Raw genomic sequence first — 57,090 nt, 5'->3', positions numbered from 1 at the left:
CTGCACCAGCGGGTAGTTGGTGGCGCTGCTGTTGGTGCTGCCACCCGAGGCCTCGCTCCAGCCATTGTTGCTGCCATTGAAGCCTGTCCCTCCGATCTGCAAGGTTTGGCCCGGTTGCAAAGCGCTGGCCAATCTGCTGATCACGGGCCGGCTGGTGTCTGCGAATCCCAGGCTGTGGGTGTAAAGCTCGGCACTGGCAAGATATCCATTGCCAACCCCCCCTACGACCAACACCTGGCCTGAGGCCAACAGGGTCGCTGTGTGATAGTACCGAGCTGCGCTCAGGCTGCCCGCAGCAATCCAGGTTTGGGTTGCCGGGTCGTACAGTTCGGCGCTGGTAAGGTATCCATTGCTGTTAATTCCCCCCACGACCAACACTTGGCCTGAGGGCAGCAGGGTCGCTGTATGTCTCCGACGCGCCGCGCTCAGGCTGCCCGCAGCACTCCAGGTCTGGGTCGCCGGGTCGTACAGCTCGGCGCTGGCAACAATTCCACCAATGCCAAGCCCCCCCACGACCAGCACCTGGCCTGAGGGCAGCAGGGTCGCTGTGTGATAGTTCCGAGCTGCGCTTAGGCTGCCCGCAGCACTCCATGTGTGGGTCGCCGGGTCGTACAGCTCGGCGCTGGCAAGATATCCACCGTTGTCATACCCCCCCACGACCAGTACCAGGCCTGATGGCAGCAGAGTCGCTGTGTGTTTAAACCGAGCCGTGCTCAGGCTGCCCGCCGCACTCCAGGTCTGGGTCGCCGGGTCGTACAGCTCGGCGCTGGCAAGATTTCCACTGTTGCCAAACCCTCCCACGACCAGCACCTGGCCTGAGGGCAGCAGGGTCGCTGTGTGCCAATATCGAGCCGTGCTCAGGCTGCCCGCAGCACGCCAGGTCTGGGTCGCCGGGTCGTACAGCTCGACGCTGGCTGTGGCTGCAGAGTTGCTATCAACGCCTCCCACGACCAGCACCTGGCCTGAGGGCAGCAGGGTAGCTGTGTGCAAATATCGAGCCGTGCTCAGGCTGCCCGCAGCACTCCAGGTCTGGGTCGCCGGGTCGTACAGCTCGACGCTGGCCGTGGCTGCAGAGTTGCTATCAATGCCCCCCATGACCAGCACCTGGCCTGAGGGCAGCTGGGTCGCTGTGTGATAAGTGCGCGCCATGTTCAGGCTGCCCGCAGCACGCCAGGTCGGGATCGCCGGGTCGTACAGTTCGGCGCTGGCAAGATTTCCACCGTTGCCAATCCCCCCCACGGCCAGCATCTGGCCTGAGGGCAGCAGGGTCGCTGTTTGGCCCCTCCGCGCCGTACCTAAGCTGCCCGCCGCACTCCAGGTCTGGGTCGCCGGGGCGTACAGCTCGGCGCTAGCCAGATTTCCACTGTTGCTAAACCCTCCCACAACCAGCACCAGGCCTGAGGGCAGCAGGGTCGCTGTGTGCCCAGCACGCGCAGTGCTCAGGTTGCCCGCCGCACTCCAGGAGTTGGTCGCTGGGTCGTACAGCTCGGCGCTGGCAGGGAACCCACCATCGCCAATTCCCCCTACGGCCAGCACCAGGCCAGAGGGCAGCAGGGTCGCTGTTTGGCCCCTCCGCGCCGTACTTAGGCTGCCCGCAGCAGCACTCCAGGTCTGGGTCGCTGGGTCGTACAGCTCGGCGCTGGCAAGATTTCCACTGTTGCCCCACCCTCCCACGACCAGCACCTGGCCTGAGGGCAGTAGGGTCGCTGTGTGCAAATATCGAGCCGTGCTCAGGCTGCCCGCAGCACTCGAGGTCTGGGTCGATGGGTCGTAAAGCTCGGCACTGCCAAGCAATCCACCGTTGCCAAATCCCCCCACGACCAGCACCTGGCCTGAGGGCAGCAGGGTCGCTGTGTGAACAGCACGCGCCGTGCTCAGGTTGCCCGCAGCACTCCAGGTCTGGGTGGCCGGATCGTACAGCTCTGCGCTGGCAAGAATTCCACCGTTGTCACTCCCCCCCAAGACCAGCACCTGGCCTGAGGGAAGTAGAGTCGCAGTGTGATCTGCCCGCGCAGTGCTCATGCTGCCCGCAGTACTCCAGGTCTGGGTCACCGGGTCGTACAGCTCAGCGCTGGTTAGGGTTGAGATGTTGTCCCGTCCCCCCACGACCAGCACCTGGCCTGAGGGTAGCAGGGTCGTCGTGTGGCTAGTCCGAGCCGTGCTCATGCTGCCCGCAGCACTCCAGGTATTGGTCAGCGCGTTAGCTGGGCTCACGATGCCGAGGAAGATCCCCAGCGTCAGCACCGCGACCAATAAACATCGGGCATGTTGTTCCGAACGAAAAATAATTCTCGAAACCAGACCACTTTGAGTTTTCATGCTGATTCTTCCCTATTATATCTTGTTGGTTTTTATTGAATTGCCAGATGCAATCTTGAAATCACGTAGTCAATGCAAATGCTTTTGTGCTTGGGGCGTTGGAGCGCTGAAAACTAACTTTTGAGCGAGATGCAAAGCCGGTCGAGAAAATTTTGCAGAATGTCGAAAGACATCTGCTGGTAATCGCTTTACCTTTTCCAGAGGCCGCGGCCCATCGCCGCGCATCTTCAGCGCCGCGCTGAACGCCTTCCAGTTTGTCGGGCGGTATTTGCTCTGCTGCCTCTTCTTTGTTTCTTTCGCGCTGTCAATCTACAGGCGCCCACGAGACGATTAAAACAACCAGTCCGTCGTGCGCCAACACTTACCTGCGCACGGACCATGCACTGAAAATCAGTGCCGATATCTGGGTGAACATTTGGAGCAGGGTGCTGATGGTTGGACTATCTGAAAAGGCGGCTTGAAGCGAACTTCCATGCTAATTGAGCATATTTTTTGATCCAGGGCGTCGGCGTTGAGCTTGATTTGTGCCAATGGTCGGTCTTATTTTGTTGGCTGTATGTCCCTAGTATTGGGGACATGCAGCCGGTATTTCTGGCCGTTATTGTCGATACTGATGATTCATGCCAGATTCGGGCCTGAACGTTGTGCAAGATCACGCACATGAACCAGAGAACCAGATCACGCCTGGCCTTGACCCCGCAGCCCCGGACGACCCACCAAGAAGTCTTTCTCGATGAGATGAGTCAGGAGGTGCCCTGGGGGGGGCGCTGGGCCAGCTGCATGCGCGCGGCGCACACCGGGCTTTGGGCGTGCGCCCGTCGTTTACAGCATGAGACCATGCTGCGCACTCTTGGCCTGCCGCCGTGGTGGAAGCCGTGCGCCCCGGCCAGGCATGAGGCGATTTGTGGGTTTGGAGGGCGCAGCCAGGCTGCCCGACGAGACAACCAGTCCCTGCGTTGGCAAAACCCCAAGTTCCCGCCATTTGCTGAAAAGACACGCAGTTGCCATGCAGGCCTCGGCAGCCATTCATGCCGGCCTGGCCCAGAAGGGCCTGCGGCTCAAGGCGGGCATAGAGGTCGATGCCAGCATCATTTCGGTGCCCAACTGGACCAAGAGCAAGATGGGCCAGCGTGACCCGGAGATGCCCCCGACCCAAAGGGCAACCCGTGGCACCATGGCACACCGATGCACACGGGCGTGGACGCTTGTGCCAAGGTGGACAGACTGAGGGAGGGGCCGCACAGCCATTCGCAGTCTTTTTTGATCACGTTCTATTCAAGGAGCCCAGTGCCCATGAATCAGGGGAGCCATCGGGGGCCAACCCGCCGGCAGCAGGTGTACGAGCAATTGCGCCTGGCCATCGAGAATGGCGCTCTGGCGGCGGGCAGTCGACTGCCCGCTACGCGGGACCATGCGCGCACCTTGGGGGTGTCGCGCAACACCTTGTTGTGGGCCATGGAGCGCTTGCAGGCCGAGGGCTACGTGACGGCCCGGGTGGGCGATGGCAGCTATGTCAGCGCCAAGCTGGCTGTCCCCAGCGGGGCCGGGGCCTTGAGCGCCTTGCCGCTGGGCCTGTCCCGGCGCGGGCAATTGATTGCCGAGACGGCTCGGCGCTGGAGCCCGCCCCGGCAGGCGGCCACCCCGTTTCGCATCGGTGCGCCCGATGTGGCCGGCTTTCCCTTCAGCACCTGGGACCGGTTGAGCCGACAGCGCACACCGCTGCAGCGGCAGGCGGGCGCTCAGTACCTGGACCCCGCTGGCGATCCGGCACTGCGCGAGGCGATTGCCCAGTGGCTCTGGGCCTCGCGCGGCATTCGGTGCGATGCCGGTCGGGTGCTGGTGTGTTCGGGCTCGCAGCAGGCGCTGGACTTGGTGGGGCGGCTGTTGCTCGATGTCGGGGACGAGGTGCTGGTCGAAGACCCGGGCTACCCCGGCATCCGGGCCAGCCTGCTGGGCCATGGCGTGCAGGCCCGGCCGGTACCGCTGGACGAGGAGGGCCTGTGCATCGCCGAGGCCGAGCGGCAATGGCCTCGGGCACGCCTGGCCGTGGTCACGCCGACGCATCAGTTTCCAACCGGCGTGCGCATGAGTCTGGCGCGTCGCCAGGCCTTGCTGGATTGGTCGCATCGCCACCAGACCTGGGTGATCGAGGACGATTACGACGGCGAGTTCCAGTACGGGCCCCACCGTTTGCCTGCCTTGTGCAGTCTGCCGCGGTCCGAGCGGGTGCTGTATGTGGGTACTTTCTCCAAGACCCTGCACCCCGGTCTGCGGTTGGGCTTCATCGTGCTGCCGCCGGCCTGGGTGGCTTCCTTTTCGATGGCCCGTGCTCTGAGCGATCGGCATGCCCCAGGCGACACCCAGGCGGTGCTGGCCAGCTTCATTGCGCAAGGCCACCTGCTGCGGCATCTGCGCCGCATGCGTGAGCTGTATCAGGGGCGGCAGAAGGTGATGATTGATGCGCTGGCCGAGGCCAGCAATGGGGCTTTGCAACTGCAGGCCAGTGACCGAGGCATGCACCTTTGTCTGGAGCAGCCCACAGGCACCGATGACGAAGCGCTGAGCCGGCGGGCAGCCGCCCAGGGGGTGGTGCTGACGCCGCTGTCCCGCTATGCGGTGGCCTCACCACGGCGGGGCTGGCTGTTCGGCTATGCCGGCTACGCACCGGCCAGCCTGCAGGCGGCGGCCCGCATCGTCGGCCCGATGTTCAAGGGCTGAGGCCGGGCCGGTCGCCGAGGCGACGGCTCGGCCGGGCTTGCCCCAATGCGCCGGGTGCCTGGGATGCTGAGAATCAGGTTTTGTCTTGTTGCCGGAGTCTGGCCTGATGCCTTCGTCCCCCATTTCTCTTGACCGTCCCTCCCGCCGCCGGGTGCTGACCGCTGCCGCCGGTTCGGTGGCCTCATTGGCTGCCCCGGCCTGGGCCCAGAATGCCGGCTGGCCGAGCAAGCCCATTCGCCTGATCGTCCCCTACACCCCCGGCGGCTTCACCGACCAGATGGCCCGCCTGATCCAGAACGGTCTGCAGACCCGCCTGGGCCAGACCGTGATCATTGACAACAAGCCGGGGGCCGGCAGCGTGATCGGGGTCGATGCGGTGGCCAAGTCGGCACCGGACGGCAGCACCTTCGGCGTGGTGATCGCCGCCTATGCGGCCAACAACACGCTGTACCCCAAGCTGCCTTATGACGCCCGCAAGGACCTCACCGGTGTGGCGCTGATGGGCATCTCGCCCCTGGTGGCTGCCGTACCGCTCGACGCCCCGTTCAAGACGGCCCAGGAGCTGATCCGCTATGCCAAGGCCAACCCGGGCAAGGTCAGCTATGGCTCGTCGGGCAATGGCTCGGCCGTGCACCTGACCACCGAGCTGTTCAAGATGCAGACCGGCGCCTACATGGTGCACATCCCTTACCGAGGCGCGGCACCGGCCCTGACTGACTTGATCGGTGGGCAGATCCAGCTGTTTTTTGATGCCGCCACCGGATTGATCAACATGGGCAAGCAAGGCAAGGTGCGCCTGATCGGTGTGGCCAGCGACCGCCGACTGCCGGTGCTGCCCGACGTGCCCACCTTTGTGGAGCAGGGTTTCAAGAACTTCACCGGCAGCACCTGGGCCGGCATGATCGCCCCGGCCGGCACGCCGCGTGACATCCTGCGGCGCATGTCCGACGAGGTGACCCGCATCGTGCGCAGCGAAGAAATGCGGCCTCGCCTGGAGGCCATGGGCACCTTCCCCGGGGGCGGCACGCCGGAGGAGTTCGACGCCTTTGTGGCCGCCGAAACCAGCAAATGGGGCAAGGTGATCCGCGAGGCCGGCGTCACACCCGACTGAGCATCCGCCCAGCAGAGCCTGCTTTTGGCTCCGGCAAGCTGCATTTTGCGCCCGTCTGACGCTGGTTTGTCGCAAGCCGGTGGTGGGCCCCGGAAGGCCGGTTGACACTGCCGACACTTGTTCAAACAGGAGTCGGAACCATGTCGATTTTGCAACGTGCTATTCGTGTGCTGCCCCTGGGCGGTGTGAGCTTGTTTTTGGGTGCCAGCCTGGCCCAGGCGGCCGACCTGACCGTGGTGGTCAGCGGCGTCACCAAGGCTGAGGGGCAGGTGATGGTGGCCTTGTTCAACGACGCGGCGGGTTTTCCGCGCGGCAAGGTGCTCAATGGTCAGATGACGCCGGCCAAGCCGGGTCAGGTCGAGCTGGTGTTCAAAGACCTGGCGCCGGGTACCTATGCCGTGTCGGCCTACCAGGACCTGAACAGCAACCAGCGCCTGGACGCCAACATGGTGGGCATGCCCACCGAGCCCTATGGTTTTTCGCGCGATGCCAAGGGCCAATTCGGCCCGCCCAAGTTCGACGACGCGGCCATCAAGTTGGGCACCGAGCCGCAACGCATCCAGCTCAAGCTGTCGGGCCAGTGAGGTGGGCGGCATGAGCACTGAACCCAAGACCCCCGAGCCCCTGTTGTCGCTGCGCGCCATCGAGCGCGAGTTCGCGCTCGGCGAGACCCGCATCCGCGCCCTGCGCGGCATCGACCTGGATGTGGCGCCCGGCGAATTCATGGCCATCTGGGGCCCCTCGGGCAGCGGCAAATCAACGCTGCTGAACCTGTTGGGCCTGATTGATGCGGCCGACAAGGGCGTGCTGCGTTTCGAGGGGCAGGACGTGAGCCAGCTCTCGGACGATGCGCTGTCGGATTGTCGCAACCACAAGATCGGCTTTGTGTTCCAGAGCTTCAACCTGGTGCCGGTGCTGACCGCGCTCGAAAACGTGGCCCTGCCGCTGCAGGTGCAGGGCGTGAAGGCCGCCGAAGTGCGGCGCCGTGCCGCCGAGTGGCTGGGCCATGTGGGCCTGGGTGAGTTCCTCCACTTTCGCCCGGATCGCCTGAGCGGCGGACAGCGCCAGCGTGTGGCGATTGCCCGTGCCCTGGTCGGCGCGCCGCGCCTGCTGATTGCCGATGAGCCCACGGCCAACCTCGACTCACAGACCAGCCGCGAGGTGATCGATCTGATCGAGCGGCTGAACCGGGAAACCGGTGTGACCTGCATCTTCACCACCCACGACCCCCGTCTGCTGGCCCGAGTGCCGCGCCAGTTGCGCCTGCAGGACGGCCTGATCTCACAAGACAGTTACCAGGAGGCCGCATGACCGGCATCGGCAACATCCAGCTCGCCTGGCGCAATCTGTGGCGCAACCGCCGCCGCAGCGCCGCCACCATCCTCAGCCTGGCCTTTGGCTTTGCGGCCGTGGCCTTGTTTGCGGGGTACACCAGCGCGGTGTATGTGGCGCTCAGCAACGCGGCCATCCATGCCGAGTTGATCGGCCACCTGACCATCAATCGCCAGGGCTGGCAGACCGAGGGCAAGCTGCACCCCGACAAATACCTGCTGACGGCCGATGAGATCCGCCAGGTGCAGGCCATTGTCGAGAAGCGCCTGCCAGGCGCCCGCCTGATCCCCAAGCTCAGCGCCACCGGGCTGCTGTCCAACGGCAAGAGCAGCACGATCTTTGTGGGGGCCGGCATTGCACCGGCTGATCTCGATCTGTTGCGCGGACCCTTCCGCTTTGCACCGGGCGCCCTGAAGGACGAGCAGCCCCAGGGCGTGACCGCTGCCCAGGGCCTGGCCGATGTGCTGGGCCTAAAGATCGGCGACAGCGCCTCGGTGCTGGCCAGCACGCTGCACGGGCAGGCCAACGCCTCTGACGTGGACATTGCTGATGCCGTCAACACCGGCAACGTGGCCACCAACGACAAGCTGATGTTGATGCCGTTGGCCCTGGTGCAGGACCTGATGGACGCCAAGGGGCGGGCCGAGACCCTGACCGTGCTGCTGCCCGGCGAAGGGCAGGCCGACAGCGCCGATGCCGATGGCCGCGTGCGTGACATGTACACCCGACCCGCGCCGAGTGAAACCCAGTCAGTGGCCGTGCGCGACCAGTTGAATGCCGACTTCAAGGCCGCCGGCCTCGACATGGAGGTGCGCACCTGGCAGGAAATGTCGGCCTTCTTCCGCCAGGTCAAGGGCATGTACGACATGATTTTTGCGCTGATGCTGTCGGTGGTGCTGGCCATTGTGGTGCTGTCGATTGCCAATGCCATGAGCATGGCGGTGGTGGAGCGCACCCGCGAGATCGGCACCCTGCGCGCCATCGGTGTGCGCCGCAGTGGCATCGCCCGTTTGTTTGTCAACGAGGCGCTGATGCTGGTGCTGGTCGGCACTCTCACCGGCCTGCTGCTGACGGCTGCGGTGCGCTGGGGGGTGAACGTGGCCGATATCCGCTATGTGCCCCCCAGCAACACCCAGAGCGTGCCGATCTATATCGGCTTTGACTTGCCGCGCACGGCGTTTGCTGCCGGGGTGTTGGCGGTGCTGGCGGTGTTTGCCGCCTACTGGCCGGCCCGCCGCGCAGCCCACCACTCGATCACCGCTTCTTTGGGGCATGTATGAACCACGCTGAATTTTCGTGTTGGACCCGCCGCAGCGCCCTGGTCCTGTCTTTGGGCGGCTTCTTGGGGGCCGCTCCGGCCGGGGCGGCCGAACCCGATGCCACCCAGTTGCTGCGCCAGGCCGATCAGGCCCGCGGGGGCGGCTTTCCGGGCTTGATCTGGGAGGTGCATGCCCACAACAGTGGCAGCCAGGCCGACGACCAGCCTGACCAGCGGCTGCGCATCAAGGCCATCGACAACGCCAGTGTGGCCGAAGTGCTGGAGCCCCTGAGCAGCAAGGGTTCACGCATGTTGCAGGTCGAGCGCAACATGTGGCTGACCAAGCCCGGCCTGAAGAAGCCGGTGGCCATCTCGCCACGCCAGCGCCTGACGGGGCAGGCCGCCATCGGTGACATCGCGGCCACCAACTACGCCAAGGACTACCAGGCCCGCTATCTGCGCCAGGAGGACGTGGGCAACGAGCCCTGCCACGTGCTGGAGTTGACGGCGGCCAGCCGCCAGACCACTTACGACCGCATCACCTACTGGATCTCGGTGCGCCGGGGCGTGGGTGTGCAGGCCGATTTCCTGTCGCTGGCGGGCAAGAAGCTCAAAAGTGCGCAGTTCGAATATGGCAACAGCTTGAGCATTCAGGGCAAGACCGTGTTGTTCGTGAGCCGGATGGCAATTGCAGATGCGCTCAGCGATGCCCGCACCACGCTGGTCTACAGCCGCATTTCGCCGCAGGCCATCCCCAGCTCGGAGTTCGACGTGGGGAACCTGCAATGAGGCCCGCCCGGATCCGATGGCGGGCGGTGGCCTGGGCCGTGGCGACTGCGCTGGCGCTGCCCACTCTGGCGCAGGAGAGCGCAGCGCCCGAGGCGGATACCGCGCAGTCCGATGCCCCTCAGTCCGGTACCCCGCAGGCCGAGTCCTCCTGGCGCCTCAGTGGCTCGGGCGAGGCCTGGGTGTACGGGACCCACAACGGTGTGTTGAGCACCAGCCTGCTCAACCCGGGCAACCGGGTGGCCGCCTTGCCACGCGAGCTGGGCTTGCTGGATGTCCGCCTGAACGGGCGCGCCGAAGAGGGGCCGCTGGCCCTGGTCGGCTCGCTGCGCTTGACCTCGCAGCGCAGTCAGACCGAACAGGCCGCACGGCCAGACCGGCGCGACAGTGACGACACCCAGCAGGTGGGCCAGGCGTTCGCGCGCTATCGGCAGGGGGAGGGGGTGTGGACGGTGGGGCGCGAACTGTTGAGCTGGGGCCCGGCCAATTTCCGCTCGCCGAGCAACCCGTTCTACTTTGATGCCGGCCGCACCAACCCGCTGGCCGCCACGCCGGGGGTGGACGTGCTGCGCTACACCGGGCAACTGGCGCCAGGCTGGCGCCTGGGGGGCGGCTATGTGCTGTCGACCTCGCAAATCACCCCGGCCACCGATCTGGGGCACAGCAGCTGGCTGAAGCTGGATCAGCAAGGTGACGCGCACCTGGCCAGTCTGGTGATCAGCCAGCAGCGGGGCGGTTCCACCTTTGTCGGCGGCTTTGCGCAATGGACGCCCGACGATGCCTGGCTGCTCTATGGCGAGGTGGGCAGCAACCGCCAGCCCGGCCTGCTGCAGGTAGGCAGCCCCGGCAATGGCCCGCTTTACCGGTGGCAACAACCGGCCCCGCGCAGCACGGATGCCCTGCTGGGGGCCAGCTACACCTTGGAGAGTGGTCATGTCCTGATCGGTGAATGGCTGCACAGCACGGGGGGCTACAGCGAGGCGGGGCAGGCCGCTTATTGGGCCCAGGCGGGTCGGGCCAATGCCTTGGCCACACAAAACCCGGCCCTGGCCTATGGCAGCCTGGGCCAGGCCCTGGGACAGGCGCCTCGATTGCTGGGGCGCGATTACCTGTGGCTGGGCCTGCAGAGCAATCCGCAGGAAAGCGGCCTTTATTGGCGTGCCGAATACAGCACGCAGCTGGCCGACCGAAGCGGGCAGGTGCTGCTTTACGGCGAGAAAAACTTCTGGCGCCAGCTGTCGGGCTTTGTGGTGCTGACCCGCACGGTTGGCAGTGTGCAGACCGAGTTTGGCAGCCTGGTGCGAAGCCGCCTCACCGCAGGGGTGAAGCTGTTTTTGTTTTGAGCGGGGAGGGCGGCGACCCCGGCAGGTGGGGGCCGCTCAAGAGGCCAGGGCGATCAAGACGATCAAGGCGCTCTGGGCTTCAGCGTGGGCTGACGTTGTCGGTCGAGGCAGAAACCGAGGGCACGTTCACGCGGCGGGCGCCATCGAAGCGGCGCTGCCAGTAGCTGTCGCGCATGTCTTCGACACGGATCTGGCTGCCTGTGCGGGGAGAGTGAATGAATTTACCGTCGCCAACATAAATGCCCACGTGGCTGAAGGCGTGGCGCATGGTGTTGAAAAACACCAAGTCGCCGGGTTGCAGTTCTTGCTTGTCGATGGTCTGGGTGGCGGCGGCCTGCTGGTCGGCGCGGCGTGGCAGCACCAGACCCACGGTCTGCTCGTACATCGCTCGGACGAAGCCGCTGCAATCAAAGCCGGTTTCGGCGTTGTTGCCGCCGCGGCGGTAGGGCACGCCCAGAAAGCCCATGGCGTTGACCACCAGCTCGGAAGCACGGCTGCTGAGGCTTTGACGCACATAGCTCAGTTGGGTGAGCAGGCCTCGGTCGGCGAGCAGGCGTTCCACGTCGTCGACCGGCTGGGTCGATGGCGCCGCCTGAGCCCGAAGGGCTAAACCGAAGATCGTGAGGCCGAGAAGGAGTAGGCAGAGCCAACGAGACATGGGCGCAGAGGTTAACGACCTGTCAGGTTCAAGTCAAGCGGGGATTCACGAGAAAGCACCGGCACCTGGGTTGACGTTGATCTGTCGCAGGGCGGAGGGCCACCCGGGGCGGGCATCCGGGGGCGGGACTGGGTTCTAATAAGGGCCGTGGCCTGCTGTAGGCCGGCATGATGAGAGAAGAACCATGTTGATTGACGCCCAGGAATCCCAGCTCGTGCTGGTCGACTACCAAACCCGCCTGATGCCCGCCATCCATGAAGGCCCGCTGGTGCTCGAAAACGCGCAGCGCCTGGCCCGTGCGGCCCGCCTTTTGCAGGTGCCTGTGTTTGGCACCGAGCAGAATCCTTCCAAGCTGGGCGAGAACGCACCCGAGCTCAGGGCCTTGTGCCAGCAGACGCTGGCCAAGATGCATTTCAGCGCCTGCGAAGAGGGCCTGTCCGAGTGGCTGCGCCCGCCGGCCAAGCCGGTTCAGGGCAATGCGCGAAGCCTGCCAAAGCATTTGCAAAAACCGGCCCAGGGTGAGCCCGAGCGCAGCGCCATCGTGCTGGCCGGCTGCGAGGCCCATGTGTGCCTGCTGCAGACCGCGCTCGATCTGCTCGAAGACGAATTCGATGTCTGGGTGGTGACCGACGCCTGCGGCTCGCGCACCGAACGCAACCGCGATGCGGCCTTTGACCGCCTGGCTGGTGCCGGTGCGGAACTGGTGACCACCGAGATGGTGCTGTTTGAATGGCTGCGCACCGCCGAGCACCCTCAGTTCAAGGCGGTTCAGGCCCTGATCAAATAAGCCGCTGGCGGCGGACCGGGCCTCAGGCGCTGTCGCGAAAGCGGCGCGTGATGTCTTCGATGGTGGCTCGCTCCTGGGCCAGGGCCGCGACGCAATGCGGGTCAAGCTGCCCGGCCTCGGCCATGTGCTGCAACTCGCTCAGGGCCTGGTCGGTCGGCCAGCCTTCCTTGTAGGGGCGGGGGCTGGTCAGCGCATCGAAGATATCGGCCACGGTGACAATGCGGGCCTCGATCGGGATCTCGGGGGCTTTCAGCCCCCGCGGGTAGCCGGAGCCATCGAGCAATTCGTGGTGATAGGCCACGATGTTGTGCATCATCGCCGAATTGGGCAGGTCATTGAGCTTGAAGTCGCCCATCATCTTGCCGACCAGCGCACAGCCGAGTTCGACATGGGTTTCCATGATTCGGTGCTCGTCGGCGTCCAGTGAGCCCTCCTTGAGCAGGATGCGGTCGGGGATGCCGATCTTTCCGATGTCGTGCAGCGGCGCGAATTGGTAGATGTTCTCCACAAACTCGTCATTCAGCCCATAGCGCGGCGCCACGCCGCGCGCAATCAGTCGTGCGTAGCGCGACATGCGCTCCAGGTGGGCCCCGGTTTCGAAGTCGCGCAGGTTGGCAAAGTCCCGTGCGATCTGAGTCGACGCCAGCAGCATGCGCACCGTGGCCATCTCACTGCTGATCATCATGTTGATCAGGCTGCAGGCCAGCACCAGATCGCGCTGTACGGTGGGGTTGAAGACCTCGGGCTGCAGAGAGTCGAAGAACACGAAGCCCAGCAGCGTTCCCTGGCCATACATGGGCACGGTGAACGACGACTGGTAGCCCTGCTGGTTCAGCCATTGGGCATGCTCACTGCCCTGGCCGATGACCTTGGGGATGTGGTCCAGCACGCGCAATTCGCCGCTGCGTGCCAAGGCAAGAAGCGATTGGCTTTCGTGCAGGGGAAACTCATAGCCGCGCAGCGCCTCACCGGTGCGGGTGCTGTGCAAAAAGGTTTTCAGGCGGTCTTCGCTCTCGTCATAGAGCGCACAGGCGACGCGGTCAAGCGAGGGCACGGCGGCTCGCAGATGCTCGTGCATCTCGCGCAGGCGTTCGCTCAGGCTGCGGGCGCCTGCAAACAGGTCGACAAAGTGGGGAATGGGTATTTCGGTCATGGAGCGTGGAGCGCGCCCGCGTGATTGGAGCACCGATGTCAGGGGCGACAAGCGTTCAGTATCGGGCTTTCTTGATGCAAATCAAGCTGTGTTGCCGGGCCGGGCCGGGATGGCCTCGTGCTGGGGCCTGTGAGGTCGAGATGACGCGTGTCAGGTCTGAGCAAGCCCCTGATGAATAATTATGAATTCAATTGAATAGACCCAAGCCCCCAGCCCGGCTTGCAGCGGGGGGTCCCAGAGTCGGTGAGAGGAGATCAACCGGATGACTTACGCACAATTCCACCAGCGCTCCCTGACGGAGCGCGACGCCTTCTGGACCGAACAGGCGGCCTTGATCGACTGGCAACAGGCGCCCCAGCAGGTTTGCGATGACAGCAACCCGCCTTTTGCGCGCTGGTTCGTCGGTGGCACCACCAACCTGTGCCACAACGCGGTGGACCGCCATGTGGCCACCCGCGGTGACCAGGCTGCGTTGATCGCGGTGTCCACCGAGACCAACACCGAGCGGGTCTACACCTTTGCCGAGCTGCAGCGCGAGGTCGAGCGCATGGCTGCATCGCTCAAATCACTGGGTGTGGGCAAGGGCGACCGGGTCTTGATCTACATGCCCATGATTGCCGAGGCGGCCTTTGCCATGTTGGCCTGCGCGCGCATCGGGGCGCTGCACACCGTGGTGTTCGGGGGCTTTGCCTCCGGCGCCCTGGCCTCGCGCATCGATGATGCCGAGCCGGTGGTGATCGTGAGTGCGGACGGTGGTTCGCGTGGTGGCAAGCCCGTGCCCTACAAGCCCTTGCTCGATGCCGCCATCAGTCTGGCCGCGCACAAGCCCGCCGCGGTGCTGTTGGTGGACCGTGGGCTGGTGCCCATGAACTGCGCGGCCGGCCGCGATTACCGCTGGGCCGATCTGCGCCAACAGCACCTGGACACCCGTGTGCCTTGCGAGTGGGTGGACTCGACCCACCCCAGCTACACCCTGTACACCAGCGGTACCACGGGCAAGCCCAAGGGCGTGCAGCGCGACACAGGGGGCTACGCCGTGGCCCTGGCCGCCAGCATGAAGCACATCTTCCAGGGCAATCCGGGCGAGACCTATTTCTCGACCAGCGACATCGGCTGGGTGGTGGGTCACAGCTACATCGTCTATGGCCCGCTGATCGCCGGCATGGCCACCATCGTCTATGAAGGCCTGCCGACCCGCCCAGATGCCGGCATCTGGTGGCATTTGGTCGAAAAATACAAGGTCACCCGCATGTTCAGCGCCCCCACGGCTGTGCGCGTGCTCAAGAAGCAGGACCCGGCCTACCTGAGCAAGTACGACCTGTCCAGCCTCAAGGCCCTGTACCTGGCGGGCGAACCGCTGGATGAGCCCACCGCACAGTGGATCAGCAGTGCGCTCAATGTGCCCATCATCGACAACTACTGGCAGACCGAGTCGGGCTGGCCCATCCTCACGCTGGCCAACGGCGTGCAGGCCCAGACCAGCAAGTTCGGCAGCCCGGGGTTGGCCATGTATGGCTACGACGTCAAGCTGTTCGACGAGTCCACCGGTGAAGAACTCAAGGGCCCCAACCAGAAAGGGGTGGTGGCCATCGAAGGGCCGTTGCCTCCGGGTTGCATGCAGACCGTGTGGCGTGATGACCAGCGCTTCGTGAACACCTACTGGAAGAGCATTCCGGGCAAGCTGGTGTACAGCACTTTCGACTGGGGCATTCGCGACGAAGATGGTTATTTCTTCATCCTGGGCCGCACCGACGACGTGATCAATGTGGCCGGGCACCGCCTGGGCACCCGCGAGATCGAGGAAAGCATCTCCAGCCATTCCAACGTGGCTGAGGTGGCGGTGGTCGGGGTGGCCGACAAGCTCAAGGGCCAGGTGGCCATGGCCTTCGTGGTGCCCAAGGACGCGGCCTCGGTCGACAGCGAAGCGGCCCGCCTGGCGCTGGAAGGCGAGATCATGAAGGTGGTGGACGGCCAATTGGGCGCCGTGGCCCGCCCGGCACGCGTGCTGATCGTCAACGTGCTGCCCAAGACACGCAGCGGGAAACTGCTGCGCCGGGCCCTGCAGGCCGTGTGCGAAGGCCGCGACCCGGGTGACCTGACCACCATGGACGATCCCGCGGCCCTGCAGCAGGTGCGCGACATGGTTCAACCTGGCTGAGCACGGCCCCACGCCGCGCCTGCAGGCCAGCACCGTCTGAACGTGACGGGGCCAGTTCATCGGGTCCTGATTTGACAGCCCAGAAATCCGAAATGGGATGTACGTGTACATCCTATTTTGTTTTCAAGGCCGCCGTGATTCAGACCAAGCTATTCAAGAACGGCAATTCCCAGGCGGTTCGCATCCCTGCCGAACTGGCCTACACCCAATGGGACCTCGATCTGGTCATCGAGCGTCGAGGCGACGAGTTGCTGATTCGACCGGCGCGTCGCCGAATGGGCGATGTGCTGGGCAAGTTAGCCCAGTTTTCACCCGATTTCATGGCCGACGGCCGTGAGCAGGTCGAGGCCGGTGAGCGTGAGGCCCTTTGATGCCGCTACATGCTCGACACCAACATCTGCATCTACCTGATGAAGCACCAGCCTGCGGAGGTTCGTGAACGCTTTGCGGCTTGCTATGTCGGGGATGTCGTGCTCTCGGCCATCACGCTGACCGAACTTGAGTACGGCGTCGCGTGCTCTGGCGAGGCTCAGGCACGCAATCAGGCGGCTCTGAGCAGCCTGCTCGAAGACATCACGGTGGCTGCTTTTGAAACCGGTGCAGCGCGCGCCTACGGACCTTCGCGGGCACGACACCGTGAGCGAAATCGGCATGCCCTGGACAAACTGATCGCCGCGCATGCCCTGGCGCTGCAGGTGGTGCTGGTCACCAACAACGAGTCTGATTTTCTGGCTTTCCCGGGCCTGAGGGTCGAGAACTGGGTGAATGCCCATTGATCAGGGTGGATGGCCTTACTATTCGCTATTCATTAACGGAATAGCGATCATGGACCACTTCCTCATCCGCGCCCCCCGAAGGCTTGTTCTGCTGGCTTTGATGGGCCTGGCACCGGGTTTTGCCCTGGCCCAGGCCCCTACCCAGGAGCTGACCGTGTCAGCTGCTGCCAGCCTGACCAATGCGTTTCAGGACATTGCCAAAGCCTTTGAGAAGGCCCACCCGGGCAGCAAGGTGGTGCTCAACTTTGCGGCTTCCGGGCCCTTGTTGCAGCAGATCCGCCAGGGCGCGCCGGTGGACGTGTTCGCTTCGGCAGACCAGGAAACCATGGACCGAGCGGCGGCCGCGCAATTGCTGGCGCCGGGCCGGGTCGACTTTGCGGCCAACACCCTGGTGCTGGTGCAGCCCGTCACCTCCACCGCCACCCCCAAGGCCCTGGCCGATCTGGCCAGTCCGGCTTTCAAGCGCCTGTCCACCGGCAGCCCGGCCACCGTACCCGTAGGGCGTTACACCCTGGAAGCCGTGAAGACCGCCGGGCTGGAGGCCGATTTTCAACCTCGCTGGATCTACGCCGACAGTGTGCGCCAGGTGCTGGCCTATGTGGCGCGAGGCGAGGTGGACGCCGGCTTTGTGTACCGCACCGATGCCCTGATCGAGAAAGACCGGGTGCGCATTGCCTTCACGGTGCCCACCGGCACGCGGGTCAGCTACCCGATCGCACCGGTGGCTGCAGGCAAGAACCAGGCCCTGGCCCAGAGCTTCATCAGCTACGTGCGTTCGGCGCCTGCCCAGGAGATTCTGGCGACTTACGGTTTCGCCAAGCCCTGAGCCCAGGCCTCGGGCGCGCGCCATTGGGCGGCCCAGGCCTTCAGTTCGTGGGCCGGCATGGGCCGGGCGATGCCATAACCCTGGCCCAGCAGGCAGCCCATCTGCAGCAGGCGCAGGCCTTGCTCGGTGGTTTCCACCCCCTCGGCGATCAAGGTCAACCCGAAGGAGCGTGACAGCCCGATCACCCCGTCCACGATGGCCATGTCGCCGATGTCGGTCATCATGCCCATCACAAAGCTGCGGTCGATCTTCAGCGTGTCGGCCGGCAATTGGCGCAGGTAGGTGAGCGAGGAGTAGCCGGTACCAAAGTCGTCGATGGCGACCGACAGCCCCATGTTGCGCAATTGGACCAGTGTGGCCGACACCGCATCGATGTCGGTCAGGGCGGCGCTTTCGGTGATTTCGATCTCCAGCAGCGAGGTGGGGACATCGGCGTACTCGGCGAGCAACTGCTGTACGCGCAGCGGAAAATCGGCCATCTGCAGATGCCGCGCCGAAATGTTCAGGCTCAAGGGCACGCGCAGCCCCTGGGCCAGCCACTCCCGTTGCAGCGTCAGGGAATGGGTCAGCACCCATTCACCAAAAGGCGCCTCCAGCACGGAACCTTCGATCTGAGGCAGGAACTCGCCCGGCCCCAACAGGCCCTGTTCGGGGTGGCGCCAGCGGGCCAGGGCCTCAACCCCTACCAGCGTGCCTTCCTGCATGTCCACCTTGGGTTGCACGTACAGGCAGAACTCGTTGGCCTGCAGCGCTGTGGCCAGGCGGTCCAGCCGGGTGTGGTGCTCGCGAGAGGCCCGTTCGCGTTCGGCATCAAACAGGTGGATTCGGTTACGCCCTGCCTGCTTGGCCAAGTACATGGCTTGATCGGCGTGGCGCAGCAGGGTGTCGGCATCGGCGTCGTCATCGGGGTACAGCGTCAGCCCGATGCTGGCGGTCACGGTCAGGGCCTCACCCTCCAGGCGCACCGGCTCGGCCATGCGCTGCATCAGGCGGCCGAGGGTGGCTTCGCAATCCCTTCGGCATTCGGGCTGGGTCAGCAGGATCACAAACTCGTCGCCGCCCAGTCGGGCCACCAGATCCTGGGCACGGATGGCGCTTTGCAGCCGGCGCGCAATCTCGACCAGCAACTGGTCACCCACACCGTGGCCCAGCCGGTCGTTGACCGGCTTGAAGCCATCCAGGTCCAGGTAGGCCACCCCCAGCAGTTGGCCGCTCTGGCGGGCTTCATGCATGGCCGATTCCAGGGCCTGGGCCAGTTGCACCCGGTTGGGCAGGCCGGTCAGGGCGTCGAAGTGGGCCAACTTCTGCAGTTGAGCCTCTTGTTCGCGCTGGCGCGTCACGTCCAGCCCCACCCCCACCATGCGAAGGGGCCTGCCGTCGACCTGGCGGGCAATCACTCGGCCCAGGTTGCGCACCCAGCGCACGTTGCCGTCCCCATGCTGCAGGCGCAAGGTCACGTCAAAGGGCTGATTGGGGTGGTTTTGATGGCGATCCAGTGCCGCAAATGCCAGCGCGCGGTCGTCGGGATGAACCACGTCGCCCCAGCGTTCCGGCGCCGAGCTGGGGTCGGCCGGGGGCAGGCCCCGCAGTTCACGCCATTGACGGTCTCCCACCACCTCACCGGTCTGCATGTTCAGGTCCCACAGGGCCAGGGCGGCGGCTTCAATGGTCAGCGACAGCAGGGCCTCGCGCTCTTGCACCAGGCGTTCGGCCTGTTTGCGTTCGGTGATGTCCTTGATGCCGAACAGCCAACAGGCCTGGCCATCGAATTCGATGGTCTGCATGGATTGCAGGCCGGTGCGTGTCGGGTGGCCGCGCGGTGTGAAATCGACTTCGTAGGCATTCAGCACGCCCTGGGCGTTGGCCATGCTCAGCAGCGCGTCGCGATCGGCCTGGGTGTACAGACCCAGGCCCACCGAAGTGGTGTCTTGCAAGGCCTCGTTGCGACTGATGCCCGTGGCCTGCTCCCAGGCGGGATTGACCTCCAGGTAATGCCCGGTGGCCTTGCTGCAGATGCCCATGGGGTCGGGAATGGCCTGGAAGATGCGTGAAAACCGCTCTTCCGATTCGCGCAGGCGATCACGGCCGCGGCGTGCTTCATCGATGTCGCGGATCACGCCGCGCACCCGGCGCACCCGGCCGTCCTGAACCACAGGCTCGGCCATGGCTTGTACCCAGACCACACGCTGGTCACGGCGCACGATCTGGATCTCATGTTCAAAGGGCTTGTGCTCCAGCACGGCGAGCCGCATCGCCTCGCGGAAGACCTCACGGTAGGGCAGGGCCACGAACTGATCGACATACTGGTCTGGCACACCTTCACCCGCAGACAGGCCGTGCAGTTCGTAGCAGACGTCCGACCAGTAACGCTCGGTGGGGTCGGGCGAGTCTTCCCACACCCCCAGGCGGGCAATGCGCCCGGCCTGTTGCAGCAGGGCGTTCACCCGCACCAGCTCATCTTGCATGGACTGGTGCTCGCTCATGTCATGGAACAGGAAGATGAAGCAGGGCTCGCCGTCCATGTTGATCTGCCGCGCCGACATGCGTCCCGGGATGATGCTGCCCTCAACGCTGCGCGCCAGCAGGGGCAGGCTGTCGACCTGCCCCTTGTCGCGGAAGCATTTCAACAGTTTCTCGCGTTCCGCGGGGCTGGCCCAGATGCTGAGTTCGAGGGAGGTGTGCCCGACGATGTCGTCGCGCGGGCGGCCCAGCAAACGGCAGAAAGCGGGGTTCACCTCGCGGTAGGTGCCATCGCTGATGCGGGTGATGCCTGCCGCATCGGGCAAGGCCTCGTAGATGGTCTGAAACTTCGCTTGCGACAGTTGCAGCGCATCGCTGGCCTGGTGGCTGGCCGTGATGTCGTGGTGCATGCCCACCACCCGGCTGGCCCGGCCGAGTTCGTCACGCTCGACAATGCGCCCACGTGCCAGCACCCAGTGCCAGCGGCCGTCGCGGTCGTGCACCCTGAACTCGGTCTCAAAAGCATCGTCGGGGCTGCGCAGCAGGTCCTGTCGGACGTTTTCGAGCCGATGGGCGTCGTCAGGGTGCCAGTGTTGGTACCAGACCTTCCAGGGGTCGGTGCCACGGGGGCCGCTCAGATCGAACTGTTCGTAAAAGCTGCCCTGGAAGGTGGTCCGTTGCTTGGGCACGTCCCAGATCCAGCGTCCGCCGCCCGAGGAGTCCAGTACCTGAAGCAGCTCGTTTTCTCGCCGCTTGAGCTGAAGTTCGTACCGTGCCCGTCCCAGCATCAACTCCAGGCAGCAACCCAGCAGCAGGGTGCTCCCCCCGTAGCGCCACAGCTGGGCGTGCGATTGATCACTCAACCAGCCCAACTGGCTGGCCAGCAGCATCAGAGCCTGCACCCCTGCCGCCAGCATCAGCAAGGACAGCCACACCCTGACCCGCGGCGAGGCCTTGGACCGCTCACGCCGCAGCAATTGGCGGCAGACATCGGCCCAGGCCATGAGCATGAAGATCAGCAACATCTGTGTGTCCGCAGAGGGGGTGCGCAGGATCACGGCCGCCAGCAAAGCCGGTACCAGAGCGATCAGCCCGACCCGGCGCCCCATGATGTACAGCGCCAGGGTCAGGTAGGCTGGCCGCAGTTCGGCCATGGGCGACAGCCCCGCCAGCACGTTCCAGTACATGGCCACCACTGAGGCCAGGCCCAGCAGCGCGCCTGTGAACAGGCGTTGTCGAAGGCTGGGGGTCAACAGCCAGCCGGGGGGCAGCAGCAGGAACACGCCGACCACGGTCGCCGTGATACCGCTGTTCACCGCCAAGTCAAGCGGAAAGTCAATCAACCCATCACCTCGTTCATATCTTGAAGCCGGGCATCCGGGCGCAGGCCTCAAGGCCTGGGGTGAGGCCTTCAGCCTGAGGCAGGGCGCCGGACTGCGTTACTGAACACAAGTGTAGAGGGATGGTGGCCCGCCTCAGGGCGCGCCAGGGCAGGTCCAAGGGGGGGCAAACCCGGGGAGGCCCCCTGCCAGGGCTGCGTTTGCCTATTTTTTGATCTGTATCAGGCCGGTGGAGAGCGCGGTGCCGCAAACGATCACCAAGCCGCACAGCACCATCCATGGCGTGATCTGTTCGCCCAGAAACAGGCCACCATAGGCCACGGCGAACAGGGGCGTGACGAAGGTGACCGTCATGGCACGGGCCGGACCGGCATGCAGGATGAGCCTGAAATACAGGATGTAGGCAATGCCAGTGCAAAACACCGCGATCGCAGCGATGGCGGCCCAGGCCTGCAGGCTGGGAGCCTGGGCTGGCCACGACAGGGCGGTGGGCACGGCCAGCACCAGGGCTGAGCCCAGTTGGCTGCCGGTGGCATTGGCCAGGGCGGGCACCCCACCGAGGAAGCGCCGCGTCAGATTGGCGGCCCAGCCATAGCAGAACGTGGCCGCCAGGCAGGCCAGCACGGCGAAGCCGCTGCCACCGGGTTTGAAGCTGGCCTTGTCCACCGCCAGCAGCACCACGCCCGTGAAGCCGATGGCCAGGCCCAAGGCCTTCATGCGTCCAGGGCGTTCACCCAGCCACAACCAGGCCAACAGGGCGCCACACAGGGGGGTGGTGGCATTGAGGATGGCCGCCAGCCCGGTGTTGATGGACAGCACGGCCCAGGCGTACAGGGCGAACGGGATCGCTGAATTGACCACGCCGATCAGCAAAATCGACCGCCATTGGGCCTTCAGTGCCGGCCACTGCCCCCGCGAGACCATGATGGGCCACAGAAAGACCGTGGCCAGAATCACCCGCAGGCCGGCCGTGGCCAGCGGGCCGAACTCGGAGGCCCCCAGACGCATGAACAGAAAAGACGCGCCCCACAGCGCTGCCAGCAACACAAACTCCAGGACCCAGGCGGCGCTCATGCGGGCACCTCGGTCCACAGCAAAGCTTGGCTGGCAGGCCCATCGGGCAGGGCCTGGCCTTCCAGGCGCAGCAGCGCCTGCTTGCGCTCCAGGCCACCGGCATAGCCCGTCAGGCTGCCATCGGCGCCCACCACTCGGTGGCAGGGCACGATCACCGACACCGGGTTGCGCCCCACGGCGGCGCCGACCGCTCGTGCCGCGGCGGGCCGCCCCAACTGGGCGGCCAAGGCCCCATAGCCCTGCAACTGGCCGCAGGGGATGCGCAGCAGCGCTTGCCACACGGCCTGCTGGAACGGCGTGCCCTGGTTCAGGTCCAGTGGCACGGAGAACTGCCTCAGGCGCCCCTGCAGATAGGCCTGAAGTTCATCACAGGCCTGCAGCAGCAGGGCGTGCCCGGGGGCCAGCGGCCAGGCGTCCGGGCCATCGAGTCGGGCCGGGGCGTGGCGCTGGCCGGCAAACCAGGCACCGGCCAGGCCGAGTGGGCTGGCTGCGAGGTGCATGGGGCCCAGCGGGGTGTCAAACACCAGTTGAACCCGTTCAGAGGGGGAGGTCATCGGCAAATCCTGTGGGGTGAATGCGGGGAAGTGGGGAGGGGCGGGGCCCGGAGGGCAGCGTCAGGCCGTGTCGGCCGCCGTGGGGGGGCCGTGTCCCCAGATGCGCAGCACGGCATAGCCGCGCCAGGGTCGCCATGCGGCCGAGGCGGCTTCGGTGGCCAGCAGGCGCTGGCGCGGCGTGCTGCCTGGCTGGCGCGTGCCCAGGCGCTCTTGCAACACACCGTCGCCAGCCGGAAACGCATCGGGCCAGCGCAGGGCACGCAGCGCGATGTACTGGGCTGTCCAGTCGCCAATGCCGGGCAAGTCGGTGAGTGCGGCCAGGGTCTGGGCCAGTGGAGCGCTGCCATCCAGCGTCAGGCGCCCTGCGAGCAACGCCTGGGCCAGGGCCATCAGGGCGCGTTGGCGTTGGCGCACGATGCCCAGTTCGCCCAGGCGGGGGGCCAATCCCTGCCCATCGTCCAGAGCAGCCAGGGCCGCAGCATCAGGAAACACGCAGGTCAGGCCCACAGGGCGTGGGATGTCGGCGGGCAGTGCCTGCCCCAGCAGGTCGACCAGGCGTTGGCACAAGGTGCGCCCACCCGCCACGGTGACCTGCTGGCCCAGGATGGCACGCACCGCCAGTTCAAACCCGTCCAGTGTGCCCGGCACGCGCAAGCCGTTGAGTGGCCCGAAGTGGGGCGCCAAAACCTGGTCGATGGCGCCTGGGTCGGCGTCCAGGTCCAGCCACTGGCGCACCCGGCGAATCACGGTGGGCAGGGCAGGGCTCAGGCTTTCGCTGCAGGTCAACAACACCTGGTGCGGTTGCGTTGGCCAATGCACCTGTACCCAACCGATCAGCGGTTGGCCTCCGCCGTGCAAGGCTGGCAGGCGCAGCGTGCGCGCCACGCGCAGGCCATCGGCGGCCTGCTCAATGGCTTCCAGACCCTGCAAGGCCCGCTGGGCCAGAAACCCAACCAGGCCCGCCTGGTCGTAGGGGGGGCGGTAGGCCAGGCGGATGGCGGTCTGGGCGGTGTCCGCCACGGCGGGGCTTTTGCGCCATTGGCTGGGGTTGAGGCCGTAGTGTTCAACAAAGGCGGCATTGAAGCGGCGCAGGCTCGCAAAGCCACTGGCCTGTGCGATGTCGGTCACCGGCAGGGGGGTGTCAGTCAGCAACTGCTTGGCCGTCAGCAGCCGCCGGGTCTGCAGGTAACGCAGGGGTGCCACCCCCAGGCTGGCTTCAAAGACACGCCTCAGGTGCCGGTCGCTCACCCCCAGGTGAGCGGCCAGCCGGGCCATGACGGGGGCTGCGTCCGGTTCGCCGACCTGAGGCCAGTGGCTGGGGTCGTCCAGCCAGCGCGAGGCCTCGGCAGCCAGAATCCGGCGCGCATCGGTGCTGGACCACGCCAGTGTCTGCGGGGCCAGCTCGGGTCGGCAACGCAGGCAGGGGCGAAAGCCCGCCTGCTCGGCCTGGGCAGCCAGCTCGAAGAAGCGGCAGTTCTCGCGTTTGGGCGCACGCACCGTGCAGACCGGGCGGCAATAGATGCCGGTGCTGGTGACCCCCGTGAAAAAGTGGCCATCAAAGCGCGCATCGCGGGTGCTGAGCGCCAGGTAGCAGGCCTCGGGGTCGGCGCTCAGCCCCGCGGGCTGCGCCCGCCCACCCGCCCGGGGGGGGCTTTCGGGCAGCGCCGTGGAAGGGACAGGTGGTGAGGCCATGCCGGCATGATACGCAGCGCAGGGTGATGCGCTGGCCGTTTTCGGACCCCGTCCTTCCCCTAAACGGATGAGTAAGAATTTGTCAACTCAGGCTTTCCCCTCACTACAATCGGTCGGAGTTCCGGCGCGTGGTGTGCCGGTTTTGATCAGTGACACATCCTCCGTACGGGCTCTATCCATGCAAGTGAATGCAGCGATCTTCAAGGCTTATGACATCCGGGGCATTGTGCCCACGACCCTGAACACCGAGGTGGCCGAGGCCCTGGGGCTGGCATTTGGTGCCGCTGCCCAGGTGCTGGGCGAGAAGACCGTGGCGGTGGGGCGCGACGGCCGTTTGAGTGGGCCGTCCCTGGTTCAGGCGCTGATCCGTGGCCTGATGGCGGCCGGCATCGAAGTGATTGATGTGGGCGCGGTGACCACGCCCATGCTGTACTTTGCCGCCAGCACCCTGTGCCGCAGCGGCATCCAGGTCACGGGCAGTCACAACCCCAAGGATTACAACGGCTTCAAGATGGTGCTGGCTGGCAAAGCCATCTACGGCGATGAGATCCAGGCCCTGCGTCGCACCATGGAGGCCGACAGCGCCCCGCGCCTGGCTGGTGGCAGCGTGCGCCAGGCCGATGTGGGCCCTGCTTACCAGGACCGCATCGTGGGTGACGTGAAGCTGGCCCGCCCGCTGAAGATCGTGGTCGACTCGGGCAACGGCATTGCGGGTGCATCGGCCCCGGCCATCTTCCGCGCCTTGGGCTGCGAGGTCACCGAGTTGTTCAGCGAGGTGGATGGCGACTTCCCCAACCACCACCCTGATCCGAGCAAGCCCGAGAACCTGCGTGACCTGATGGCGGCACTGCAGGCCGGTGATGCCGAACTGGGCCTGGCCTTTGATGGCGACGGCGATCGTCTGGGCATCGTCACCAAGGACGGTCAGAACATCTTCCCCGACCGCCAGATGATGCTGTTTGCACGCGACGTGCTGTCGCGTGTGCCTGGGGGCGAGATTGTTTTTGACGTCAAGTGCACCCAACGCCTGGCCCCTGAGATCCGTGCTGCCGGTGGGGTACCGGTGATGTTCAAGACCGGTCACTCGTTGATCAAGGCCCGCATGCGTGAAACCAATGCCCCTCTGGGCGGCGAAATGAGCGGCCACATCTTCTTCAAGGAGCGCTGGTATGGCTTTGACGATGGCACCTATGCCGGTTGTCGCCTGCTGGAGATCCTGAGCCGCCACCCCGACGCCAATGTGGTGCTCAATGGCCTGCCGCAAAGCCATTCGACACCCGAGTTGAACGTGGCCTGTGCCGAGGGTGAGCCGCACCGTGTCACGGCCGAATTGCAGGCCGCCGCCCCCGCCTTCCTGGCGCAGCGAGCCACGGCGCGGGGGCAAAGCGTCACGCCGGCCACCCCGACGATTTCGGCCATCGACGGGCTGCGCGTTGACTGGGCCGATGGTTTCGGGCTGATCCGGGCCTCCAACACCACGCCGGTGCTGGTGCTGCGCTTTGAGGGGCAGGATGCCGAAGCCTTGCACCGCATCGAGGGCGACATGCTGGCCCTGCTGCGGCAGATCAAGCCCGACGCCCAGGTTGGCAGTGCGGCTCACTGACGCGGCGGCCACGGTGTCGACCGCAGGGCCTCCCCCATCCTGGGCGGGCCGCGCATGACGCTGGTGCGCACCTTTTACTCGGCGGCCCTGGTGGCTGCACAACCCTTGTTGCGGCGCAAACTGGCGCGCCGTGGGGTCACTGAGCCGGGGTACCTGGAGGCGATCGAAGAGCGCTTCGGTCACTACCGGCAAGCACCCGGGCAAGGCTTTGTCTGGGTTCACGCGGTGTCGCTTGGTGAGACCCGGGCTGCCGGGATCCTGATTGCTGCCTTGCGGGCCGAATGGGCACGCCGAGGCTGGTCATTTCGATTGCTGCTGACCCACGGCACCGCCACGGGGCGGGCTGAAGGCCAGCGCCTGCTGCGTGGCGGTGATGTGCAGGTCTGGCAGCCCTGGGACACGCCGGCGGCGGTGCAGCGTTTCGTGCGCCATTTCCAGCCGGCGCTGGGGCTGATCATGGAAACCGAGGTCTGGCCCAACCTGATCGCGGCCTGCCAGGGGGCGGGGATCCCGCTGGCCCTGGCCAATGCGCGGCTCAATGAGCGCTCACGCGCTGCGGCCCAGCGCTTGCGCTGGCTCAGCGAGCCGGCCTACCGAGGCTTCAGTGCCGTCTGGGCCCAGACCGAAGACGATGCCGGCCGCCTGCGCGCCGTGGGGGCGCCGGTGAAGGCGGTGTTGGGCAACGTCAAGTTCGACGCCCAGCCTGACGAGGTCCAGCAGGTGCTGGGGCGGGCGCTGGCGCGCCGCCTGGACAACGAACGGGGTCAACGCGTGGTGCTGCTGGCCAGCTCGCGCGAGGGCGAGGAGGCAGCCCTGATCGAAAGCTGGCGCAGCAACGCCGGCAGCGTGGGCAATGCCGCCATTCAATGGCTGGTGGTGCCGCGGCATCCGCAACGCTTTGATGAAGTGGCTGAACTGTTCAAACGCGCGGGCTTGACGGTGGCCCGGCGCAGCCAATGGGGCGATCTGGCGGCCCCGGTGCTGCCCCCTCAGGCCGATGTCTGGATCGGCGATTCACTCGGTGAAATGGCCTTGTATTACCGGCTGGCCCGCCTGGCCCTGCTGGGCGGCAGTTTCGAACCCCTTGGGGGGCAGAACCTGATCGAGGCCTGTGCCAGCGGCTGCCCGGTGCTGGTGGGCCCGCACACCTTCAATTTTGCCGATGCCGTCGAGTTGGCCCTGCAGGCCGGCGCGGCCTGGCGCGTCAGTGACATGGCCCACGCGGTGGGCCAGGCGCAGGCCCTGCTGGCCGACGAGCGCCGTTGCCTGGACGCCGCCCAGGCGGCGGTGGCCTTCACCCAGGCCCATCGGGGGGCGGCCCAGCGCACGGCGGAGGCGGCGGCTGGTTTGTGGGCGGCCGTGAACGCTTGATCGGGGCGGGAACGTACCCGCCGCCGTTTGACTTCAAGCCTCTTTCGTTGCGGGATCGTCGCCGTTGAGCAGATCCTCTTGGGCCCGGGTGATGAGCACGCTCAACGCCGGCAGGTCGCTTTGGAGGGGCTGCCAGACCACGCCAAGATCGACTCAGAAGTAACCGTGCGCCAGAGCATTGCGCATGTCGTCGGCAATCGAAAGGGGCAACTCTGGATGTGCCGCCGCGAACCTGGGGTGGTGCTTTTCGATGTTGTTGGCCGCTTCGCCGATGATTTCCAGGTGACGGATCACGGCGTCTTGCACCAGTTTTTGATGGAGAAACGCCCGGGGCATCCAGGTGTTTGGCGTAGGCGCTGATGCGATCCAAGGCTTCCTGGATGTGGGCGAGGTAGTCGAACAATCGCTGCTCATACTGGAAGCGCTTCCGCCAGAACCCGGGCTCGGAAGCTGTCTGGAAGCGCATGGGGTGTGAGCACATCCACCTTCACACCCAGCAGCAGGCGCAGCTCATGCATGATCGCGCCGATATCGAAGAGGGTCGTTTGAGGCGTCGGGTCAATCAGGAGATCGAGGTCGCTGGTGTCCGTATCGCGGCCATGCAGCACCGAGCCGAACACCCGAGCATTTCCAGCCCGGTGAGATGCAACGACTTCACGGATCGCGGCTCGGTTCAAGGCCAAGGCTTCAGAAGGTCTCATGGGCTTTGCTCCCGCAATGAAACCTGATGCCAGGGCCGAGCCCTGTCAAAAGGCTGCCTGGGTTTCGGCGCCATGGCGCATTCGACTCAAGGTACCAGCAACTGATTCACCGCCTGCAGGTCTTCCGGTTTGAGGCTGCCGTTGGCCTGGCGCAGCTTCAGGCCGCCGAGCAGCACGTTGTAGCGGGCCTGGGCCAGGTCGCGTTTGGTCTGGTAGAGCTGGCTTTGCGAGTTCAGCACATCGATGTTGATGCGCACGCCCACCTGGTAACCCAGGCGGTTGGCGTCCAGTGCCACCTGGCTGGAGGCCTCGGCTGCCTGCAGGGCCTGCACCTGGCTGGCCCCCGACACCACGCCGTAGAACGCGGTGCGGGTGGCCTGCGCCACGTTGCGGCGGGCGGCGTCGAGGTCACTGCGGGCCTTGTCTTCGAGCGACAGGGTTTCGCGGATGCGGTTCTGCAGCGCGCCACCGGCGTACAGCGGGATGTTCATGGTCACGCCAATCGAGCCCTGGTAGATGCGCGAGCTGACGGTGCTGGTAGGCGACAGGCTGGAGCCGTTCTCATTGCGGGCGTAGCCATAGCTGCCCGTGAGGTCGACTGTGGGTTTTTCGCCCGCCTGGGCTTTGCGCACCTCCAGTTCGGCCACGTCGACGGCGGTCTGGGCCAGCTGCACGCTGGGGTGTTCGTTGGTGGCGTCAATCCATTGACTGATCTGCTCGGCCGGCGGCGCGCTGACGGGCACGTTGGGCTGCAGGGGCTTGGGGCTGGTGTTGTTGCGGCCCACCAGTTGATCCAGGAACAGACGCTTCACCCGCAGGTCGTTCTGGGCAGCGATCTCCTGGCTGAGCACCAGATCACGCCGGGCCTGGGCTTCGCGGGTGTCGGTGATGGTGGCGGTGCCCACCTCGAAGTTGCGCTGTGCCGACGCGAGTTGCTCTTCGACAGCGACCTTCTGAGCCTGCACGAAGACCAGGCTGTCTTGTGCGGCCAGGACGTCGAAATAGGCCTGGCTGACGCGCACGATCAAGTCCTGTTCGGCCAGGGCCAGTTGGGCATCGGCCTGCTGCAGCAGTTTTTCGCCTTGCTGGTAGGCCGCTAGGTTGCCGGGGCGGTACAGCGGCTGGGTCAGGTTGACCCCGTTTTGCCGCACGCCATACGGGTGCTTGAAATAGGGCACCGAATCGATGTTGCCCGATACCGTGCTGCGGGTGATCGAGGTCTGCATGCCAATCGTGGGGCGCAGATTGGCCTTGGCCTGGTCAGCGCGGGCCAGCGTGGCCTCGAACTGCGAGCGGGCACCGCGGTAGCTGGCATCGTAGTCGCGAGCGGCCTGGTACAGCTCGTCCAGGCTCTGGGCGTGAAGCGAAGCACTCAGGCCCGTGGCCAGGCCGATCAGGGTCAGCAAGGCGGGCAGGCGCCGCAGGGCGTGTAAGGAAACTGGCATGGAAAGCATGAAAAGGGCACTCCGGGGAGGTTCATCAATAAACGGGTACTTCGGGGTCGCGCTCCAATGCCCAGGCGTGGATGCCGCCGGCAATGTTGACGACCGAATCAAAACCGTTTGCTGCCAGGAAGGCAGCGACGCGCTGGCTGCGGGCCCCGTGGTGGCACAGGCAGGCCACCGGGGTGGCGGGGTCCAGTTCGGCCAGTCGCGCCGGAATCTCTCCCATCGGAATGCTGACCAGTCGGAAGTCCGCCGCAGGCTTGATGCTGGCGGTCTGCAGCTCCCAGGGTTCGCGCACGTCCAGCACGACGGGCTGGATGCCGGGGTGGGCCTGGAGCCAGTCGTGCAGGCTGGCGGGTCGGACTTGGTCAATCATGCAAGGGTTCCGGTGAGGGTCAGAAACGGAAGCGCGAAGGCTCGGGGAAGTTTTGCAGGCGGGGCGCGATGGTGTCCCAGGGGGTCTTGGTCTCGAAACGCTTGTCGCCGCTGCGGGTGATGTAGTGGGCGCGCATCACAGGCTCGTCGCCCACGATGGCGAACAGGCGGCCACCCACCTTGAGTTGGTCCAGCAGGGCCGCAGGCACTTCGGCCACCGAGCCGCTGAGCACGATCACGTCGAAGGGGCCGTCGGCCTGCACGGTGCGGGCGCCATCGGCCAGGCGCACTTCCACGTTGTGGATGCCGGCGCGCTGCAGGTTGCCACGGGCGAACTCGGCCAGTTCAGGGTTGATTTCCAGGCTGACCACGCGCTGCGCCTGATGCGCCAACAGGGCGGCCATGTAGCCCGAGCCGGTGCCGATTTCGAGCACTTTTTCGTTCTTCTGCACCTTCAGCTCTTGCATCACGCGGGCTTCGTACTTGGGGGCCAGCATCACCTGGCCGCCGGGCAGGGGCACTTCCATGTCGACGAAGGCGATGGCACGCTGGCTTTCGGGCACGAAATCTTCGCGGTGCAGGGTGTTGAGCAGTTCCAGGATCTCAGGCGCATGCACATCCCAGGGGCGGATCTGCTGTTCGATCATGTTGAAGCGGGCTTGCTCGAGGTTCTGGGGCATGGACATGTTGGGGTTCTCCGGCGGTGGATCAGGACAAACCATCGATTTTAGGCGGGCTGGCCGGTGTTTGGCCGCGCTGCCGCGAACGACGCAGCCAAGCCGTCAGGTCATCAAGGTAGCAATACACCACGGGCACCACGACCAGCGTCAACAAGGAGGAGGTGATCACCCCCCCGATCACGGCCTGGCCCATGGGGGCTCGCTGCTCCGAACCCTCGGTGATGGCGAAGGCCAGCGGCACCATGCCGAAGATCATGGCCAGCGTGGTCATCAGGATGGGGCGCAGCCGCACCCGGGCGGCCAGCAGCAGGGCCTCTGCACGGGGCAGTCCGGCCACCGGCTGACCTTGCTCATCCAGGCCGCCCTCTCGGGCCCGAATGGCAAAGTCGACCAGCAAAATCGCGTTCTTGGTGACCAGGCCCATCAGCATCACGATGCCGATGATGGAGAACATCGACAGGGTCGAGCCAAACATCAGCAGGGCCAGCACCACCCCGATCAGGGTCAGGGGCAGCGAGGTCATGAGGGCCAGGGGCTGCAGAAAGCTCTTGAACTGGCTGGCCAGGATCATGTAGATGAAGATGATGGCCAGCGCCAGGGCCGACACGGCGTAGCCGAAGGACTCGGCCATGTTCTTGGCCGAGCCGCTGAAGGCATAGCGGTAACCTGGCGGCAATTGCACACCCTGCATGGCTTTCTGGATGTCGGCGGACACCTCGCCGGCCGAGCGGCCGTACACGTTGGCATTGATGGCCACCTCACGCGTCAAGTCGCGGCGGTTGATCTGGTTGCTGCCTGCGGTGTCGAGGACCTGGGCCACCTGGTTGAGGCGAACCACCCGGGTGCTGCCGTCGGCGGCGGTGGCCAGGGCAAAAGGCAGTCTTTCCAGATCTTGCGGGCTGTTGCGGGCGTCCGGGGCCAGGCGCACGTTGATGTCGTAGGTCTGGTCGTCGGGCGCCCGCCAGGTGCCTTCGGTCTCGCCAGCCACCAGCAGGCGCAGCGACTGACCCACCTGGCCCACGCTCAGGCCCAGGTCGGAGGCCGCATCGCGGCGCAACTGCACCGAAATCTGTGGGGCCGCGTCCTTCACGCTCGAATCCAGGTCGACCAGGCCCGGGATGCTCCGCACCTTGTCCATCACCAGCCGGCTCAGCCGTTCCAGTTCGTTCTGGTCAGGGCCCTGCAGCGAGAACTCAACCTGCTTGTTGCCACCCACTGAATCCAGCAGGCCCACATGGGTGACCGTGATGCCCGGCACCTGGCGCAGGCGCTCGCGCAGGACGGCCGACATCTGATCCACGCTGCGGCTGCGCTGTTTGCGATCGACCAGGCGCACGTACAGGCTGGCGTACATCTTGCCCTGGGCGGTGCCGGTGTTGAGGGTGGCCAGGGTGTAGCGCACCTCAGGCGCCTCGCGCACGATGGCCTCGACCTGGCGTGCCTTGGCCTCGGTCGCCTCCAGCGACGAGCCGACCGGGGTGTAGAAGTTGACGGTGGTCTCGGAGAAGTCGGCCTTGGGCACGAACTCGGTGCCCAACAGCGGCACCATCACCACGCTCAGCACAAAAATGCCCAGCGCGAGCAGCAGGGTGGCCAGGCGGTGCCCCAGTGCCCAACGCAGCAGGGTCTGGTAGCCCTCGGCCAGCCATTCGGTGGCATCGTCAAACGCGCCGGTGACGCGGCCGATGGTCTTGTCGTACAGGGTGACGGGGGCTTGCCGCTCGCCATGGGCGTGGATGCTGGGGTCGTGCCAGACGGACGACAGCATGGGGTCGAGCGTGAAGCTGACAAACATCGAGATCATCACGGCGGCCACGATGGTGATGCCGAACTCGTGGAAGAACTTGCCGATGATGCCCTCCATGAACCCGATGGGCAGGAACACCGCCACGATGGACAAGGTGGTGGCCAGCACCGCCAGGCCGATCTCCTGGGTGCCGTCGAGCGAGGCCTGGAAGGCTGTCTTGCCCATCTGCACGTGGCGCACGATGTTCTCTCGCACCACGATGGCGTCGTCAATCAGCAGGCCCACGCACAGCGACAGCGCCATCAGCGTGATCATGTTGATGGTGAAGCCGAACAGGTTCATGAACAGAAAGGTGCCGATCAGCGCAATTGGCAGGGTCAGGCCGGTGATCAGCGTGGAGCGCCAGGAGTTCAGGAACAGGAACACGATCAGCACCGTCAGCACGGCGCCTTCGATCAGCGTGCGGCGCACGTTGTCCACGGCCACCCGGATCGGGCGCGAGCCATCCAGGATGGGCTGCAGGGTGAGCCCCGGGGGCAACTGGCCCTTCATCTCGTCAATGGTCTTGTACAGGCCATCCACCACCTGGATGGTGTTTTCGTCCTGCGCCTTCTGCACCGACAGCAGCAGGGTGCGCTGGCCGTTGTACAGCGCCAGGCTGTCCAGCTCCTGGGCGCCGTCGGACACGCGGGCGACCTGCTCCAGGCGCACCGGGCTGCCGCCGCGCCGCGCCACGATCAGGCGACCGAAATCCTCGGGGCGCTGCATGCGGGCGTCGATCTGCACCACGCGCTCCTGGGCCAGCGAGCGCACCGAACCCACGGGCAGGTCCTGCGCCTCATTGCGCACGGCGGCCGCCACCTGATCGGCCGTGACGCCGAAGGACTCCATGGCGGCCGGGTTCAGGTAGATGTTGATTTCGCGCTTGGTGCCGCCCACCAGCGACACCGAACCCACACCGCGCACGTTCTCCAGTCGCTTTTTGAGCACCTGGTCGGCCCAGTTGGTGAGTTCGACCGGGCTCATGCCCTGGCGGCCATCGGGCCCGGCTTCGGGCAGCACGGCCAGCGACCACACGGCCTTGCTGGCTGGATCGAAGCGAAGCACGCGTGGTTCTTTGACCTCAGTCCTGAAATTGGGCCGGATCGATGCCACTTTCTCGCGCACATCTTCGGCGGCCTTGCGACCGTCGATCTGCAACTGGAACTCGATGATGACCACCGACTGGCCCAGGTAGGTGCGCGACGTGAGGTTGTTGATGCCGGCGATCGAGTTGACGCCTTCTTCGACCTTCTTGGTGACCTCGCTTTCAACGATCTCGGGCGAGGCGCCGGGGTATTCGGTGGTGACCACCACCACCGGGAAGTCGATGTTGGGGAACTGATCGACCTGCAGGCGCTGGTACGAAAACAGGCCCAGCACCACGATGGCGAGCATCACCATGGTGGCGAACACGGGGTTTTTCAGGCTGACGCGGGTGAACCACATGGTGCGTCAGTTCCGGACGGCCGGGGTGGCCTGGGTCGATGCGGCTGCAGCGGCGGGGGCTGTGGCGGGGGCAGATTCGGCAGACAACTGCACTGCCGTGCCTTCGCGCAAGGGCCCCAGTTCGCCGCGCAATACCGCGGTGCCTTCGGGCAGATCGGGCACCGCCACCCAGAGGTCTTGCGCTACATCGCCGCGGGCACCGGGTGTCACCGCCAGGTGCCTGACCTGGCCCTGCAGCACGGTCTGCACATAGGGCTTGGGTTTGTCGGTGCGCACAGCCGAAAGCGGCACGGCCAGCGCTTTCACGCTGACGGTGTCGAGCATGCCCTGGGCGAACAGGCCCTGGCGCAGCACCGGGCCGGTGCTGCCGGGGGTGTCCAGCGTCAGGTAGGCCAGCACGCTGCGGCTGCCGGCCTGGGCACTGGGATTGATGCGTGAAACCGTGGCCCCCACGGTGGCACTGTCCTGGCCGTTCTGCTCGATGCTCAGCCGCGCCCGCTGGCCCACGTGCAGGGCCAGCGAGTCGGCCGGGCTGAACGTGGCTTCGAGTTCCAGCCGGCTCAGGTCGACGATTTCCAGCACCTTGCTGTCCACCGGCAGTCGCTCGCCGGGTTGCGCCAGTCGCTGCGCCACCTGGCCGCTGATGGGGGCTTTGAGCACGGTGTCCTCAAAGGTCTTGCGGGTGACTTCGACTGCGGCCTGGGCGGCCTTGTAGGTGGAAATGGCGGAATTCAGCGTGGCCAGTGAGGTGTCCAGCGCGGTCTGCGAGATGAAGCCCTGGGCCACCAGCGCCTTGTTGTTGTCGTACTGGCGCTGAGCGATGTCGATCTGCGCCTTGGCCGAATCGGCCTGGTCCTGGGTCTGACGCAGCCGGAACTGAAACTCGGTCACTTCGATGCGCGCCAACACCTGGCCTGCCTTGACGCTGTCACCCTCGCGCACCGTGAGCTCTTGCAGCTCGCCGGGCACCCGGGTGCGGATGAAGGCCGAATTGACGGCCCGCAGCGTGCCCGACACCGGCAGGCCCTGGCTCAGGGTCTGGACCTTGGCCAGCACCAGGTCGGTCGGGGCCAGCTCGATCACCGGTTGCGCCCGCTGACTGGCCTCAGCCACCACCGCCTGTTGGGCCTTGCGGGCCGACAGGGCCCGCAGCACGCTGAAGCCCAGGGCCAGCACGACCAGGGCCAGCACGGCCCACTTGATCCACCGGCTTCGGCCGGACGAGGGTTGCATTTGCGTCATCACTTGTCTCGTTGTTATTCAGGGGGCGGGTGGGCCTGATGGGGCGGCTGGCGCGCTGACACCGGGGGCACGTGTCTGCAGCCCATCGACCAGCAGGTCGATCTGCTGGTCGATGAAGCGCTCGGGCGACATCTCGAAGTCATTGGGGGCGCAAGCCCCGACCGAATGGCGCCACATCATCAGGAAAATCATGGGCGACATCACGCAGTAGACCGCGTGGTCCATGTCCAGCGGGCGGAACTCGCCGCGCGCCACGCCGCGCTCCAGGATGCGGCGGATCAACTGGCGCCCTGGCAGGATCACCTCTTGCTGGTAGAACTCGGCGATCTCAGGAAAATTGCGCGCCTCGCTCATCATCAGCTTGGTGATGCCCGAGGCCTTGGTCATGCCCACGCGCTCCCACCAACTGCGCATGGCATAGGCCATCAGCTCGGCGCTGGTGCCGGTAAAGGCTTCCAGCTCGGCCTGCCATTCGGTGAAGCGGCCGGAGATGTTCTCCCGCACCACGGCCTTGAACAACTCTTCTTTACTGCCAAAGTACAGGAACAGGGTGCCCTTGGACACCCCGGCGCGGGCCGCCACCTCTTCGGCCCGAGTGGCGGCAAAACCTTTTTCAACGAACAGGTCGAGCGCGGCCTCCAGCAGTTCGCCGGGGCGGGCTTCCTTGCGGCGCTCGCGCTTGGCATGGCTTTCGCTGGCAGAACAGAGCTTGAATTTGGGCAGGGGCATGGGGTTAATGACTGATCGGTTAGTAATGTAACGTTCGCATTTGCCGCGCGTCAAGCCAGGAGGCCGCTCAGGGTCGGGCGGAGACGATGACCCCCGGCATGCGATTCTTTCGGGGGCAGGCTACATTGCGGGATTGTGTTGTTGTGCAAAAAGGCTTGAAAACATGACGATCGAGACCATCACCCTGGGCGGCGGCTGCTTCTGGTGCACCGAGGCCGTCTACGTGCGTGTGCGCGGTGTGCTGGACGTGGAGTCGGGTTACTGCAATGGCCAGGTGGTTCAGCCCAGCTATGAGCAGGTGTGCAGCGGTAGCACCGGCCATGCCGAGGTGGTGCGCCTGCGCTTCGATCCGGCCGTGATCTCGCTGGACGAGATCCTGCAGATCTTTTTCTCGATCCATGATCCGACCACGCTCAACCGGCAGGGCAACGATGTGGGCACCCAGTACCGCAGCGGCATCTATGCCGAGGATGCGGCGCAACTGGCCCAGGCGCAGGCCTTTGTGGCTGCCGTGAACGCCAGCGGCACCTGGTCCCAGCCCGTGGTCACGGAGCTGGCCCTGCTGGACAACTACTGGCCGGCTGAGGATTACCACCAGGACTACTTCGAGCAGCACCCGGGCCAGGGCTATTGCGCCTTTGTGGTGGGCCCCAAGGTGGCCAAGTTCCAAAAAACCTTTGCCCGTTTTCTGAAAGGTTGAACTGGTTTTTGTCACAATCCCGTGACTGAGCGACAGCACAATCGCTGTTTGCGCCGGTCACCGCCCAGTTCAGTTTTGTGAAGATGATTTCCCTGTCCGCCATGAAAGTCATGCCCGCGCCCGGCCTTGCCGACGTGTGCGGTGCGTTGCTGCGCGCGGGTGGGCGGCGCCTGGGGTGGGTGGGCTTGCTTCTGGTGCTGGTGCTGGCCCCTGTGTTGGGGCAGATGCACCGGATCCACCACCCGGCCTGGCGCGCTGCAGCTGCGCCGGCTGTGCTCGCTCTGACCCCTGACATGGCGGCTGCTGAGCCAGGGCAGGTTCGCGCAGAGCAATGGCTGGATCGCCTTTTTTCACACCACAGCGGCGACGCAGACTGCCTGGTGTTTGACCAGTTGGGGCATGACGCGCCGCCCCAGGCCATTGCCGTGGCCGACCTGGGCCCGGCACTGAGCCATTTCCTGCCCTGGTGGCTGGATGCGACCCTGGTGGCCACCACGGCCGCCCGCTGCCAGGCCAGGGCGCCCCCCCTATCTCGTTGATGTCTGCCTGATCGGGCGGCCAAGCTGGCCGCCCCCGCCGCGTTGCCCATGGGGCGCGCGGCATGTGTCCGACCCTGTTTCAACGAGATTCGCCATGACTTCCTTGCCTTCTGCTGCGCGTTTGGCGCGCCTGCCTTCCATTCGTCCCAGCCTCTTGCACCTGGCCTGCCTGTCCCTGATTGCTTCGGTGCCCCTGGCGCAGGCCCAGAGCAGCACTGAAGCCAACCCCCCTGCCAGCAGCAGCTCTGGCCCGAGCCTGCGCGAGGTGACCGTGACCGGCAACCCGCTGGGCGCCTCCGAGCTGGTGGTGCCGGTCACCTCCTTGCAGCGGGACGAGCTGACCGAGCGTGCCCGGGGCACCCTGGGCGAGACCCTGGACGGCACCCCGGGTGTGAGCAGCACCTATTTCGGACCCAATGCCAGCCGACCCATCATCCGGGGCCTCGATGGAGACCGCATCCGGGTGCTGAACAACGGCGGTGCCACCGTCGATGCCTCGGCTCTGAGCTTTGACCATGCCGTGCCGCTGGAGCCCATCACGGTGGACCGCATCGAGGTGCTGCGTGGGCCGGGGGCCCTTCAATATGGTGGCAGCGCCGTGGGCGGCGTGGTCAATGTGATCGACAACCGCATTCCGCGCGAAGCCCTGGACGGCGTCACTGGCAAGGTCGACCTGGGCCTGGCCAGCGGCAACCGTGAACGCAGCGCCGCCGCGATGGTGGAAGGCGGCAACGATCGCTACGCCCTGCATGTGGATGGTTTCAAGCGGCGCACCGGGGACGTCAACGTGCCGGTCAGCCTGCCCTGCGAAAAGACCGGGGCCAGCCCGCAGGCCAGCCGCATCTGCAACTCCGCCAGCGACGCGCAGGGCGGGGCGGTGGGGGGGAGCCTGTTCTGGGACAAGGGTTACCTGGGCGCCTCGGCGGCCACCTACCAGACCACCTACGGCACGGTGGCCGAGGACAACGTGACCATCGGCATGCGCAGCAACCGCTACGCGTTGGAAGGCGAGTGGCGCCCCCCGGTGGCTTTCATCCAATCGATCAAGGGGCAGTTCAGCCATTCCGACTACGCCCACACCGAGTACGAGTCGGGTGTGGCGGGCACGCGTTTCACCAATCAGGGCAATGACTTGCGGCTGGAGGCGCGGCATGAACGCTTTGTGGGCCTGGACGGCGTGATCGGCCTGCAGGCCGAGACGGGCCGCTTTGCGGCCTTGGGGGAGGAAGCCTTCGCGCCGATGAGCCGCAGCAGCAGCCAGGCCTTGTTCATCCATGAGGAACTGCCGACTTCCTGGGGCAAGCTGAGCGCCGGCGCCCGCACCGAGAGCGTGTCCGTGCGTTCGCTGGGCAGTGCAGAGACCAGCCGCTTTGAGTCCGGTGAGCGACGCTTCAACCCTCACAGTGCGGCGCTGGGGGCCCTGTACAAGCTGAGCCCGGCCTGGCAGATGACGGGCAATCTGGCCTACACCGAGCGGGCCCCCAAAGACTACGAGCTGTTTGCCAACGGCCCCCACATGGCCACGGTGGCCTGGGAAACCGGGGATTCCTCGCTGGGCAAGGAGCGCTCTACCAGCGCCGAACTGGGCCTGCAATGGAAGCAGGGCGCTCATCAGGCCTCCGTCAATGCCTATCAGACGCGCTTTCGCAATTACATCGGTCTGTTGGCCACCGGCGATCAGCTGACGGCCGACGGTCAACGCAACCCTGCCGACAGCAGCCTGACCACCTACCCCGAATACCGCTACAGCGGCATCCGGGCCCGCTTCACCGGGCTGGAGGGCAACGCGACCGTGCGCTTGATGGGGCCGGGCGGCCTGCAGCCCGGTGGCAGCGCCGGGGCACTGGATCTGTTGCTGCGGGGCGACCTGGTGCGGGCCATCAATGCCGACACGCAAGTGCCTTTGCCGCGCATTGCCCCGGCCCGGCTGGGCGCCTCGCTGGCCTGGACGCGCGGGCCCTGGTCGGTGCGCGGTGGCTTTGACCACTCGGCCGCCCAATCCCGGGTGCCCAGCGACAGCCGCGCCACCTCGGCCTACACCTTGTGGAACGCCATGGGCAGCTACAAGACCACGGCCCGCCTGGGCGGGCAGGCCACGCAGATGCTGTGGTACGCACGCCTGGACAACCTGACCAACCAGCTGGCCTACAGCGCCACCTCGATCCTGACCACCACGGCGTACCCCAAGGCGCCCTTGCCCGGGCGCAGTCTGAAGGTGGGCTTGCAGATCGCGTTCTAGGTCCTGGTTGTCAGACAACCCGCGCCAAAGCAGCGACAATCGGTGGCTTGATAGCGGCCCGCAGCGTGCGGGCCGTTGTGTTTTGGCCCACCAGACCGTTTTGCCGTGAATCATCCTGTCGTTGTTGCCCTGCTGCCCGTTGTCCTGTTCATTCTCACGGGCTACGTGGCGGGACGGCGGCGCTGGATTGGCGGTGGGGCGGTGCGTGACCTGTCGAACCTCGTCTTCATGCTCTTGCTGCCCGCCCTGCTGTTTCGCACCATGAGTGCGGTGCATCTGGGGCAGCTCGACTTCAAGCCCATCGCCATGTACTTTGGCGCGGCCGGTCTGGTGTATGCGCTGGTGATCGCGGTGAAGGGTTACAACCCCACAGGCGCGGTTTTGGCCCTGGCCGGTACCTTCAGCAACACCGGCATGATCGGCATTCCCTTGATCGGGCTGGCCTATGGGCAGCCTGGCATGGTGACCCTGTTCACGCTGATTTCACTGCATTCGCTGGTCTTGCTGACGGCCGGCAACATCGTGCTGGAGCTGGCGGCCCAACGCGAAGATGCCCGCCGCGGCGTGGCCCCGGCGCACAGTGTGTGGGTGACGGTAGGGGGCGCGCTGCGCAAGGGCATCATCCATCCGATTCCGCTGCCCATCCTGGCCGGCTTGCTGTTCGGATCGACCGGTCTCAGCATCCCGCCGCTGCTGGACCAGCCGCTGCAGTTGCTGGGCAATGCCATGGGGCCGATCGCCCTGGTGTTGGTGGGCGTGACCCTGGCCTATGGCTCGGTGGGCAGCCACCTCAAGGGGGCGCTGATGATGGCGGGGGTGAAAAACGTGTTGCACCCCGCGGTGGTGCTGGCCCTGGGTTGGCTGCTGGGGCTGGGGGGCGTGCCCCTGGCGGTGATGGTGGTGACCGCCGGGCTGCCAATCGGCGCCAACGTCTACCTGTTCTCGCAGCGGTATGGCGTGGCCGAGGAACTGACCACCGCCAGCGTGGCGGTGACCACCGTCATGGGGTTGGTCACGCTGCCGCTGGCCATGCTGCTGGTGCGCGGCGTGCTGTGATCCTCACGGGGCCAGACGTTCGCGAACCCAGCTGCCGTTGTCTTCCAGGCGATAGCGCAGGCGATCGTGCAGGCGGCTCTTGCGGCCCTGCCAGAACTCCCAGCGCTCGGGCACCAGCCTGAAACCGCCCCAATGCGGCGGGCGTGGCGGCTTCAGCATGAACTGTGCGCCATAGCGCGCCGCATTGGCCACCAGCACGCTGCGGCCGCTGATGACCTGGCTTTGTGGGCTGGCCCAGGCGCCGATGCGGGAATCCAGCGGCCGGCTGTTGAAGTAAGCGTCGCTTTCCTCATCGCTGACCTTTTCCACCCGACCCTCGATGCGCACCACGCGCTCCAGCTCGACCCAGTGGAATTGCAAGGCGGCAAACGGGTTGCCGGCCAACTCATGCCCTTTGCGGCTTTCGTAATTGGTGTACCAGACGATGCCTCGCTCGTCATAGCCCTTGATCAGCACGATGCGGGTGCTGGGGCGCAGGTCGTGACCCACGGTGGCCAGGGTCATGGCGTTGGGTTCGGGTACCTCGCCCGTGATGGCCTCGTTGAGCCATTTCTCGAATTGGCGCAAGGGTTGCGCCTCGGAGGCGTCTTCGCTGAGTTCTGCGCGCTCGTAGCTTTTGCGCAGGTCGGCAATCGCCGAAGGGCTGGTTTTGTTGCTCATGCACCGATTTTGCCTGCTGCCCGGCCCTTGCGTTTGACCCAGCACAGGGGCAGGGCATCGGCCGCACGGTGTTCACACCTCCTGCGGCGGCAGGCGTTGCAGCCGACTGATGGCCGGCCCCGAGATCAGCAGCAGTTGCCAGGCGAAGGCCAGCACCGCCAGCCCCAGGCAGGCCGATTCGCCCCAATGCGCGCCCACCAGCCCACCCAGGGCTGCGCCCAGAGGGCGGGCGCCAGCATTGCCGGTCAGAAAGATGGCCGACACCCGGCCCAGCAAGGCCCCGGGCGTGACGGTCTGGCGCAGGGTGGTCGAGCTGATGGTCCAGACGATGGCCCCGCAGCCAAACACAAAAAAGCCCAGCCCGGCCAGTGCGGCCGAGGGCCACAGCACGGTGGCCGCCAGGGTGCTGCAGGCCAGCAGCGACATGGCCGGCCCGAACTGCACGGCTCGGCCCAGGGGCAGACGGGCCAGCACCCGGCTGGCCAGCAGGGCACCGCACACCATGCCGGCACCAAAGCCAGCCAGGGTCAGCCCCACGCTGGCCGCGTTCAGGCCCAGGTGGCGCACCGCATAAGACACATAAGTGCCCTGCAGCACGAACCAGCCGATGTTCCAGATCACGGCGGTCTGGAAGATGGGGCGCAGCAAGGGTTGGTGCCACACCTGGCGGGCGCCCTCGCGCAGTTCGGCCCACGGGTGGCGCGGCGGCGCCGGGGTGCGGCGGGGCTCGTGCAGGCCGCGCATCCAGGCCACGGCCAGGCTCGAGCCGACGGCGGCCACCACAAAGGCGGTCGAGCCGCCAGCCCAGGCCACCAGGCTGCCGGCCAGGGCTGGGCCCCCCGCATACGCCAGGCTGCGCGCCAGTTCCAGCCGTCCGTTGGCCCGTGCCAGGGCGCTGCCCGGCACCAGCGACGGCACCAGGGCCGGGGCCGCCACGCTGAAGCCCACCGTGCCCAGGGCCCCGATGAAGCCCATGGCCAGCAGCCAGAGCAGGTTGGCCTGGCCCGTCAACAGGGCGCCCAGCAGCGCCAGCAGCGAGACGGCCCGCAACAACTCGGCACCCACCATCAGGCGCAGGCGCGAGCCGCGGTCGGCCAGCAAGCCCAGCGGGATCGAGAACAGCAGAAAGGGTAGGGTCTGGAAGGTGGCGAGAAGCCCGGTTTCACCCGGACCGGCCCCCAGCAGCGTGACCGCCACAATGGGCGTGGCCGCCAGGCTCAGTTGTTCGGCGGCCTGGGCGGCCAGGTTGGCCCAGGCCAGGCGGTTGAAGGCAGCGGGCAGCTTGGCGTCGGTCATGCAGGGGGCTTGTGCAAAAGGAGCGGATGGGTGGGCAGACGGCAAGTCTCGCAGCTTCTGTGGGGCCTTGCTGGCCGTTTGCGGACCTGAGGCCGTCAACACGTTCCGAGGCTGCGGGCTCGCTTATAGTTCGGCCGCCGATCCCTGCCCATCCCTGCCCACGCGGGCCCCGAACCTGCCACCCCATGTACAAGCCTGACCGTCCCGCCGTTCTGCCCATTCGCCAGGGGGTCAGCCCCAGTTGTGTGGCGGTGCCCGCAGGCCCTTGGCCGACCCTGCTCGATTTTCTGGTGCATCGCCTGCCCAAGGTCAGCCGGCAGGACTGGATCGAACGCATGGCCCGCGGTGACGTGGTCTGTGAGCGCGGCAAGACGGTCACCCCCGAGCGGCCCTTTGAGCACAGCCTGCGCCTGTTTTACTACCGTGAGCTGGCCACCGAGCCGCAAATCCCTTTCGAGGTCGGCGTGGTGTACCAGGACGAGCATCTGCTGGTGGCCGACAAACCCCATTTCATGCCGGTCACACCCGGCGGGCGCTATCTGCACGAGACCTTGCTGGTGCGCCTGAAGCATCAACTGGGCATTGCCACGCTGTCACCCATCCACCGCATCGACCGAGAGACCGCCGGGCTGGTGCTGTTCTCGGTGGACCCGGCCAGCCGGGGGGCTTACCAGGCCCTGTTCCGCGAACGGGAGGTGAGCAAGCAATACGAGGCCATGGCGCCCTGGCGGCCCGAACTGAGCTTTCCGATCCGACGCCAGAGCCGCATCGTGGAAGACCCGGCGCAGTTCTTCCGCTGCTGCGAGGTGCCCGGCGAGCCCAATGCCGACAGCACGGTCGATGTGCTGGAGGTGCGTGGCGAGTTGGCGCTCTACCAACTCAGCCCTGTCACCGGCAAGCGCCACCAACTGCGGGTGCACATGAATGCGCTGGGCCTGCCCATCCACGACGACCACTTCTACCCGGTGGTGAACGACCCGCCCGAGGGCGATTACTCACAGCCCCTGCGCCTGCTGGCGCGGGCCCTGGCCTTCGACGACCCGGTGACGGGCCAGCCCCGTCAGTTTCGCAGTGGGTTGAGGCTGCGCTGGCCAGGGGAGGCCTGAGGGCGATCCGATGTCGAGGCAAAGTTCGCCTCGTCACATTGTTAACAAGTAGCTTGTTTGTTATCCTTAGAGTGCTAGCTAATATTGCAAGCATGAACGGCAAACATGCAAAGACACTGGCGGCCATTTTTGCAGTGCCCACCAGCAAGACTTTGGAGTGGGCAAAAATTGAAGCGCTTCTGATCGCTGTGGGTTGCCTTGTGGTGGAGGGGCGTGGGTCCCGCGTGCGCTTCGTGCACGGCCAAGTGGTGGCAAGCTTTCATCGCCCACACCCTGCCAAGGAGGCCAAGGCCTACCAAGTCGAAGACGCCCGTGACTTTCTGAAATCCATTGGAGTAACGCCTTGAACACCATGATCTACAGGGGCTATACCAGTCGCATCGATTTTGATGACCGTGATGACATCCTGGTGGGCCGCCTTTTGGGTATTCAGGATGTGGTGAGCTTTCATGCGGACAGCGTGGCTCAACTTCGGGAGGCTTTCCACGAAGCGGTGGATGATTACCTTCAAACCTGCGAAAAAATTGGCAAGCCTCCCCAAAAGCCTGCGAGCGGGAAGCTCATGTTGAGGGTGCCACCAGAGGTTCACGGCTCTGCACTGATTGCCGCCCAGGCCGCGGGCAAGAGTTTGAATCAGTGGGCAGCAGAGGTCCTGGCAACAGCCGCGCACGCTTGACACTCGTTTTGACACTCGTTCGTCAGCATGGGCGGTAGGACCCGTTCAGCCCCGAGCCGCCACCAGATCGATCTCGACCGACGCATTCTTCGGCAGTTGCCACACCCCCACCGAGGTGCGGGTGTGGCGGCCGGCGGCCCCCAGTACCTCGACCAGCAGGTCAGAGGCGGCATCGGCCACCTCGCTGTGCTGGGTGAAGTCGTCGGCGCATTGCACATACACGGTGACGCGCAGCACCTGCTGGATGCGGTCCAGGCTACCCAGTTGCTGCTGCAGCAGGGCCAGTGCGCGCAGCACGCTGATGCGGGCGCCGGTGCGCGCCTGCTCCAGCGAGGTGCCGGCCCCCACGCGCCCGGTGACCTGCACCGTGGTGCCCACGCGGGGCACCTGGCCGCTGACATACACCGTGTCGCCGTGGCTCAGCACGCTCTGGTAGTTGCCCCCGATCACGATGGGGCCGGCAAAGGCATCGCCCCAGGGGGCGCAGGCAGCTTCGAAACGGGCTTGGCGGGTGGTCATGGTGGTGGCGAGGCAGGTGGCGTTGGGGCGGATCTTACCCGTGGTGTCGACGGACCGCGCTTCGCCAGTTGGCATCAATTCACGGTGCCGGTCGATTGGTCACACTGAACGGGCTGGCTGGATGCTCCGGAACGAGCTCGTTCTACCCCTATAATGCCGGCTGCCGCGGGTGTAGTTCAATGGTAGAACGGCAGCTTCCCAAGCTTCATACGAGGGTTCGATTCCCTTCACCCGCTCCAGATTCCCATCTCATAAGGCCTCAGGCCACCTCAGAACCCGCTGACCTCATTCTGGCAAGCGGGTTTTTTGTTGTTCATCCACAGGGAAGTTCGGCTTCCCTGTCCGCCCCCCGTGTCGTATGTCAGCCCGGTTAGCCTGCCTGGGTTGCCGATCTGGACGACGACTACCTTTGGCAACCCTTGGTCACAGCGCAGTCATGACACCCCCCCTATACTGCGCGGTCTTGCAAATTGGATGCGCTTGTGTACTTTCGTTTCAATCTTCTTTCCGGCCTGCTTCTGAGCGCTCTCAGCATGGCCACGCTTCCGGTCTGGGCCGATGCAGGCGAGGGTACAGACCCCTCTGCCGCTGACGAATCCAGCATGGCGCGCTTCCAGAGCACCTACATCTGGCAGAAAAAGAAGGCCTTCCAGGCGCCTTACTCAGGCCCCAACAGCCTCACACCGCAAGCGGAGCGAAGCTATACCCTGACCTTTGACGCCTTCCTGGGCTTCAAGCCCTGGAAGGATGGCGAGGTCTATTTCGTTCCCGAGATCAACCAGGGCCTGCCTCTGTCCTCACTCACGGGCCTGGGCGGCTTCACCAACGGTGAGGCCACGCGCGTCAGTGGCACCAACCCCACGCTGTACCGGCAAAAGCTGTTTTTGCGCCAGACCTGGAACCAGGGTGGCGGGCAGGAGAAGGTGGACGCGGCGGTCGATCAGATGGCCGGCACGGTGGACCGCAACCGGTGGGTACTGACCGCCGGTAATTTCTCGACGCTCGACGTGTTTGATGACAACGCCTATGCCAAAGACCCGCGCACCCAGTTCATGAACTGGTCGGGCATGTCGCACACCTCGTACGACTACGCGGCCGACGCACGTGGCTTTGGCTGGGGCGCGGCGCTGGAGTGGTACCAGGGTCCGTGGGTCTTGCGCGCCGGCCGCATGACCGGCCCGACCACACCCAACGGGCAGCCGGTGGACCTGCGCATCTTCAAGCACTACGGCGATCAGTTTGAAGTTGAGCATGCGCACGAATTGGCAGGGCAGCCCGGCAAGGTCCGGGTGCTGGCTTGGCGTGCCCGGGCGCAACTGGCCCGTTACGATACCGCACTGGCCTACGGGCAGGCCAACCCGGGTGCCGCCGACAAGCAATGGATTGCTGCAGTCCGCGGGCCCGAGCAGACCAAGTATGGCCTGGGCCTGAACATCGAGCAGGCCATCAACCCCGAATCCGGTGTGTTCATGCGGGCCATGAAGGCCGATGGCAAGACCGAGACTTATGCCTTTGCCGAGGCCGATGCCTCGTTCTCGACCGGCTACGCCAGCTCAGGCAAGGCCTGGGGCCGGTCGCAGGACACGGTGGGCTTCATGTTCGCACGCAACATGCTGTCGGCCGATCGGCGTACCTACCTGGCGGCTGGCGGCATCTCGTTCTTCATCGGCGATGGTGCCTTGCGCTACAAGCCTGAAACCCTGGTTGAGCTGTACTACAACATGAACGTGCACAAGAATCTGTGGGTGTCGCTCGATTACCAGCGCATCAGCAACCCGGCCTACAACGCTGACCGTGGTCCGGTCAATGTGGGGTCCGTGCGCCTGCACGCCGAGTTCTGAGGTTCCTGAGGGGCTGACGCAGCCCCCTACGCTCAGTGAAGATCAGGAGCTGCCGCCCTCGGTGGCGGTCCAGCGGATGCCGGCCACACCCAGGTTGTGTTCGCTGATGTGCTCGGCAAACACCGGGATCAGGGTGGTCAGGTGGTTGTGATAGCGCTCTTTCCACATGGCACGCAGGTGGTTCAGGCCTTTTTCATTGCGGTACAGCGTGCCGTCCCAGCCAATCAACAGCACGGCGGCCTCGCCTTCGTCCACCAGCACGCACAGCAAGGCATCGTCGGCGTCTTCGTTGAGCGAAGCGGCCAAAGCGGCCTCATGGGACGCAATGCCCTCCACATACAGGTCCAGGCTCAGCGCCTGCTGACCCGAAAAGGCACGCAGCAATTCGCTGGCGATCTGGATTTGGTCTGTCATGCGCGTTGGAGCCATCGGCTCAAGAGTTGCTGCCACCCATCCTAGCAGCGCCCAAGCCTCGCCAAAGCGCAGTCAACTGACAAATGCGCAGGGATTGGCCCGATGTTTGAAAGGCAGTCGCATTGAGCCCAAAACCGCCCTGACCAGGCTTCAGTTCGTCACGGCGCCAAGGCCCCGATGGCCGCGGAGCAGGCCAAGCCAGCGGCACCCGAGGAGCTGGCTCTGCCAGGCCTCTGGGTGTGCCCCTTGAGGGGGAGGGGGGCCACACGCAGTGAGGCCACCAACAGGGTGGGCCATGTCCTCCAGGCCTCTGGGTGTGCCCCTTGAGGGGGATGGGGGGCCACACGCAGTGAGGCCACCCAACAGGGTGGACCTATTTCATTTCAAAATGTCACCCAGGCACAGGTACTTCAGTTCGACGTAGTCGTCCATGCCGTGGTGCGAGCCTTCACGGCCCAGGCCCGACTGCTTGACGCCGCCAAAGGGCACGTGCTCGGTCGCGATGACGCCGGCATTGATGCCGACCATGCCGTATTCCAGGGCTTCGCTCACGCGGAAGATGCGGCCCACGTCGCGGCTGTAGAAATAGCTGGCCAGGCCGAACTCGGTGTTGTTGGCCGCGTCGATGGCTTCTTGCTCGGTCTTGAAGCGGAACACCGGTGCGAAGGGGCCAAAGGTCTCTTCACGGGCGCACAGCATGTCGGCCGTGGCATCGGCGACCACGGTGGGTTCGACGAATTGACCACTGAGCTTGTTGCCGCCAGCCACCACGCGAGCGCCCTTGGCCAGGGCGTCGGCCACATGGCGATGAACCTTCTCGACGGCCGCATCCTCGATCAGCGGGCCCTGGTTCACACCTTCCTCGAAACCATTGCCCACCTTCAGGGCCTTGACCTTGGCGGCGAACTTTTCAATGAAGGCGTCGTAGACGCCATCCTGCACATAGAGGCGGTTGGCGCACACGCAGGTCTGGCCGGCGTTGCGGTATTTGCTGGCCATGGCGCCTTCGACCGCGCTGTCCAGGTCGGCATCGTCAAACACGATGAAGGGTGCGTTGCCGCCCAGTTCAAGCGACATTTTCTTGACCGTGGGGGCGCTTTGGGCCATCAGGATGCGGCCCACCTCGGTGCTGCCGGTGAAGCTGATGTGGCGCACCACGTCGCTGGCGCAGAACACCTTGCCCACGGCGATGCTGTTGCTGCCATCGGCCGTCAACAGGTTCAGCACCCCGGCCGGGATGCCGGCGCGCACGGCCAGCTCAGCGGCGGCCAGCGCGGTCAGGGGGGTCAGTTCGGCGGGCTTGATCACCACCGGGCAACCGGCCGCCAGGGCAGGCGCCACCTTGCGGGTGATCATGGCCAGCGGGAAGTTCCAGGGCGTGATGGCGGCGCACACGCCGATGGGCTGCTTGAGCACCATCAGGCGACGGTTGTTGTCGAACTGGGGCAGGGTTTCGCCGTTCACGCGTTTGGCTTCTTCGGCAAACCATTCGACAAAGCTGGCGCCATAGGCCACTTCGCCCTTGGCTTCGGCAAAAGGTTTGCCCTGTTCGGCGGTCATGATGCGGCCCAGGTCCTCCTGGTTGGCCATCAACAGCTGGAACCACTTGAGCAGGATGGCGTGGCGCTCTTTGCCGGTCTTGGCGCGCCAGGCGGGCCAGGCGGCGTTGGCGGCCGCGATGGCGGCTTCGGCATCGGCCGCGCCCAGGTTGGCCACGTCGGCCAGCTTCAGGCCGGTGGCCGGGTCGTTGACGTCGAAACGGCTGCTGCCGGCCACCCATTGACCATTGATCAATGCGTCAGTCTTGAGCAGGGTGGGGTCTTTGAGCAGGGCGAGGGGGGAGGTCTTCATGTCCATGGCTTGGGTTTCCGTGTCGGCAAGAAAAGAAGGGGGGGAGGGGGCTCAGCGGCAGGGCACGCCGGGCAGCACGCACAGCATCTCGTACAACAGGTTGGCCGCCAGCAAGGCCGTGTTGCCGCTGGTGTCGTAGGGCGGGCTGACCTCCACGAGGTCGCAGCCTATCACGTTCAATCCGCGGCAGCCGCGCACGATTTCCAGCCCCTGGGGCACGGTCAGGCCGCCGATTTCAGGGGTGCCGGTTCCGGCAGCGTAGCTGGGGTCGAGACCGTCGATGTCAAAGCTGATGTACACCGGATGATCGGGGCCGATGCGTTCGCGCACCTGGGCCATCAAGGGGGCCAGCGACTGGTACCAGACCTCGTGTGCCGGCACCACGGTGAAGCCCTGCTGGCGCGGCCAGTCAAAGTCATCGGCGGCGTAGCCGGTGCCGCGCAGGCCGATCTGCCACACCTTGTCGCCGGCCAGCAGGCCTTCTTCCACGGCGCGGCGGAAGGGCGTGCCGTGGGCGATGCGTTCGCCGAACATGTCGTCGTTGATGTCGGCATGGGCATCGACGTGGATCAGCGCCACCGGACCGTGGTGTTTGGCCACGGCGCGCAGGATGGGCAGCGCGATGGTGTGATCGCCGCCCAGCGTCAGGGGCACGCAGCCGTGGCTCAGCACCTCGTCATAGAAGGCGGTGATGATGTCCACCGACTTGGGCAGCGAGTAGGTGTTGATCGGCACATCGCCCAGGTCGGCCACCTGCAGCGCATCAAACGGTGCGGCACCGGTGGCCATGTTGTAGGGGCGCAGCAGACAGGATTCGGCGCGGATCTGGCGCGGGCCGAAGCGGGTGCCCGAGCGATTGGAGGTGCCGATGTCCAGTGGCACGCCGATGAAGGCCGCATCCAGCCCCCGCGCGGAGGTGGTGACGGGCAGGCGCATCATGCTGGCCAGGCCGGCAAATCGCGGCATGGTGTTGCCGCCCAGTGGCTGGTTCAAGTGGGATGGAGGGGTGTGGCTCATGGCAGGCCCCCGCTCAGCGTTTGCGCCCGCGCAGCCATTCCAGGGCCAGCAGCAAGGCGGTGGTGAAGCAGATCAGCAGGGTGGCCACCGCGGCAATCGTGGGCGAGATGTTCTCGCGGATGCCGGTGAACATCTGGCGCGGCAGGGTGGCCTGCTCGGCCCCGGCCAGGAACAGCGTCACCACCACTTCGTCAAACGACGTGGCAAAGGCGAACAGCGCGCCCGAGATCACACCCGGTGCAATCACCGGCAGGGTGATGCGGAAGAAGGTGTTGAACGGGGTCTCGCCCAGGCTCAGCGAGGCGCGCACCAGGTTGTGGTTGAAGCCCGCCAGCGTGGCCAGCACAGTGGTTAGCACAAAGGGGGCGCCCAGGGCAGCGTGCACGATGATCAGGCCGAAGTAGCTGTCGGCCAGGCCCAGCGGCGCAAAGTACAGGTAGGTGGCCACGCCCACCACCACGATGGGCACCACCATGGGCGCGATCAGCACGCCCATCAGCAGGCCCTTGAACGGGAAGGTGGCGCGCGACAGGCCCACCGCAGCCAAGGTGCCCAGCGAGGTGGCCAGCAGCGTGGCAGCCGGCGCCACGATGAAGCTGTTGCGCGTGGCCCGGGCCCATTCGGTGGACTCGAACAGGTTGCGGTACCACTTCAGCGACCAGCCCGGGATCGGGTAGGCCAGAAACGAGCTGTCGGAGAACGACAGCGGCACCATCACCAGGATGGGGGCCAGCAGGAACACCAGCACGGCCACGCACAGCAGCCGCACCGCCCACCAGCCGGCCTTGTCGGCGGCGGTGGCGTACAGGGGGAATTCAGGCATTTTGATCATGGGCATTCACCTTCTTTTTCTTGATCAGCCGAGGCTGAGTTCAGCCTTGCCGATGCGGCGGTACACACCGTAAAGAATCAGCGTGGCGCCCAGCAGGATGGCGCCCAGGGCGCAGGCCATGCCCCAGTTCACCTCGACGTTGGTGTAACGGGCGATGTAGTAGCTCAGCATCTGGTCGTCGGCCCCGCCCAGCAGGGCCGGGGTCACGTAGTAACCAATCGACAAAATGAACACCAGCAAGGCGCCAGCCCCGATGCCCGGGTAGGTCTGCGGCACATAGACGCGGAAGAAAGCGGCCAGCGGCGCGCTGCCCAGCGACACCGCGGCGCGCAGGTAGGTGGGGGGAACGTTCTTCATCACGCTGTACAGCGGCAGGATCATGAAGGGCAGCAGGATGTGCACCATGGCGATCACCACGCCGGTGCGGTTGAACAGCAGGGGCAGGGGCTCGTGGATCAGGCCCAGGCCCATCAGCCCGCTGTTGACCAGGCCTTCGGACTGCAGCAGCACGATCCAGGCGGCCACACGCACCAGGATCGAGGTCCAGAAAGGCACCAGCACCAGGATCATCAGCACATTGGCCGAACGCTCGGGCAGTGAGGCCAGCCACCAAGCCAGGGGGTAGCCCAGCAGCAGGCAACAGATCGTCACCACCAGGCTGATGTGAAAGGTGCGCAGCAGGATGGCGCCAAAGGCACGCTGCTCTTCAGGCATGCGCTCGATGGCACCCTCGGCGTCGCGTTTCAGGTCGAGCGAGGCCAGCAGGTAGTCGGGTGTCCAGCGCGAGCCGTTCTTGGCAATCGCCTGCCAGAACGGGACCTCGCCCCAGCGTGGGTCGGCCTGCAGCAGGCGGGCCTGGATGTCGGCGTCGCTGCCCTCGAAGGGCAGGGCGCGGTAGGCGCCCATCACCAGCGAGCGGGCACCGGGCACCTCAGTGTTGAGTCGGCGGGCCAACTGGCCGGCATCGGCACTGTCGGGCAGTTGCGCCAGGTCCTTGACCAGGGCGCCGTAGGCCGCGGCAGCGGGGGTGTCACGCCCGTTCCAGCCGTCCAGCGCGCGGATGGTCAGGGGCAGGGCGTTGGCCACCTCGGGGTTTTCGACCGCGCGCTGGAGCAGCGCGACGATCGGCACCAGCAGGGTCAGGAGCAGAAACACCAGCAAGGGCAGGGTCAGTCCGAAGGCTCGCCACTGGCGGCGCGCTTCGGCTCGGGATAAGGCTTTGCGCAGTGCGCCGGGCTCATCGCCCGGTGCGCCGGCGGCTCGGATGGGTGCTGCCATGGTGAATCGGCTCCGTCTCTCAGTCAGTGTTGCTCAGGCTCAGGCGTGTTTACTGGGTGGCCCAGGCAGCAAAGCGCTTTTCAAGCGCTTCGCCCTGGTCGGCCCAGAAGCTCACGTTGAACTGCAGGGCTTCCTTGGCGTTGGCGGCCGAGGTGGGCAGGTCGTCCAGCACCTTCTTGTCGAGCTTGGCCAGGGCCTTGCTGTTGGTCGGGCCGTAGGCGATGTTTTGCGCGTACACGGCCTGGTTGCCAGCTTGCAGGCCGAAGGCGATGAACTTTTGCGACAGTTCCTTGTTCGGCGCGCCCTTGGGGATGACCCAGTAGTCCAGGTCATAAATGCCGCCGGGCCAATAGATCTTCAGGTTGCGGCCTTCGCGGTTGGCGGCGTCGATGCGGCCGTTGTAGACCGTGCTCAGCACCACGTCACCGGCGACCAGGAACTGGGGCGCCTGGGCGCCGGCCTCCCACCACTGGATGTTGGGCTTGAGTTCGGTCAGCTTCTTGAAGGCGCGGTCGGCGCCGTCCTTGGTGGCCAGTACCTTGTACACATCGCCCGGCTTCACGCCATCGGCCAGCAGTGCGAATTCGAGGTTGTAACGGGCGCCCTTGCGCATGCCGCGCTTGCCAGGGATCTTCTTGGTGTCAAAGAAATCGGCCCAGCTGCTGGGGGCGCTCTTGAGCTTGTCGCCGTTGTAGGCCATCACGGTGGACCACACGAACACGCCCACACCGCATTCGGTGACGGCGGCGGGCAGCAGGTCGGCCTTGTCGGCCAGCTTGCTGTAGTCGAGCTTTTCGAACAGGCCTTCGTCGCAGCCGCGCACCGCGTCGGGCGATTCGACCTCGACCACATCCCAGGTCACCTTCTTGGTCTCGACCATGGCCTTGATCTTGGCCTGCTCACCGTTGTATTCCACCGGCACCACCTTGACACCGGTTTTTTCGAAGGGCTCGTAGTAGGCCTTCTTCTGGGCGTTGGCGTTGGCGCCGCCGAAGTTGACGATGGTCAACTGCTGTTCGGCAAAGCTGGGCAGGGCCAGGCAGGCGGCCAGGGCGGCGGCTGCGCAGGGGATCAGGCTCTTTTTCATGGCACGTTTTCCTTTGTTGGAAGTTGAGGTTCTAGAGAGAGGGAGCGCGAAAAAAACGTTGTCGTGGTTCACACCGCGTACAGGCGGGTGGCCGCGGCCGGAAACTCCAGCCGCACCGGCTCGCCAGCTTGTGGATGGGGGTTGCTGTCGGCACGGGTCAAAGGCAGCTTCACGGTGGCCTCGGCCTGGCCCTCGCCCAGCGAGCACAGCAGGCGCAGGTGGTCGCCGTAATAGATCACGCGGGCCACGGTGGCGGCCAGCGAGTTGGGCACCGGCGCGGCCGAGCCCAGGTGCAGCACGATGCGCTCGGGCCGCACACAGGCTTCCACGGCGGCGCCGTCGGCCACGCCGTTCACGTTCAGGCCCTGCAGGCGCTGGCCGTCGGCCAGTTGCAGCGCGTTGCCACCCTGCAGGCTGCCCTTGAGCACGGTGCTGTCGCCCACGAAGCCGGCCACGAAGCGGTTGCTGGGGGCTTCGTACAGGTCTTCCACCGAGGCCAGTTGCTGGATCACGCCTTCGTTGAACACGGCCACACGGTCGCTCATGGTCAGTGCCTCGCCCTGGTCGTGGGTCACGTAGACAAAGGTCACGCCCAATTGCCGGTGCAATTCCTTCAGCTCGATCTGCATGTGCTCGCGCAGTTGCTTGTCGAGCGCACCCAGCGGCTCGTCCATCAGCACCAGCTGTGGCTCGAACACCAGGGCGCGGGCCAGCGCCACCCGCTGTTGCTGGCCGCCCGAGAGGCGGCCCGGCAGGCGATCGGCCATGCCACCCAGGCGTACCATGTCCAGCGCCTTGGCCACGCGGCGGGCCTGCTCGTCCTTGGGCACCTTGCGCACGGTCAGCGGGTAGGCCACGTTCTGCCCCACGGTGAGGTGGGGAAACAGGGCGTAGTTCTGGAACACCATGCCGAAGTTGCGCTTGTGCGGCGGCGTGCCGGTGATCTGGCGGCCGTCCAGCAGGATGTCGCCCGCCGTGGGCGATTCAAAGCCGGCCAACATCATCAGCGTGGTGGTCTTGCCCGAGCCCGAGGGCCCCAGCAAGCTCAGAAATTCGCCGCGCTGGATGTCCAGGTTCAGATCGCGCACCACGAGCTGTTCGCCGTCGTAGGTCTTTTGCACGCCGGAGAAGCGCACCAGGGGTTCTGCTTGAGACATGTTTGTGTGCAAGGGCAGGAAAGTAGCGTGTTGGATCAGCGCTGGGCTTTGAAGCTCTCGGCCAGGATGGCCAGACCTTCATCGATCAGTGCGTCAGAGGCGGTCAGCGGCACCAGGATGCGGATCACGTTGCCGTAGGTTCCGCAGGACAGCAGCACCAGACCGCGGCGAGCGGCTTCGGCCACCACGTTCTTGGTCAGGTTCGCGTCGGGGCGGCTCTTGTCACCGTTCTCGAACAGCTCGATGGCCACCATGGCGCCCAGGCCGCGCACATCGCCAATCGAGGCTTCGCTCTCGGCAATGCGGCGCAGACCTGCTTGCAAGTTTTGGCCCAGGGTCTTGCTGCGCTCCAGCAGCTTCTCGTCTTCAAAGGCCTGGATCACGGCCAGGGCGGCGGCGCAGGCCACCGGGCTGCCGGCATAGGTGCCGCCCAGGCCACCGGCGGCGGGGGCGTCGATCACTTCGGCGCGGCCCACCACACCCGACAGCGGGAAGCCGCCGGCCAGCGACTTGGCGGTGGTGATCAGATCCGGGGCCACCGGCCATTGCTCGCAGGCGAACCAGGTGCCGGTGCGGCCGGCGCCGGTCTGCACTTCGTCGGCGATCAACAAGATGCCATGGCGCTCGGCCAGGGCCTTCAGGCCCGAGATGAACTCGGGCGGGGCCACATTGAAGCCGCCTTCGCCCTGCACCGGCTCGACGATGAAGGCCGCCACGCGCTGGGGCTCGATGTCGTTCTTGAAGATCAGTTCGATCGAATGCAGGGCATCGGCCACGCTCACGCCATGCAAGTCGTTGGGGAACAAGGCATGGTAGATCTCGCCCGGGAAGGGGCCGAAGCCGACCTTGTAGGGGGCGACCTTGCCGGTCAGGCCCAGGGTCAGGTTGGTGCGGCCGTGGTAGCCGCCGGTGAAGGCGATCACACCCGGGCGGCGGGTGTGGGCGCGGGCGATCTTGATGGCGTTTTCAACGGCTTCGGCGCCGGTGGTCAGCAGCAGGCTCTTCTTGGCAAAGTCGCCGGGAGCCAGTGTGTTCAGGCGCTCGCAGACTTCCACATAGGGTTCATAGGCCACCACCTGGAAGCAGGTGTGGGTGTACAGCGCCAGCTGGGCCTGCACGGCGGCGATCACCTGGGGATGCAGGTGGCCGGTGTTGAGCACGGCGATGCCACCCGCGAAGTCGATGAAGCGGCGGCCTTCCACGTCCCAGAACTCAGCGTTTTCGGCCTTCTGGATGAAGATCTCGTGCGACTGGCCCACGCCGCGGGCGACGGCGGCCTGGCGGCGAGCAAGAAGGGCGGCGTTGGTGAAATGGCGTTCTGACTTCATGGTTTCAAGCGGTTGGTTGAAAAGATGGATGGACTTTACGGATCGTTTCTGTTTTGAACCATGTACACACACTTCAGGATTTGGACGCACTGTGCAGGTCGAGTTGCCTGTACATGGAATCCCTGATCTGGTGCCTTGCACCGCAGTGGCGCAAAAGCCTGTGTCGCTTGGCCAGGCATGCGCCGGCTTGGGGCGTCGTCAGATTCTGAATCGCGGGTTAACCCTTGGATTTGCGCCCCATCAAGGCCCTGTTTTGGGGCGTTTCCGCAGCGCCAGCTTGAATCGATGGGTCGATGGCGTTGGGCGTTAGACTTCCCGCTGGTGGCTGCCCGGCCAGCGATCCCCGGGCGCCGTGTTTTTTCGATCCGGGTCTTCTGTCTTCCTGATGCTCACACTCCGTACCGATGTCCAGACCCCGCTGGTGAGCCAGATCGTCGACGGCTTGCGCGGCCTGATCGCGGGCCAGGTGATCAAGCCGGGCAGCAAACTACCTTCCATTCGGGCCTTTGCGGCGGCCCATGGCGTGAGCGTCTTCACCGTGGTCGAGGCCTATGACCGCCTGGTGGCTCAGGGCTGGCTGGTCTCGCGTGCCAATGCCGGTTTTTTTGTGAAGCGGCGCGACGAGGGCGCGGCGCCAGCGGTGGCCGGTCAGGCGCCGCGTGAGGCGCCGCGCTTTGATGCGCGCTGGTACCTCAAGCAGATTTTCGAAAACCGCAACCTGCCCATGAAGCCGGGCTGTGGCTGGTTGCCGCACGACTGGCTGTTTGGTGACGCCGTGCGGCGCAGCCTGAGGCAACTGTCCACCGACGGCCCCGAACTGGACGGCTACGGTCTGCCCTCGGGCCACATGGCCCTGCGCATGATGATTGCCGAGTCGTTGGCCGAGCACCAGATCACCGTCGATGCCGACCAGGTGCTGCTCACCCATGGCTCCAGCCAGGCGCTGGACCTGGTGGCGCGCTGCCTGCTCAAGCCCGGGGATGCCGTGCTGGTGGACGATCCGGCCTACCCCAACCTGCTGTACATGCTGCGCTTCGCCGGTGCCCGGCTGATCGGCGTGCCGCGCACCCCCACAGGCTATGACCTGCCCGCACTGGAGGCGCTGGTTCAGTTGCACAAGCCCAAGGCCTTCTTCACCCAGCCTCGCCTGCAAAGCCCTACATGCTCGCTGGCGTCGGTGGCGCACCTGCACCGCTTGCTGCAACTGGCCGAGCAACACGATTTTGTGCTGGTCGAAAACGACCTGTATGCCGACATGGACGGCACCTCGCGTTCCTCGCTCGCCAGCCTGGACCAGTTGCGCCGGGTGGTCTACATCGGCAGCTATTCCAAGACCATCTCGCCCAATCTGCGCGTGGGTTACTTGCTGGCCCGGCCCGACATGCTGGGCGAGTTCGTGCAGCTCAAGATGGTGGCCGGCCTGACCTCCTCCGACATCGCCGAGCGCGTGACGTTTGGCGTGATCACCGATGGGCGCTGGCGCAAGCACCTCAAATCGCTGCGCGATCGCCTGGGCGAAGCCCACCGCCAGGTGGGGCGGCGCCTGGACAGCCTGGGTTTTGAACTGTTCCATGAGCCCGAGGCCGGCATGTACCTGTGGGCCCGCCACCCCGACCTGCCCGACAGTGCCGAGCTGTCCAAGGAGGCCACGGCCGCCGGCATCATGCTGGGGCCGGGGCAGCTGTTCCTGGTCGAGCCGCGGCCCACCGGCTGGCTGCGCTTCAACGTGGCGTTCTGCCAGGACGAGCGCCTGTGGCAGTTTCTGGCC

Annotated in this window: 49 protein-coding genes and 1 tRNA gene (2 of these 50 only partly in view); 24 read left to right on the top strand and 26 right to left on the bottom strand. The window is 65.7% G+C overall.

From position 1 onward, the window contains the following. On the bottom strand, positions 1–2,319 hold the 5' portion of the coding sequence (locus AC07PT_RS06915) for an IPTL-CTERM sorting domain-containing protein (protein WP_494656219.1). The gene continues 1,617 nt to the left of window position 1, outside the view; 2,319 of the gene's 3,936 nt are visible here — the first part of the coding sequence; its start codon is at positions 2,317–2,319; the stop codon falls past the left edge of the window. A 1,293-nt stretch (positions 2,320–3,612) separates the two neighbouring features. Here AC07PT_RS06915 and pdxR point away from each other — a divergent pair. The 7 genes from pdxR (at position 3,613) to AC07PT_RS06880 (ending at position 10,867) form a co-directional block, all read left to right on the top strand. Then, positions 3,613–5,037, top strand: a complete 1,425-nt coding sequence (gene pdxR / locus AC07PT_RS06910) for a MocR-like pyridoxine biosynthesis transcription factor PdxR (protein WP_494656218.1) — start codon at positions 3,613–3,615, stop codon at positions 5,035–5,037. Between the two features lie 106 nt (positions 5,038–5,143). Continuing rightward, the gene (locus AC07PT_RS06905; RefSeq protein WP_494656217.1) at positions 5,144–6,148 is read left to right on the top strand and encodes a Bug family tripartite tricarboxylate transporter substrate binding protein; all 1,005 of its coding nucleotides are present in this window, start codon (positions 5,144–5,146) and stop codon (positions 6,146–6,148) included. A 140-nt stretch (positions 6,149–6,288) separates the two neighbouring features. Beyond that, positions 6,289–6,732, top strand: a complete 444-nt coding sequence (locus tag AC07PT_RS06900) for a DUF2141 domain-containing protein (RefSeq protein ID WP_494656216.1) — start codon at positions 6,289–6,291, stop codon at positions 6,730–6,732. Between the two features lie 10 nt (positions 6,733–6,742). After that, a complete protein-coding gene (locus tag AC07PT_RS06895) occupies positions 6,743–7,459 on the top strand; it encodes an ABC transporter ATP-binding protein (protein WP_492349155.1) in 717 nt (238 codons plus the stop codon). Further along, on the top strand, positions 7,456–8,760 hold the full coding sequence (locus AC07PT_RS06890; RefSeq protein WP_494656215.1) for an ABC transporter permease: 1,305 nt from the start codon (positions 7,456–7,458) through the stop codon (positions 8,758–8,760). The genes AC07PT_RS06895 and AC07PT_RS06890 overlap by 4 nt, the downstream gene beginning before the upstream one ends. Continuing rightward, entirely contained in the window at positions 8,757–9,527 is a 771-nt protein-coding gene (locus tag AC07PT_RS06885; RefSeq protein ID WP_494656214.1) for an outer membrane lipoprotein-sorting protein, read from the top strand. The genes AC07PT_RS06890 and AC07PT_RS06885 overlap by 4 nt, the downstream gene beginning before the upstream one ends. After that, positions 9,524–10,867: a hypothetical protein gene (locus AC07PT_RS06880; protein WP_494656213.1), complete on the top strand. Its 1,344-nt coding sequence runs from the start codon at positions 9,524–9,526 to the stop codon at positions 10,865–10,867. Before AC07PT_RS06885 ends, AC07PT_RS06880 begins: the two co-directional genes overlap by 4 nt. A 79-nt stretch (positions 10,868–10,946) precedes the next feature. Here AC07PT_RS06880 and AC07PT_RS06875 read toward each other — a convergent pair whose 3' ends face one another. After that, positions 10,947–11,525 carry a C40 family peptidase gene (locus AC07PT_RS06875; RefSeq protein WP_492349151.1) on the bottom strand — a complete coding sequence of 193 codons (579 nt, stop codon included), beginning with the start codon at positions 11,523–11,525 and terminating at the stop codon, positions 10,947–10,949. A gap of 184 nt (positions 11,526–11,709) precedes the next feature. Between AC07PT_RS06875 and AC07PT_RS06870 the strand changes: the two genes are divergently transcribed. Next, positions 11,710–12,312, top strand: a complete 603-nt coding sequence (locus AC07PT_RS06870) for an isochorismatase family protein (RefSeq protein WP_492349150.1) — start codon at positions 11,710–11,712, stop codon at positions 12,310–12,312. Positions 12,313–12,334: 22 nt separating this feature from the next. Here AC07PT_RS06870 and AC07PT_RS06865 read toward each other — a convergent pair whose 3' ends face one another. Next, positions 12,335–13,465 carry an HD-GYP domain-containing protein gene (locus AC07PT_RS06865; RefSeq protein ID WP_494656212.1) on the bottom strand — a complete coding sequence of 377 codons (1,131 nt, stop codon included), beginning with the start codon at positions 13,463–13,465 and terminating at the stop codon, positions 12,335–12,337. A gap of 262 nt (positions 13,466–13,727) precedes the next feature. On the opposite strand from AC07PT_RS06865, the gene AC07PT_RS06860 reads away from it, so the two are divergent. The 4 genes from AC07PT_RS06860 to modA all read left to right on the top strand — a co-directional run bounded on the left by AC07PT_RS06860 (position 13,728) and on the right by modA (position 17,225). Continuing rightward, complete coding sequence (locus AC07PT_RS06860) at positions 13,728–15,623, top strand: propionate--CoA ligase (RefSeq protein ID WP_494656211.1); 1,896 nt, start codon at positions 13,728–13,730, stop codon at positions 15,621–15,623. A gap of 134 nt (positions 15,624–15,757) precedes the next feature. Further along, positions 15,758–15,994, top strand: coding sequence for a type II toxin-antitoxin system VapB family antitoxin (vapB, locus tag AC07PT_RS06855; RefSeq protein ID WP_494656210.1), 237 nt, complete (start codon positions 15,758–15,760; stop codon positions 15,992–15,994). 9 nt (positions 15,995–16,003) lie between these two features. Next, the gene (locus AC07PT_RS06850; RefSeq protein ID WP_494656209.1) at positions 16,004–16,399 is read left to right on the top strand and encodes a type II toxin-antitoxin system VapC family toxin; all 396 of its coding nucleotides are present in this window, start codon (positions 16,004–16,006) and stop codon (positions 16,397–16,399) included. 49 nt (positions 16,400–16,448) lie between these two features. After that, entirely contained in the window at positions 16,449–17,225 is a 777-nt protein-coding gene (gene modA, locus AC07PT_RS06845) for a molybdate ABC transporter substrate-binding protein (protein WP_492349145.1), read from the top strand. Here modA and AC07PT_RS06840 read toward each other — a convergent pair. The 4 genes from AC07PT_RS06840 to AC07PT_RS06825 all read right to left on the bottom strand — a co-directional run bounded on the left by AC07PT_RS06840 (position 17,204) and on the right by AC07PT_RS06825 (position 24,345). Continuing rightward, entirely contained in the window at positions 17,204–21,001 is a 3,798-nt protein-coding gene (locus AC07PT_RS06840; protein ID WP_494656208.1) for an EAL domain-containing protein, read from the bottom strand. The genes modA and AC07PT_RS06840 overlap by 22 nt on opposite strands. A 228-nt stretch (positions 21,002–21,229) precedes the next feature. Next, positions 21,230–22,099 carry a DMT family transporter gene (locus AC07PT_RS06835; RefSeq protein WP_492349143.1) on the bottom strand — a complete coding sequence of 290 codons (870 nt, stop codon included), beginning with the start codon at positions 22,097–22,099 and terminating at the stop codon, positions 21,230–21,232. Next, complete coding sequence (locus AC07PT_RS06830) at positions 22,096–22,653, bottom strand: methylated-DNA--[protein]-cysteine S-methyltransferase (protein WP_494656207.1); 558 nt, start codon at positions 22,651–22,653, stop codon at positions 22,096–22,098. Before AC07PT_RS06830 ends, AC07PT_RS06835 begins: the two co-directional genes overlap by 4 nt. 60 nt (positions 22,654–22,713) lie before the next feature. Beyond that, the gene (locus AC07PT_RS06825) at positions 22,714–24,345 is read right to left on the bottom strand and encodes a DNA-3-methyladenine glycosylase 2 family protein (RefSeq protein ID WP_494656206.1); all 1,632 of its coding nucleotides are present in this window, start codon (positions 24,343–24,345) and stop codon (positions 22,714–22,716) included. Between the two features lie 178 nt (positions 24,346–24,523). Between AC07PT_RS06825 and AC07PT_RS06820 the strand changes: the two genes are divergently transcribed. Both AC07PT_RS06820 and AC07PT_RS06815 read left to right on the top strand, forming a co-directional pair. Continuing rightward, entirely contained in the window at positions 24,524–25,948 is a 1,425-nt protein-coding gene (locus AC07PT_RS06820) for a phosphomannomutase/phosphoglucomutase (RefSeq protein ID WP_492349140.1), read from the top strand. 54 nt (positions 25,949–26,002) lie between these two features. Further along, positions 26,003–27,319 (top strand): 3-deoxy-D-manno-octulosonic acid transferase, encoded by a 1,317-nt coding sequence (locus AC07PT_RS06815; protein ID WP_494656205.1) that lies wholly within the window; start codon positions 26,003–26,005, stop codon positions 27,317–27,319. 153 nt (positions 27,320–27,472) lie between these two features. Here AC07PT_RS06815 and AC07PT_RS06810 read toward each other — a convergent pair whose 3' ends face one another. The 8 genes from AC07PT_RS06810 to AC07PT_RS06775 all read right to left on the bottom strand — a co-directional run bounded on the left by AC07PT_RS06810 (position 27,473) and on the right by AC07PT_RS06775 (position 35,726). Further along, positions 27,473–27,625: a HepT-like ribonuclease domain-containing protein gene (locus tag AC07PT_RS06810; RefSeq protein ID WP_494656204.1), complete on the bottom strand. Its 153-nt coding sequence runs from the start codon at positions 27,623–27,625 to the stop codon at positions 27,473–27,475. Between the two features lie 104 nt (positions 27,626–27,729). After that, positions 27,730–28,020 carry a nucleotidyltransferase family protein gene (locus AC07PT_RS06805; protein WP_494656203.1) on the bottom strand — a complete coding sequence of 97 codons (291 nt, stop codon included), beginning with the start codon at positions 28,018–28,020 and terminating at the stop codon, positions 27,730–27,732. An 86-nt stretch (positions 28,021–28,106) separates the two neighbouring features. Beyond that, entirely contained in the window at positions 28,107–29,465 is a 1,359-nt protein-coding gene (locus AC07PT_RS06800; protein ID WP_492349137.1) for a TolC family outer membrane protein, read from the bottom strand. Positions 29,466–29,499: 34 nt separating this feature from the next. Further along, the gene (locus AC07PT_RS06795; protein WP_494656202.1) at positions 29,500–29,841 is read right to left on the bottom strand and encodes a rhodanese-like domain-containing protein; all 342 of its coding nucleotides are present in this window, start codon (positions 29,839–29,841) and stop codon (positions 29,500–29,502) included. A 19-nt stretch (positions 29,842–29,860) separates the two neighbouring features. Next, positions 29,861–30,526: a protein-L-isoaspartate O-methyltransferase family protein gene (locus AC07PT_RS06790; protein WP_492349135.1), complete on the bottom strand. Its 666-nt coding sequence runs from the start codon at positions 30,524–30,526 to the stop codon at positions 29,861–29,863. 22 nt (positions 30,527–30,548) lie between these two features. Further along, positions 30,549–33,755, bottom strand: coding sequence for an efflux RND transporter permease subunit (locus AC07PT_RS06785; protein WP_492349134.1), 3,207 nt, complete (start codon positions 33,753–33,755; stop codon positions 30,549–30,551). A gap of 6 nt (positions 33,756–33,761) precedes the next feature. After that, positions 33,762–34,997 carry an efflux RND transporter periplasmic adaptor subunit gene (locus AC07PT_RS06780; protein WP_494656201.1) on the bottom strand — a complete coding sequence of 412 codons (1,236 nt, stop codon included), beginning with the start codon at positions 34,995–34,997 and terminating at the stop codon, positions 33,762–33,764. 18 nt (positions 34,998–35,015) lie between these two features. Beyond that, positions 35,016–35,726 (bottom strand): TetR/AcrR family transcriptional regulator, encoded by a 711-nt coding sequence (locus tag AC07PT_RS06775; protein WP_492349132.1) that lies wholly within the window; start codon positions 35,724–35,726, stop codon positions 35,016–35,018. A gap of 163 nt (positions 35,727–35,889) precedes the next feature. On the opposite strand from AC07PT_RS06775, the gene msrA reads away from it, so the two are divergent. The 4 genes from msrA (at position 35,890) to AC07PT_RS06755 (ending at position 40,260) form a co-directional block, all read left to right on the top strand. Next, positions 35,890–36,426, top strand: a complete 537-nt coding sequence (gene msrA / locus AC07PT_RS06770) for a peptide-methionine (S)-S-oxide reductase MsrA (RefSeq protein WP_494656200.1) — start codon at positions 35,890–35,892, stop codon at positions 36,424–36,426. A 101-nt stretch (positions 36,427–36,527) separates the two neighbouring features. Next, a complete protein-coding gene (locus AC07PT_RS06765; RefSeq protein WP_494656199.1) occupies positions 36,528–36,965 on the top strand; it encodes a hypothetical protein in 438 nt (145 codons plus the stop codon). A gap of 94 nt (positions 36,966–37,059) precedes the next feature. Next, complete coding sequence (locus tag AC07PT_RS06760; RefSeq protein ID WP_494656198.1) at positions 37,060–39,204, top strand: TonB-dependent receptor; 2,145 nt, start codon at positions 37,060–37,062, stop codon at positions 39,202–39,204. 105 nt (positions 39,205–39,309) lie between these two features. After that, the gene (locus AC07PT_RS06755; protein ID WP_492349119.1) at positions 39,310–40,260 is read left to right on the top strand and encodes an AEC family transporter; all 951 of its coding nucleotides are present in this window, start codon (positions 39,310–39,312) and stop codon (positions 40,258–40,260) included. 3 nt (positions 40,261–40,263) lie between these two features. Here the strand turns inward: AC07PT_RS06755 and pdxH are convergent, their stop codons facing one another. After that, complete coding sequence (pdxH, locus tag AC07PT_RS06750) at positions 40,264–40,920, bottom strand: pyridoxamine 5'-phosphate oxidase (protein WP_273422345.1); 657 nt, start codon at positions 40,918–40,920, stop codon at positions 40,264–40,266. Positions 40,921–40,992: 72 nt separating this feature from the next. Next, positions 40,993–42,216, bottom strand: a complete 1,224-nt coding sequence (locus AC07PT_RS06745) for an MFS transporter (protein WP_494656197.1) — start codon at positions 42,214–42,216, stop codon at positions 40,993–40,995. Between the two features lie 185 nt (positions 42,217–42,401). Here AC07PT_RS06745 and AC07PT_RS06740 point away from each other — a divergent pair, with 185 nt between their 5' ends. From AC07PT_RS06740 to AC07PT_RS06730, 3 genes are all read left to right on the top strand, one after another. Then, positions 42,402–43,322 (top strand): pseudouridine synthase, encoded by a 921-nt coding sequence (locus AC07PT_RS06740; protein ID WP_492349117.1) that lies wholly within the window; start codon positions 42,402–42,404, stop codon positions 43,320–43,322. A 92-nt stretch (positions 43,323–43,414) separates the two neighbouring features. Further along, positions 43,415–43,669 carry a type II toxin-antitoxin system HicA family toxin gene (locus AC07PT_RS06735; protein ID WP_492349116.1) on the top strand — a complete coding sequence of 85 codons (255 nt, stop codon included), beginning with the start codon at positions 43,415–43,417 and terminating at the stop codon, positions 43,667–43,669. 5 nt (positions 43,670–43,674) lie between these two features. Beyond that, a complete protein-coding gene (locus AC07PT_RS06730; RefSeq protein WP_492349164.1) occupies positions 43,675–43,998 on the top strand; it encodes a type II toxin-antitoxin system HicB family antitoxin in 324 nt (107 codons plus the stop codon). 45 nt (positions 43,999–44,043) lie between these two features. On the opposite strand, the gene AC07PT_RS06725 is transcribed toward AC07PT_RS06730, so the two are convergent. After that, the gene (locus AC07PT_RS06725; RefSeq protein WP_494656196.1) at positions 44,044–44,517 is read right to left on the bottom strand and encodes a RidA family protein; all 474 of its coding nucleotides are present in this window, start codon (positions 44,515–44,517) and stop codon (positions 44,044–44,046) included. A gap of 165 nt (positions 44,518–44,682) precedes the next feature. Between AC07PT_RS06725 and AC07PT_RS06720 the strand changes: the two genes are divergently transcribed. Then, positions 44,683–44,756, top strand: a tRNA-Gly gene (locus AC07PT_RS06720). A 294-nt stretch (positions 44,757–45,050) separates the two neighbouring features. Then, a complete protein-coding gene (locus AC07PT_RS06715) occupies positions 45,051–46,358 on the top strand; it encodes a carbohydrate porin (protein ID WP_494656195.1) in 1,308 nt (435 codons plus the stop codon). A gap of 42 nt (positions 46,359–46,400) precedes the next feature. Here AC07PT_RS06715 and AC07PT_RS06710 read toward each other — a convergent pair whose 3' ends face one another. The 8 genes from AC07PT_RS06710 to gabT all read right to left on the bottom strand — a co-directional run bounded on the left by AC07PT_RS06710 (position 46,401) and on the right by gabT (position 55,322). After that, positions 46,401–46,772: a hypothetical protein gene (locus tag AC07PT_RS06710; protein WP_492349103.1), complete on the bottom strand. Its 372-nt coding sequence runs from the start codon at positions 46,770–46,772 to the stop codon at positions 46,401–46,403. Between the two features lie 378 nt (positions 46,773–47,150). Further along, entirely contained in the window at positions 47,151–48,629 is a 1,479-nt protein-coding gene (locus AC07PT_RS06705) for an NAD-dependent succinate-semialdehyde dehydrogenase (RefSeq protein ID WP_494656194.1), read from the bottom strand. A 45-nt stretch (positions 48,630–48,674) separates the two neighbouring features. Continuing rightward, a complete protein-coding gene (gene speB / locus AC07PT_RS06700; protein ID WP_492349101.1) occupies positions 48,675–49,640 on the bottom strand; it encodes an agmatinase in 966 nt (321 codons plus the stop codon). A gap of 13 nt (positions 49,641–49,653) precedes the next feature. Continuing rightward, positions 49,654–50,472 (bottom strand): ABC transporter permease, encoded by an 819-nt coding sequence (locus tag AC07PT_RS06695; RefSeq protein ID WP_027474383.1) that lies wholly within the window; start codon positions 50,470–50,472, stop codon positions 49,654–49,656. Positions 50,473–50,496: 24 nt separating this feature from the next. Next, positions 50,497–51,750 carry an ABC transporter permease gene (locus AC07PT_RS06690; protein WP_492349100.1) on the bottom strand — a complete coding sequence of 418 codons (1,254 nt, stop codon included), beginning with the start codon at positions 51,748–51,750 and terminating at the stop codon, positions 50,497–50,499. Positions 51,751–51,799: 49 nt separating this feature from the next. Then, positions 51,800–52,837, bottom strand: a complete 1,038-nt coding sequence (locus AC07PT_RS06685; protein ID WP_492349099.1) for an ABC transporter substrate-binding protein — start codon at positions 52,835–52,837, stop codon at positions 51,800–51,802. A 68-nt stretch (positions 52,838–52,905) separates the two neighbouring features. Then, a complete protein-coding gene (locus AC07PT_RS06680) occupies positions 52,906–53,994 on the bottom strand; it encodes an ABC transporter ATP-binding protein (protein WP_494656193.1) in 1,089 nt (362 codons plus the stop codon). Between the two features lie 35 nt (positions 53,995–54,029). Then, positions 54,030–55,322, bottom strand: coding sequence for a 4-aminobutyrate--2-oxoglutarate transaminase (gene gabT / locus AC07PT_RS06675; protein ID WP_492349097.1), 1,293 nt, complete (start codon positions 55,320–55,322; stop codon positions 54,030–54,032). 385 nt (positions 55,323–55,707) lie between these two features. On the opposite strand from gabT, the gene AC07PT_RS06670 reads away from it, so the two are divergent. Beyond that, positions 55,708–57,090, top strand: the 5' portion of a protein-coding gene (locus tag AC07PT_RS06670; RefSeq protein WP_492349096.1) for an aminotransferase-like domain-containing protein. 36 nt of this gene lie beyond the right edge of the window; the window shows 1,383 of its 1,419 coding nt (coding positions 1–1,383); its start codon is at positions 55,708–55,710; its stop codon lies beyond the right edge, outside the window.

This window comes from Curvibacter sp. GW821-FHT09D12 (assembly GCF_059416245.1).
This window is presented reverse-complemented; position numbering and strand designations above follow the sequence as displayed.

Coding starts and splice junctions, on each gene's coding strand:
- AC07PT_RS06875 (WP_492349151.1), bottom strand. CDS start 11,525: ATGTCTCGTTGGCTCTGCCTACTCCTTCTCGGCCTCACGATCTTCGGT.
- AC07PT_RS06885 (WP_494656214.1), top strand. CDS start 8,757: ATGAACCACGCTGAATTTTCGTGTTGGACCCGCCGCAGCGCCCTGGTC.
- AC07PT_RS06730 (WP_492349164.1), top strand. CDS start 43,675: ATGATCTACAGGGGCTATACCAGTCGCATCGATTTTGATGACCGTGAT.
- modA (WP_492349145.1), top strand. CDS start 16,449: ATGGACCACTTCCTCATCCGCGCCCCCCGAAGGCTTGTTCTGCTGGCT.
- AC07PT_RS06765 (WP_494656199.1), top strand. CDS start 36,528: ATGAAAGTCATGCCCGCGCCCGGCCTTGCCGACGTGTGCGGTGCGTTG.
- AC07PT_RS06795 (WP_494656202.1), bottom strand. CDS start 29,841: ATGATTGACCAAGTCCGACCCGCCAGCCTGCACGACTGGCTCCAGGCC.
- pdxR (WP_494656218.1), top strand. CDS start 3,613: ATGAATCAGGGGAGCCATCGGGGGCCAACCCGCCGGCAGCAGGTGTAC.
- AC07PT_RS06830 (WP_494656207.1), bottom strand. CDS start 22,653: ATGACCTCCCCCTCTGAACGGGTTCAACTGGTGTTTGACACCCCGCTG.
- AC07PT_RS06800 (WP_492349137.1), bottom strand. CDS start 29,465: ATGCCAGTTTCCTTACACGCCCTGCGGCGCCTGCCCGCCTTGCTGACC.
- pdxH (WP_273422345.1), bottom strand. CDS start 40,920: ATGAGCAACAAAACCAGCCCTTCGGCGATTGCCGACCTGCGCAAAAGC.
- AC07PT_RS06705 (WP_494656194.1), bottom strand. CDS start 48,629: ATGGACATGAAGACCTCCCCCCTCGCCCTGCTCAAAGACCCCACCCTG.
- AC07PT_RS06860 (WP_494656211.1), top strand. CDS start 13,728: ATGACTTACGCACAATTCCACCAGCGCTCCCTGACGGAGCGCGACGCC.
- AC07PT_RS06685 (WP_492349099.1), bottom strand. CDS start 52,837: ATGAAAAAGAGCCTGATCCCCTGCGCAGCCGCCGCCCTGGCCGCCTGC.
- AC07PT_RS06820 (WP_492349140.1), top strand. CDS start 24,524: ATGCAAGTGAATGCAGCGATCTTCAAGGCTTATGACATCCGGGGCATT.
- AC07PT_RS06895 (WP_492349155.1), top strand. CDS start 6,743: ATGAGCACTGAACCCAAGACCCCCGAGCCCCTGTTGTCGCTGCGCGCC.
- AC07PT_RS06880 (WP_494656213.1), top strand. CDS start 9,524: ATGAGGCCCGCCCGGATCCGATGGCGGGCGGTGGCCTGGGCCGTGGCG.
- AC07PT_RS06780 (WP_494656201.1), bottom strand. CDS start 34,997: ATGACGCAAATGCAACCCTCGTCCGGCCGAAGCCGGTGGATCAAGTGG.
- AC07PT_RS06735 (WP_492349116.1), top strand. CDS start 43,415: ATGAACGGCAAACATGCAAAGACACTGGCGGCCATTTTTGCAGTGCCC.
- AC07PT_RS06805 (WP_494656203.1), bottom strand. CDS start 28,020: ATGAGACCTTCTGAAGCCTTGGCCTTGAACCGAGCCGCGATCCGTGAA.
- AC07PT_RS06745 (WP_494656197.1), bottom strand. CDS start 42,216: ATGACCGACGCCAAGCTGCCCGCTGCCTTCAACCGCCTGGCCTGGGCC.
- AC07PT_RS06785 (WP_492349134.1), bottom strand. CDS start 33,755: ATGTGGTTCACCCGCGTCAGCCTGAAAAACCCCGTGTTCGCCACCATG.
- AC07PT_RS06790 (WP_492349135.1), bottom strand. CDS start 30,526: ATGTCCATGCCCCAGAACCTCGAGCAAGCCCGCTTCAACATGATCGAA.
- speB (WP_492349101.1), bottom strand. CDS start 49,640: ATGAGCCACACCCCTCCATCCCACTTGAACCAGCCACTGGGCGGCAAC.
- msrA (WP_494656200.1), top strand. CDS start 35,890: ATGACGATCGAGACCATCACCCTGGGCGGCGGCTGCTTCTGGTGCACC.
- AC07PT_RS06870 (WP_492349150.1), top strand. CDS start 11,710: ATGTTGATTGACGCCCAGGAATCCCAGCTCGTGCTGGTCGACTACCAA.
- AC07PT_RS06890 (WP_494656215.1), top strand. CDS start 7,456: ATGACCGGCATCGGCAACATCCAGCTCGCCTGGCGCAATCTGTGGCGC.
- AC07PT_RS06905 (WP_494656217.1), top strand. CDS start 5,144: ATGCCTTCGTCCCCCATTTCTCTTGACCGTCCCTCCCGCCGCCGGGTG.
- AC07PT_RS06695 (WP_027474383.1), bottom strand. CDS start 50,472: ATGATCAAAATGCCTGAATTCCCCCTGTACGCCACCGCCGCCGACAAG.
- AC07PT_RS06865 (WP_494656212.1), bottom strand. CDS start 13,465: ATGACCGAAATACCCATTCCCCACTTTGTCGACCTGTTTGCAGGCGCC.
- AC07PT_RS06825 (WP_494656206.1), bottom strand. CDS start 24,345: ATGGCCTCACCACCTGTCCCTTCCACGGCGCTGCCCGAAAGCCCCCCC.
- AC07PT_RS06775 (WP_492349132.1), bottom strand. CDS start 35,726: ATGCCCCTGCCCAAATTCAAGCTCTGTTCTGCCAGCGAAAGCCATGCC.
- AC07PT_RS06690 (WP_492349100.1), bottom strand. CDS start 51,750: ATGGCAGCACCCATCCGAGCCGCCGGCGCACCGGGCGATGAGCCCGGC.
- AC07PT_RS06715 (WP_494656195.1), top strand. CDS start 45,051: ATGGCCACGCTTCCGGTCTGGGCCGATGCAGGCGAGGGTACAGACCCC.
- AC07PT_RS06760 (WP_494656198.1), top strand. CDS start 37,060: ATGACTTCCTTGCCTTCTGCTGCGCGTTTGGCGCGCCTGCCTTCCATT.
- AC07PT_RS06710 (WP_492349103.1), bottom strand. CDS start 46,772: ATGACAGACCAAATCCAGATCGCCAGCGAATTGCTGCGTGCCTTTTCG.
- gabT (WP_492349097.1), bottom strand. CDS start 55,322: ATGAAGTCAGAACGCCATTTCACCAACGCCGCCCTTCTTGCTCGCCGC.
- AC07PT_RS06725 (WP_494656196.1), bottom strand. CDS start 44,517: ATGACCACCCGCCAAGCCCGTTTCGAAGCTGCCTGCGCCCCCTGGGGC.
- AC07PT_RS06900 (WP_494656216.1), top strand. CDS start 6,289: ATGTCGATTTTGCAACGTGCTATTCGTGTGCTGCCCCTGGGCGGTGTG.
- AC07PT_RS06850 (WP_494656209.1), top strand. CDS start 16,004: ATGCTCGACACCAACATCTGCATCTACCTGATGAAGCACCAGCCTGCG.
- AC07PT_RS06815 (WP_494656205.1), top strand. CDS start 26,003: ATGACGCTGGTGCGCACCTTTTACTCGGCGGCCCTGGTGGCTGCACAA.
- AC07PT_RS06835 (WP_492349143.1), bottom strand. CDS start 22,099: ATGAGCGCCGCCTGGGTCCTGGAGTTTGTGTTGCTGGCAGCGCTGTGG.
- AC07PT_RS06680 (WP_494656193.1), bottom strand. CDS start 53,994: ATGTCTCAAGCAGAACCCCTGGTGCGCTTCTCCGGCGTGCAAAAGACC.
- AC07PT_RS06740 (WP_492349117.1), top strand. CDS start 42,402: ATGTACAAGCCTGACCGTCCCGCCGTTCTGCCCATTCGCCAGGGGGTC.